Source organism: Staphylococcus ratti (genome assembly GCF_020883535.1).
GTDB lineage: Bacteria > Bacillota > Bacilli > Staphylococcales > Staphylococcaceae > Staphylococcus > Staphylococcus ratti.
Genome location: NZ_CP086654.1, coordinates 1,095,761 through 1,153,431, shown reverse-complemented (window position 1 = coordinate 1,153,431; position 57,671 = coordinate 1,095,761). Strand labels below are relative to the sequence as shown.

Annotated in this window: 61 protein-coding genes and 1 other RNA gene (2 of these 62 running past the window's edge); 4 read left to right on the top strand and 58 right to left on the bottom strand. The window is 35.7% G+C overall.

The window, feature by feature from the left end; genetic code table 11:
* A protein-coding gene (locus LN051_RS05595; RefSeq protein WP_229293627.1) for a glycine--tRNA ligase crosses the window boundary here: on the top strand, positions 1 to 1,068 show its 3' portion. Its footprint begins 324 nt before the window's first position; only the last 1,068 of its 1,392 coding nucleotides appear in the window; its start codon lies off the left edge, out of view; its stop codon occupies positions 1,066 to 1,068.
* 124 nt (positions 1,069 to 1,192) lie between these two features.
* Here the strand turns inward: LN051_RS05595 and recO are convergent, their stop codons facing one another.
* The 19 genes from recO to lepA form a co-directional block, all read right to left on the bottom strand.
* Entirely contained in the window at positions 1,193 to 1,972 is a 780-nt protein-coding gene (gene recO / locus LN051_RS05590) for a DNA repair protein RecO (RefSeq protein ID WP_229293567.1), read from the bottom strand.
* Positions 1,973 to 1,994: 22 nt separating this feature from the next.
* Positions 1,995 to 2,891 (bottom strand): GTPase Era, encoded by an 897-nt coding sequence (gene era / locus LN051_RS05585; RefSeq protein ID WP_229293566.1) that lies wholly within the window; start codon positions 2,889 to 2,891, stop codon positions 1,995 to 1,997.
* A gap of 1 nt (position 2,892) precedes the next feature.
* The gene (gene cdd / locus LN051_RS05580; RefSeq protein WP_229293565.1) at positions 2,893 to 3,297 is read right to left on the bottom strand and encodes a cytidine deaminase; all 405 of its coding nucleotides are present in this window, start codon (positions 3,295 to 3,297) and stop codon (positions 2,893 to 2,895) included.
* Between the two features lie 14 nt (positions 3,298 to 3,311).
* Entirely contained in the window at positions 3,312 to 3,650 is a 339-nt protein-coding gene (locus LN051_RS05575) for a diacylglycerol kinase family protein (RefSeq protein WP_229293564.1), read from the bottom strand.
* The gene (ybeY, locus tag LN051_RS05570; RefSeq protein WP_229293563.1) at positions 3,647 to 4,111 is read right to left on the bottom strand and encodes an rRNA maturation RNase YbeY; all 465 of its coding nucleotides are present in this window, start codon (positions 4,109 to 4,111) and stop codon (positions 3,647 to 3,649) included. The genes LN051_RS05575 and ybeY overlap by 4 nt, the downstream gene beginning before the upstream one ends.
* Positions 4,111 to 5,058, bottom strand: a complete 948-nt coding sequence (locus LN051_RS05565; RefSeq protein WP_229293562.1) for a PhoH family protein — start codon at positions 5,056 to 5,058, stop codon at positions 4,111 to 4,113. Before LN051_RS05565 ends, ybeY begins: the two co-directional genes overlap by 1 nt.
* A gap of 297 nt (positions 5,059 to 5,355) precedes the next feature.
* A complete protein-coding gene (locus LN051_RS05560; protein WP_229293561.1) occupies positions 5,356 to 5,958 on the bottom strand; it encodes a hypothetical protein in 603 nt (200 codons plus the stop codon).
* A gap of 12 nt (positions 5,959 to 5,970) precedes the next feature.
* A complete protein-coding gene (floA, locus tag LN051_RS05555) occupies positions 5,971 to 6,969 on the bottom strand; it encodes a flotillin-like protein FloA (protein ID WP_229293560.1) in 999 nt (332 codons plus the stop codon).
* 24 nt (positions 6,970 to 6,993) lie between these two features.
* Positions 6,994 to 7,701, bottom strand: a complete 708-nt coding sequence (locus LN051_RS05550; RefSeq protein ID WP_420853996.1) for an NfeD family protein — start codon at positions 7,699 to 7,701, stop codon at positions 6,994 to 6,996.
* A 179-nt stretch (positions 7,702 to 7,880) separates the two neighbouring features.
* On the bottom strand, positions 7,881 to 8,057 hold the full coding sequence (gene rpsU, locus LN051_RS05545; protein WP_002471046.1) for a 30S ribosomal protein S21: 177 nt from the start codon (positions 8,055 to 8,057) through the stop codon (positions 7,881 to 7,883).
* A 130-nt stretch (positions 8,058 to 8,187) separates the two neighbouring features.
* Positions 8,188 to 9,534: a tRNA (N(6)-L-threonylcarbamoyladenosine(37)-C(2))-methylthiotransferase MtaB gene (gene mtaB, locus LN051_RS05540; RefSeq protein ID WP_229293559.1), complete on the bottom strand. Its 1,347-nt coding sequence runs from the start codon at positions 9,532 to 9,534 to the stop codon at positions 8,188 to 8,190.
* Positions 9,535 to 9,552: 18 nt separating this feature from the next.
* The gene (locus LN051_RS05535; RefSeq protein ID WP_229293558.1) at positions 9,553 to 10,302 is read right to left on the bottom strand and encodes a 16S rRNA (uracil(1498)-N(3))-methyltransferase; all 750 of its coding nucleotides are present in this window, start codon (positions 10,300 to 10,302) and stop codon (positions 9,553 to 9,555) included.
* Positions 10,303 to 10,307: 5 nt separating this feature from the next.
* A complete protein-coding gene (prmA, locus tag LN051_RS05530) occupies positions 10,308 to 11,237 on the bottom strand; it encodes a 50S ribosomal protein L11 methyltransferase (protein ID WP_229293557.1) in 930 nt (309 codons plus the stop codon).
* Positions 11,238 to 11,240: 3 nt separating this feature from the next.
* Complete coding sequence (dnaJ, locus tag LN051_RS05525; protein ID WP_229293556.1) at positions 11,241 to 12,371, bottom strand: molecular chaperone DnaJ; 1,131 nt, start codon at positions 12,369 to 12,371, stop codon at positions 11,241 to 11,243.
* A gap of 117 nt (positions 12,372 to 12,488) precedes the next feature.
* Positions 12,489 to 14,318 carry a molecular chaperone DnaK gene (gene dnaK, locus LN051_RS05520; RefSeq protein ID WP_229293555.1) on the bottom strand — a complete coding sequence of 610 codons (1,830 nt, stop codon included), beginning with the start codon at positions 14,316 to 14,318 and terminating at the stop codon, positions 12,489 to 12,491.
* A gap of 64 nt (positions 14,319 to 14,382) precedes the next feature.
* A complete protein-coding gene (gene grpE / locus LN051_RS05515; protein WP_229293554.1) occupies positions 14,383 to 14,991 on the bottom strand; it encodes a nucleotide exchange factor GrpE in 609 nt (202 codons plus the stop codon).
* 48 nt (positions 14,992 to 15,039) lie between these two features.
* On the bottom strand, positions 15,040 to 16,023 hold the full coding sequence (gene hrcA / locus LN051_RS05510) for a heat-inducible transcriptional repressor HrcA (RefSeq protein WP_229293553.1): 984 nt from the start codon (positions 16,021 to 16,023) through the stop codon (positions 15,040 to 15,042).
* Positions 16,024 to 16,122: 99 nt separating this feature from the next.
* On the bottom strand, positions 16,123 to 17,244 hold the full coding sequence (gene hemW, locus LN051_RS05505) for a radical SAM family heme chaperone HemW (RefSeq protein WP_229293552.1): 1,122 nt from the start codon (positions 17,242 to 17,244) through the stop codon (positions 16,123 to 16,125).
* Positions 17,245 to 17,310: 66 nt separating this feature from the next.
* On the bottom strand, positions 17,311 to 19,134 hold the full coding sequence (lepA, locus tag LN051_RS05500) for a translation elongation factor 4 (protein WP_229293551.1): 1,824 nt from the start codon (positions 19,132 to 19,134) through the stop codon (positions 17,311 to 17,313).
* Positions 19,135 to 19,374: 240 nt separating this feature from the next.
* Here lepA and rpsT point away from each other — a divergent pair, with 240 nt between their 5' ends.
* The gene (gene rpsT, locus LN051_RS05495; RefSeq protein WP_229293550.1) at positions 19,375 to 19,623 is read left to right on the top strand and encodes a 30S ribosomal protein S20; all 249 of its coding nucleotides are present in this window, start codon (positions 19,375 to 19,377) and stop codon (positions 19,621 to 19,623) included.
* A gap of 156 nt (positions 19,624 to 19,779) precedes the next feature.
* Here rpsT and holA read toward each other — a convergent pair whose 3' ends face one another.
* From holA to LN051_RS05330, 33 genes are all read right to left on the bottom strand, one after another.
* Positions 19,780 to 20,757 carry a DNA polymerase III subunit delta gene (gene holA, locus LN051_RS05490; RefSeq protein ID WP_229293625.1) on the bottom strand — a complete coding sequence of 326 codons (978 nt, stop codon included), beginning with the start codon at positions 20,755 to 20,757 and terminating at the stop codon, positions 19,780 to 19,782.
* Between the two features lie 85 nt (positions 20,758 to 20,842).
* A complete protein-coding gene (locus tag LN051_RS05485) occupies positions 20,843 to 22,954 on the bottom strand; it encodes a DNA internalization-related competence protein ComEC/Rec2 (RefSeq protein ID WP_229293549.1) in 2,112 nt (703 codons plus the stop codon).
* 117 nt (positions 22,955 to 23,071) lie between these two features.
* Positions 23,072 to 23,539, bottom strand: a complete 468-nt coding sequence (locus LN051_RS05480) for a ComE operon protein 2 (protein WP_229293548.1) — start codon at positions 23,537 to 23,539, stop codon at positions 23,072 to 23,074.
* Between the two features lie 85 nt (positions 23,540 to 23,624).
* Positions 23,625 to 24,266 (bottom strand): helix-hairpin-helix domain-containing protein, encoded by a 642-nt coding sequence (locus LN051_RS05475; protein ID WP_229293547.1) that lies wholly within the window; start codon positions 24,264 to 24,266, stop codon positions 23,625 to 23,627.
* Positions 24,267 to 24,316: 50 nt separating this feature from the next.
* Entirely contained in the window at positions 24,317 to 25,039 is a 723-nt protein-coding gene (locus tag LN051_RS05470) for a class I SAM-dependent DNA methyltransferase (protein WP_229293546.1), read from the bottom strand.
* On the bottom strand, positions 25,039 to 25,395 hold the full coding sequence (gene rsfS / locus LN051_RS05465; RefSeq protein ID WP_229293545.1) for a ribosome silencing factor: 357 nt from the start codon (positions 25,393 to 25,395) through the stop codon (positions 25,039 to 25,041). Before rsfS ends, LN051_RS05470 begins: the two co-directional genes overlap by 1 nt.
* A gap of 12 nt (positions 25,396 to 25,407) precedes the next feature.
* The gene (gene yqeK / locus LN051_RS05460) at positions 25,408 to 25,980 is read right to left on the bottom strand and encodes a bis(5'-nucleosyl)-tetraphosphatase (symmetrical) YqeK (RefSeq protein WP_229293544.1); all 573 of its coding nucleotides are present in this window, start codon (positions 25,978 to 25,980) and stop codon (positions 25,408 to 25,410) included.
* Positions 25,973 to 26,539 carry a nicotinate (nicotinamide) nucleotide adenylyltransferase gene (nadD, locus tag LN051_RS05455; RefSeq protein ID WP_229293543.1) on the bottom strand — a complete coding sequence of 189 codons (567 nt, stop codon included), beginning with the start codon at positions 26,537 to 26,539 and terminating at the stop codon, positions 25,973 to 25,975. The genes yqeK and nadD overlap by 8 nt, the downstream gene beginning before the upstream one ends.
* A gap of 2 nt (positions 26,540 to 26,541) precedes the next feature.
* Positions 26,542 to 26,835 (bottom strand): ribosome assembly RNA-binding protein YhbY, encoded by a 294-nt coding sequence (gene yhbY, locus LN051_RS05450; protein WP_229293542.1) that lies wholly within the window; start codon positions 26,833 to 26,835, stop codon positions 26,542 to 26,544.
* Positions 26,836 to 26,847: 12 nt separating this feature from the next.
* A complete protein-coding gene (gene aroE, locus LN051_RS05445) occupies positions 26,848 to 27,651 on the bottom strand; it encodes a shikimate dehydrogenase (protein WP_229293624.1) in 804 nt (267 codons plus the stop codon).
* 12 nt (positions 27,652 to 27,663) lie between these two features.
* Positions 27,664 to 28,764 carry a ribosome biogenesis GTPase YqeH gene (gene yqeH / locus LN051_RS05440; protein WP_229293541.1) on the bottom strand — a complete coding sequence of 367 codons (1,101 nt, stop codon included), beginning with the start codon at positions 28,762 to 28,764 and terminating at the stop codon, positions 27,664 to 27,666.
* 3 nt (positions 28,765 to 28,767) lie between these two features.
* Positions 28,768 to 29,292 (bottom strand): YqeG family HAD IIIA-type phosphatase, encoded by a 525-nt coding sequence (locus tag LN051_RS05435; protein ID WP_229293540.1) that lies wholly within the window; start codon positions 29,290 to 29,292, stop codon positions 28,768 to 28,770.
* Positions 29,293 to 29,358: 66 nt separating this feature from the next.
* Positions 29,359 to 30,051, bottom strand: a complete 693-nt coding sequence (locus LN051_RS05430) for a 5'-methylthioadenosine/adenosylhomocysteine nucleosidase (RefSeq protein WP_229293539.1) — start codon at positions 30,049 to 30,051, stop codon at positions 29,359 to 29,361.
* A gap of 270 nt (positions 30,052 to 30,321) precedes the next feature.
* Entirely contained in the window at positions 30,322 to 31,008 is a 687-nt protein-coding gene (locus LN051_RS05425; protein ID WP_229293538.1) for a 2,3-diphosphoglycerate-dependent phosphoglycerate mutase, read from the bottom strand.
* Between the two features lie 405 nt (positions 31,009 to 31,413).
* A complete protein-coding gene (locus LN051_RS05420; RefSeq protein ID WP_229293537.1) occupies positions 31,414 to 32,652 on the bottom strand; it encodes an NRAMP family divalent metal transporter in 1,239 nt (412 codons plus the stop codon).
* Between the two features lie 3 nt (positions 32,653 to 32,655).
* Positions 32,656 to 33,417 (bottom strand): 5-oxoprolinase subunit PxpA, encoded by a 762-nt coding sequence (gene pxpA / locus LN051_RS05415; protein WP_229293536.1) that lies wholly within the window; start codon positions 33,415 to 33,417, stop codon positions 32,656 to 32,658.
* Positions 33,410 to 34,774 (bottom strand): acetyl-CoA carboxylase biotin carboxylase subunit, encoded by a 1,365-nt coding sequence (locus LN051_RS05410; protein WP_229293535.1) that lies wholly within the window; start codon positions 34,772 to 34,774, stop codon positions 33,410 to 33,412. The genes pxpA and LN051_RS05410 overlap by 8 nt, the downstream gene beginning before the upstream one ends.
* Positions 34,775 to 34,787: 13 nt before the next feature.
* Positions 34,788 to 35,234 (bottom strand): acetyl-CoA carboxylase biotin carboxyl carrier protein, encoded by a 447-nt coding sequence (locus LN051_RS05405; protein WP_229293534.1) that lies wholly within the window; start codon positions 35,232 to 35,234, stop codon positions 34,788 to 34,790.
* A complete protein-coding gene (locus LN051_RS05400; protein ID WP_229293533.1) occupies positions 35,225 to 36,250 on the bottom strand; it encodes a 5-oxoprolinase subunit C family protein in 1,026 nt (341 codons plus the stop codon). The genes LN051_RS05405 and LN051_RS05400 overlap by 10 nt, the downstream gene beginning before the upstream one ends.
* On the bottom strand, positions 36,240 to 36,971 hold the full coding sequence (gene pxpB / locus LN051_RS05395; protein ID WP_229293532.1) for a 5-oxoprolinase subunit PxpB: 732 nt from the start codon (positions 36,969 to 36,971) through the stop codon (positions 36,240 to 36,242). Before pxpB ends, LN051_RS05400 begins: the two co-directional genes overlap by 11 nt.
* Positions 36,972 to 37,281: 310 nt before the next feature.
* The gene (greA, locus tag LN051_RS05390; protein WP_229293531.1) at positions 37,282 to 37,758 is read right to left on the bottom strand and encodes a transcription elongation factor GreA; all 477 of its coding nucleotides are present in this window, start codon (positions 37,756 to 37,758) and stop codon (positions 37,282 to 37,284) included.
* A gap of 26 nt (positions 37,759 to 37,784) precedes the next feature.
* Positions 37,785 to 38,411, bottom strand: a complete 627-nt coding sequence (gene udk / locus LN051_RS05385) for a uridine kinase (RefSeq protein WP_229293530.1) — start codon at positions 38,409 to 38,411, stop codon at positions 37,785 to 37,787.
* A 2-nt stretch (positions 38,412 to 38,413) separates the two neighbouring features.
* Positions 38,414 to 39,679: a peptidase U32 family protein gene (locus LN051_RS05380; protein ID WP_229293529.1), complete on the bottom strand. Its 1,266-nt coding sequence runs from the start codon at positions 39,677 to 39,679 to the stop codon at positions 38,414 to 38,416.
* Between the two features lie 45 nt (positions 39,680 to 39,724).
* The gene (locus tag LN051_RS05375) at positions 39,725 to 40,654 is read right to left on the bottom strand and encodes a peptidase U32 family protein (RefSeq protein ID WP_229293528.1); all 930 of its coding nucleotides are present in this window, start codon (positions 40,652 to 40,654) and stop codon (positions 39,725 to 39,727) included.
* A complete protein-coding gene (locus tag LN051_RS05370) occupies positions 40,647 to 41,291 on the bottom strand; it encodes an O-methyltransferase (RefSeq protein ID WP_229293527.1) in 645 nt (214 codons plus the stop codon). The genes LN051_RS05375 and LN051_RS05370 overlap by 8 nt, the downstream gene beginning before the upstream one ends.
* A 316-nt stretch (positions 41,292 to 41,607) precedes the next feature.
* Positions 41,608 to 41,928 (bottom strand): DUF1292 domain-containing protein, encoded by a 321-nt coding sequence (locus LN051_RS05365; protein ID WP_229293526.1) that lies wholly within the window; start codon positions 41,926 to 41,928, stop codon positions 41,608 to 41,610.
* Between the two features lie 14 nt (positions 41,929 to 41,942).
* Positions 41,943 to 42,371 (bottom strand): Holliday junction resolvase RuvX, encoded by a 429-nt coding sequence (gene ruvX / locus LN051_RS05360; RefSeq protein WP_229293525.1) that lies wholly within the window; start codon positions 42,369 to 42,371, stop codon positions 41,943 to 41,945.
* Positions 42,364 to 42,636, bottom strand: coding sequence for an IreB family regulatory phosphoprotein (locus tag LN051_RS05355; protein ID WP_229293524.1), 273 nt, complete (start codon positions 42,634 to 42,636; stop codon positions 42,364 to 42,366). The genes ruvX and LN051_RS05355 overlap by 8 nt, the downstream gene beginning before the upstream one ends.
* A 62-nt stretch (positions 42,637 to 42,698) precedes the next feature.
* Positions 42,699 to 45,329 (bottom strand): alanine--tRNA ligase, encoded by a 2,631-nt coding sequence (gene alaS / locus LN051_RS05350; protein WP_229293523.1) that lies wholly within the window; start codon positions 45,327 to 45,329, stop codon positions 42,699 to 42,701.
* Between the two features lie 234 nt (positions 45,330 to 45,563).
* The gene (recD2, locus tag LN051_RS05345) at positions 45,564 to 47,939 is read right to left on the bottom strand and encodes an SF1B family DNA helicase RecD2 (RefSeq protein ID WP_229293522.1); all 2,376 of its coding nucleotides are present in this window, start codon (positions 47,937 to 47,939) and stop codon (positions 45,564 to 45,566) included.
* A gap of 2 nt (positions 47,940 to 47,941) precedes the next feature.
* Positions 47,942 to 48,616, bottom strand: a complete 675-nt coding sequence (locus LN051_RS05340; protein WP_229293521.1) for a tetratricopeptide repeat protein — start codon at positions 48,614 to 48,616, stop codon at positions 47,942 to 47,944.
* A 40-nt stretch (positions 48,617 to 48,656) separates the two neighbouring features.
* Complete coding sequence (mnmA, locus tag LN051_RS05335) at positions 48,657 to 49,769, bottom strand: tRNA 2-thiouridine(34) synthase MnmA (protein ID WP_229293520.1); 1,113 nt, start codon at positions 49,767 to 49,769, stop codon at positions 48,657 to 48,659.
* On the bottom strand, positions 49,766 to 50,911 hold the full coding sequence (locus LN051_RS05330; protein ID WP_229293623.1) for a cysteine desulfurase family protein: 1,146 nt from the start codon (positions 50,909 to 50,911) through the stop codon (positions 49,766 to 49,768). The genes mnmA and LN051_RS05330 overlap by 4 nt, the downstream gene beginning before the upstream one ends.
* Before the next feature lie 224 nt (positions 50,912 to 51,135).
* Here LN051_RS05330 and LN051_RS05325 point away from each other — a divergent pair, with 224 nt between their 5' ends.
* Entirely contained in the window at positions 51,136 to 52,152 is a 1,017-nt protein-coding gene (locus tag LN051_RS05325; RefSeq protein WP_229293519.1) for an LLM class flavin-dependent oxidoreductase, read from the top strand.
* 58 nt (positions 52,153 to 52,210) lie between these two features.
* Here the strand turns inward: LN051_RS05325 and LN051_RS05320 are convergent, their stop codons facing one another.
* From LN051_RS05320 to cymR, 3 genes are all read right to left on the bottom strand, one after another.
* Positions 52,211 to 52,375: a hypothetical protein gene (locus LN051_RS05320; RefSeq protein ID WP_229293518.1), complete on the bottom strand. Its 165-nt coding sequence runs from the start codon at positions 52,373 to 52,375 to the stop codon at positions 52,211 to 52,213.
* 110 nt (positions 52,376 to 52,485) lie between these two features.
* Positions 52,486 to 53,316, bottom strand: coding sequence for an aldo/keto reductase (locus LN051_RS05315; RefSeq protein WP_229293517.1), 831 nt, complete (start codon positions 53,314 to 53,316; stop codon positions 52,486 to 52,488).
* Between the two features lie 76 nt (positions 53,317 to 53,392).
* Entirely contained in the window at positions 53,393 to 53,812 is a 420-nt protein-coding gene (cymR, locus tag LN051_RS05310; RefSeq protein WP_229293516.1) for a cysteine metabolism transcriptional regulator CymR, read from the bottom strand.
* A gap of 141 nt (positions 53,813 to 53,953) precedes the next feature.
* Here cymR and LN051_RS05305 point away from each other — a divergent pair, with 141 nt between their 5' ends.
* Positions 53,954 to 55,213, top strand: a complete 1,260-nt coding sequence (locus tag LN051_RS05305) for a replication-associated recombination protein A (protein WP_229293515.1) — start codon at positions 53,954 to 53,956, stop codon at positions 55,211 to 55,213.
* An 82-nt stretch (positions 55,214 to 55,295) separates the two neighbouring features.
* On the opposite strand, the gene LN051_RS05300 is transcribed toward LN051_RS05305, so the two are convergent.
* From LN051_RS05300 to aspS, 3 genes are all read right to left on the bottom strand, one after another.
* Positions 55,296 to 56,063, bottom strand: a complete 768-nt coding sequence (locus LN051_RS05300) for a tRNA threonylcarbamoyladenosine dehydratase (RefSeq protein WP_229293514.1) — start codon at positions 56,061 to 56,063, stop codon at positions 55,296 to 55,298.
* Positions 56,064 to 56,126: 63 nt separating this feature from the next.
* A non-coding RNA gene (gene ssrS / locus LN051_RS05295) (6S RNA) lies at positions 56,127 to 56,319 on the bottom strand.
* 52 nt (positions 56,320 to 56,371) lie between these two features.
* Positions 56,372 to 57,671: the 3' portion of an aspartate--tRNA ligase gene (gene aspS, locus LN051_RS05290; protein ID WP_229293513.1), read on the bottom strand. The gene runs 467 nt beyond the window's last position; 1,300 of the gene's 1,767 nt are visible here — the last part of the coding sequence; its start codon lies beyond the right edge, outside the window — the gene reads right to left on this strand; it ends in the stop codon at positions 56,372 to 56,374.

The following is a 57,671-nucleotide window of genomic DNA, read 5'->3' as shown; positions in this document are numbered from 1 at the left end:
AACGTAAAAGGTGATGAAAACTTTATCGCCGATGGTTTAAGCTTCGATGAAATGAAACGCATTATTGACGAAGAAGGTATTACTTGTCCGGTGAGTGGTACAGCAAATTGGACAGATATCCGTCAGTTCAACTTAATGTTTAAAACTTTCCAAGGGGTCACTGAAGATTCAACAAATGAAATTTTCTTACGTCCTGAAACTGCACAAGGTATCTTTGTGAACTATAAAAACGTGCAACGTTCGATGCGTAAAAAATTACCATTTGGTATTGGTCAAGTTGGTAAATCATTCCGTAATGAAATTACACCAGGCAACTTTATTTTCCGTACACGTGAATTTGAACAAATGGAATTAGAATTTTTCTGTAAGCCAGGTACTGAAATTGAGTGGCAATCTTATTGGAAAGATTATGCAGCGAAATGGTTAACAGATTTAGGACTTCATAAAGAAAACACACGTTTACGTGATCATGACGAAGATGAGTTATCACACTACTCTAACGCTACAACAGATATTGAATACAAATTCCCGTTTGGTTGGGGTGAGCTTTGGGGTATCGCTAGCCGTACAGACTTTGATTTAAAACAACATAGCGAACACTCAGGTGATGACTTTAAATACCATGATCCAGAAACAAATGAAAAATACATTCCATATTGTATCGAACCTTCATTAGGAGCAGACCGTGTCACTTTGGCTTTCTTATGTGATGCTTATGAAGAAGAAGGTGTTGAAGGTAGTAAAGAAGCCCGTACCGTTTTACATTTCCATCCTGCTTTAGCGCCATATAAAGCAGCGATTTTACCATTAAGTAAAAAGCTATCAAAAGAAGCGCTAAAAGTTTATGAACAATTAAGCGAGGATTTTGTTGTTGATTTTGACGAGTCACAATCTATCGGTAAACGTTACCGTCGTCAAGATGAAATTGGTACACCGTACTGTATCACTTTTGACTTTGATTCATTAGAAGATAATCAAGTAACAGTTCGTGACCGTGACACGATGGAACAAGTACGTATGTCAATCAATGAACTCCACGACTTCTTAGCTGAAAAAGTTAAATTTTAATATTTGGTTAGTATTTATATATTAAAATGTCAAAATCCCCAGTTTACGCTAATGTAAACTGGGGATTTTGTTTTTTGTATTAACTTACTAGACACAAACAATGCATTCTCATCTTGTGATGACGTTATTCATTTTTATCGTTAGATGCTAAATCAATCTCTGTTCTTTTGAGTTGATTAATGAGTCTTTGGCTCTTAAAGAACATACCTACATACTCTTTGTAGAGCATAAGGATGAACATAGACATTTCATCAATAATGTCTTGATGGATACGCAATGTATTAATTTGTGTTAAGGTCAAGTGTTGAAGCAAATTTGTAATATATAGTGTTTTGTTAGAAAGTGGCACCGCGTGTTCATCATGATGTTGCATCTGCTTTGAGATGACGCCATTATATTTAAAGCTATAAGCTGAAAATGTTTTGGCGTCGCTTGAATGAGAAATGACACAGCGCTCGAGTTCGAGTGTAATACCATAACGTGGGAGGCACTTTAACATGACGATATTGGCAATCAATTGTGGTGACACCCCTTCATTGATTCGATCAAGTGCAAAGTTCAGTAGTTGATACATCCCTTTTTCCACTTCTTCATTCTCTATCGATCGCTCAATGACTTCTAAACATAAACTCGCATAACTATTGGTAAAAATATCCATTCTTATGTCGTAATTTAAATTGATGACATCGACAGAATTTAGTGTTCCCATGCCGCGGAATTTATTATAAATAAACAGTGCTTTTACAAAAGGTTGCGTTGTAGCTTGATAGCCAGATTTAATTTTTTTAGCACGTCTGACCATTATAGGGATTTTGGCGCCATACTCATTTAAAACTGTTATAATACGATCTGATTCTCCATAATCTACAGCCTTGATGATAATGCCATTTTGTTTAAGGAGCATGTACACCCCGCCCTTACATTAATTATTCATCTTCAACGTAGCCCATTTGTTTAATGAACTTAGATTTGTTTCTCCAGTCTTTTTGAACTTTTACCCAGAGTTCTAAATATACTTTAGAACCGAGCAAATGCTCAATATCCATTCGAGCACGTTGCCCGATAAGTTTTAATTTTTTACCACCTTTTCCTATAACGATGCCCTTTTGAGAATCTCGTTCTACGTAGATAGTAGCCTCGATATGCACACGATCTTCAGATTCTTGAATCATTCGTTCGACATTCACGCCAATGGAATGTGGTATTTCTTCGCTTGTCGTCTCTAAAATTTTTTCACGTATAAGCTCACTTACTACAAATTGTTCCGGATGATCAGAAATTTGGCCGTCCGGATAATATTGAGGACCTTCAGGTAAGTATGATTTTAAAACAGAAAGGAAATGTTCGATATTTAAACCTTCAAGCGCTGATATCGGAATAATTTCAGTGAAAGACATGTATTTTTGATACGCTTCAATTTTAGGCATTAAAGCATCCGGATGAATTAAATCGATTTTATTTAATACTAAAAAAACCGGTGTTTTTACTGTTTTTAACATTTCCATAATGTATTCATCACCGCGCCCAATCTCTTCATTCACGTTTACCATAAACATTACAGCATCAATCTCTGACAATGTATTTTTGGCAACTTTCATCATATAATCGCCTAATTTATGTTTAGGTTTATGAATGCCTGGTGTATCTAAAAATACAATTTGAGCATCATCTGTTGTCATGACACCTTGAATTTTGTTTCGTGTTGTTTGCGCTTTATCAGACATAATCGCGATTTTATGACCGATTACACGGTTGACAAATGTAGATTTTCCAACATTGGGTCGCCCAATAATAGTTACAAAGCCTGACTTATATTCACTCATATTATGTTAAATCCTTTCCTGAAAATCCATGAGGTAATAATTGTGCTACAGTCAAAACTTTCATTTCTCCTGTTTGATTTGTCATATAAACTGGCATTTCATCGTCGCATAATTCTTTTAGCACTTGGCGACAAGTTCCGCATGGCGAAGAGACTTCTGGACTATCTACAGTTACCGTAATGGATTCGAAATCTCCAGGTCGATAACCTTGTGCAATCGCAGAAACTAGAGCGGATCTTTCAGCGCAGATTGCTGCAGGATATGCAGCGTTTTCTACGTTTCCGCCATAGAACGCTTGTCCATCTTTTGTTACTAAATAAGCCCCTACCTTGAAATTACTATAGGGTGCATAGGCATTTTGTTGTGCCTTTCTTACCTCATTAAAATGTTTCTCTGTATAACTCATTCAATATCACGCCCTTAAAATATTTTAGGAATAAAAATCAAGCTTCCTACGATTACTGCAAAAATAGATGCTAGCAAAACACTAAATGCAGCAACATCCTTCGCATATTTTGCCCAAATATGATACTCTTTCGTCGTTAAATCTACTGCGTATTCGATTGCTGTATTGAGTGCTTCAGTAATTAAAACACCAAAGATAGCAATCAATAAAAACAACCATTCAATCATTGAAATGTTAAAATACCAACCTAATAAAACGACAAGCACTGCACAACATATATGGTATAAGAAATTAGCATCTTTACGGAGTAATGTTAATCCTCCATTAAATGCTGGCTTAAAACGTTTAATCATATATCCCTCGTCAAACCAAATGCATTTAATATCTCTTCTTGTCGTTTAAACATTTCTTTTTCTTCAGCCTCTGTCATATGGTCGTACCCTAATAAATGTAGAAAACCATGTAAAGCCAAAAAGCCCAATTCTCGTTCAAAAGAATGGTTGTATTGTTTCGCTTGTTCCAAAGCGACATCTGTACAAATAATAATGTCGCCTAAAACGCGTGGCATGTCCATACCTTCAAATACGGTTTCATCTTCTTCAAAAGCAAATGAAATAACATCTGTGACTTTATCTTTGTCGCGATAATCACGGTTTATTGCCTGTATTTCTGCTTTATCTACGAATGAAACAGATAATTCGGCATCATCCTCAATTTGTTCACTTTCTTTCGCAAATGTTAATAATGATTCAATTTGTTGGTACCATTCATTTTGAACTTCTCCAGTATGATCCGTAAAATCAATTGTAAACATCAAGCTTCCTCCTCATAACGTGAAATAATACGCCCTACTAATGGATGACGTACAACATCAGCTTGATCTAAATATTGAATACTTAAGCCTTTGATCGCCTTCAAACGGGATTCGGCTTCTATCAAACCACTTTTAATTCCTCTCGGTAAGTCGATTTGGGTTTTATCGCCAGTGACTACCATTTTTGAGCCGAAACCTAGACGTGTCAAAAACATTTTCATTTGTGCGTGAGTAGTGTTTTGTGCTTCATCTAAAATAACGAAAGCATCTTCTAACGTACGACCTCGCATATAAGCAAGGGGTGCAATTTCTATAACACCACGCTCAATTAATCGCTCAGTGGCTTCAGCACCTAACACGGTATTCAAGCCATCGTATAACGGACGTAGGTAAGGATCGACTTTCTCCTTTAAATCACCAGGCAAGAATCCTAAAGATTCGCCTGCTTCTACGGCTGGACGTGTTAATACAATACGTTTTACCTGACCTGCGCGCAAGGCTTTAGCGGCAACGACAACAGCTAAGAAAGTTTTCCCCGTACCAGCTGGTCCTATACCAAAAACTAAATCATTGTTTTTGATTGCATGAATATACATTCTTTGGCCCATCGTTTTAGCGCGAATGATTTTACCATGCGCGTCTCTAGCAATCTCCTCTTCATAAAGATCAATGAGTTGCTCAATTGTGTCATTTTTAGCCATTTTTATAGCAGCTTGGACATCTTTAACAGATATTGTTGCGCCTTGCTCTATCACTTTTAGGAGATTTTTTAATACTGACTCAGCTTTTGTTACCTCATTAAGTTGTTGACCTTGTACAGCCACTTCTTGACCCCTTGCATGGATGACGACATCAAACGCATCTTCTATAAGATAAATATATTCATCATTGTTACCAAACAAAGCTTGTGCTTGATGAATGTCATCGATTTGAATCATTTCAGGCATAAACTAACTCCTTTACTGAATAATGTATGATTAATGTACCAAACATGTTTGAATGTTTCCATAATTAACCTAACATGTTCAACTCTATTATATCATGTCACAAACTGTTAAAGTCACTTATTTGTACTAGAATAAATTGATTTTCTTATGCGGATTTATTCTAAGAGTTATGAATTTGAAAGAAATAAATAAAATTTATAAGACAGAAAGAGGAGCGAACATCATAATGTGTTCGCTCCTTGGAAACATGATACTTAATAGCATTCTGTCTCATCTTTTGAAACTAAAGAAAGTGAGTTAACTTAATTGTTTACGTTTATCAATAACTTCTGACCAAATAATCCCATTAACAACTTCATTATCAGAGAAAGTTAAATCCCCTTTATCAGTTTGTGCTTGCTTTGAATTAGTCAACAACTGTTTGAGTTTGATACGCTTTGTTCTTGGTGAAAGATATTTGTCATCAATGATATCCCTAGCGCGACGCTCTATGCGCTCTATGTGCTTTTGGCGTTCACGATTTAATGAGTCATTTAATGAATCAATATCCCCTTTAAGCATAGTTAACAATTCTTTTTCAATATTTTGCTGCTCTTTTTGAGAATGATTTACACGCTCAGATTGGGATGCTGTAGGTTTAGATTCCTTTTTAGCCGTTTTTTGTGGCTTTGGTTTGGGTTGTTCTTCTTTAGGTGACGCAGTATCTTCGTTAGATTCTGTATCAAATTCTTTTTCCAAATCTTTTAAGGTTTTTTCAACTTTTTCCATAAAAGATTTGGGTTGATCTGATTTTGGAGGTTGTTGAGGCGATTGTTTACGCTTTTCATGACTTTTATCATTAATTGCCGAAATAATCGAGATGACAATAGTAATGACAAAAATTATCATTCCGATGCTCATAGCCTCACCTCATTACTGTTCACTTTTATCTTCTTGTGATTTTTGTGAACTTTTATTAATTGCTTCTCTCATACCTGTATCAGCTTCAATGTTTTTTAAGTTGTAATAATCTTTGACGCCGATATTACCTGAGCGAAGCGCTTCAGCCATCGCAAGTGGTACTTCAGCTTCAGCTTCAACAACTTTGGCATGCATTTCTTGAACACGTGCTTTCATTTCTTGCTCTTGTGCTACAGCCATTGCACGACGCTCTTCAGCTTTAGCTTGCGCAATGTTTTTATCTGCAATAGCTTGTTCTGTTTGTAAATCTGCACCAATGTTTTTACTAATGTCTACATCAGCAATATCAATCGATAAGATTTCAAATGCCGTACCTGAGTCTAGACCTTTACTTAGTACAGTTTTAGAAATGTTATCAGGGTTTTCAAGAACTTCTGTGTGATGTTGACTTGACCCGATAGTAGATACAATACCTTCACCTACACGTGCAATGATAGTATCTTCACCTGCTCCCCCAACTAAACGAGAGATGTTCGCGCGTACTGTAATTCGCGCTTTCGCTTTTACTTCAATACCATTCATAGCTACACCTGCAATAAACGGTGTTTCAATCACTTTAGGATTAACTGACATTTGTACAGCTTCTAAAACGTCACGTCCAGCAAGGTCAATCGCTGCACCACGTTCGAAAGGCAAGTTAATGTCTGCACGTTGCGCTGCGATGTTAGCATCTACAACACGGTCAACGTTACCGCCAGCTAAGTAATGTGATTCAAGTTGATTTGTAGTTAATTTCAAACCTGCTTTATGCGCTTTAATTAATGGACCAATTACTTTTCTAGGTGAAACACGACGTAGACGCATACCTACTAATGTTCCAATTCCAACATGTACGCCTGCCGCTAATGCAGAAATCCATAAACCGACAGGAACAAAAGAAAATAGTATCATTAATGCAACAATAATAAGAACTGCAATAATGACAAAAGAAATAAAACCACTCGTAAGCATATAAACACTCCTTTAAATTAAAAATTATTTTGATTCTCGTACAACAACACGTGTACCTTCGACTTCGATAATTTCCACCTCAGTATTTTTACTAATAAATGAACTTTCTGATACAGCATCGATACGTTCATTATCATGAAGTATAAGGCCTGAGGGGCGTAAATCAGTCAAAGTTAAAGCCACTGCTCCAACAAGGTATGAGCGGTCATTGTGAGAAGAGTATCCCGATTCTTTATTCGTTGAGTCCGTTAGCACAACATTTTCGAATAAGGACATTTTTTTCTTGAAGAATTTCACTAAAATCACCCATTCAATAATTGAAAGTATTAATGCAATACAAACGTTTAGCAACATAAAAGGTAAATTATCGCCCATCATAATTAAGCTGAAAATAATCAAGGCCATACCTACAATACCTAGCACTGCACCTACTACGAATAATTCTATAATAACAAGAATTACGCCAATACTGAATATAAGGATGGTCATAGAGGAAATTGTACCTTCGACTAAAAAGCCTAAAAAAATTAAAAGTAAGGCTAAAATTGCCAAGATACCCGACCAATTAAAGGATTTTGAATAGAGTTGATAAACAAAACCTAAGAATAGTACACACATTAGAACTAAAGCAATCCAAGAGGACGTAATCCAACCTGCAATTTGGGTCAAGATATTGTGGTTTCCTAGAGCTCCGAGCAACTCTAGCATATGTATTGATAATTGCATAAACATACACCTCACTCTCACTATGTAGTATACATGAAAATACGTAAGACTTGTAGGGATAAAGCTAATTTAAAATGTATATAATCAAGAACAAACAAAAAACCCCGATCACATTCGTATAGAATGCATTGGGGTTTTAATTTATCATTAATTTGAACGTTGAGGGAGTTCAACACAATGATATATTATCTGAATTTACGTTTACGAGCAGCTTCAGATTTCTTTTTGCGTTTTACGCTTGGTTTTTCATAGAATTCGCGTTTACGAACTTCTTGGATTGTACCGCTTTTAGAAACTGAGCGTTTAAAACGACGTAAAGCATCTTCTAATGATTCGTTTTTACGGACTACTGTTTTAGACATCTGTATTTCCCTCCCTCCAAATATCAAGAAAACTTTTATTCATTGGTACATGTCACAATATTTGTGCCATGTAAACATTAGTATAAATTAAATCTCAATTTCGGTCAATGTTTAATTATACAATTTCTGTTTAAATTAGTATTTCTTCTGCAGATTTATTTGTCGCATGATCAACTACTCTAAGTAATTGGCCATGGTTGACTGGGTAACCTGCTTGAGTCACCTTAACTTTACAGATTTGACCTATTAGTGCATCGTCACCTTCAAATTCAACTTTCATGTAATTGTCAGCATAGCCGACTAACATACCATCTTTAGAGCCTTTCTCTTCAGGAATGACTTCTAATACATCATTTTCAAATCGAGATGCATAAGTTTTTGCGAGTTGGTCACTTAATTCAATAAGGCGGTGAACACGTTCATTTTTGATATTTTCATCAATTTGATCGTCCATTCTAGCAGCTGGCGTACCGATACGTTGAGAATACGGAAAAACATGTAATTCTGAAAAATGATGTTTCACGATAAAGTCATAAGTTTCTTGGAATTCTTCTTCAGTTTCACCTGGAAAACCAACGATGACATCGCTTGTTACAGCTAAGCCTGGTAAAGCTTCATGCAACTTTGTAATTCTTTCTGAAAAATGCGCCATTGAATATTTACGTCGCATACGTTTAAGAACCGTATCAGAACCCGATTGTAAAGGTACATGTAGATGACGTACAACTTTTTTAGAATGCTGTAGAACGTCAATCACTTCATCTGTTAATTGACTTGCTTCTATAGACGAAATACGAATACGCTCTAAACCATCAATTGTTTCTAAATCTCTTAAAAGTTGTGCTAAGTTATAATTTTTTAAATCTTGACCATAACCGCCTGTGTGAATGCCTGTAAGTACAATTTCTTTATATCCTGATTGAACAAGTGTTGTTGCTTGATCAACTACTTTTTCAGGGTCACGAGAACGCATTAAACCACGGGCCCATGGAATAATGCAAAATGTGCAAAAGTTATTACAACCTTCTTGAATTTTCAATGAAGCACGCGTTCTATCTGTAAAATATGGCACATCAAGCTCTTCATATGTGCGATTTTTCATAATATTGCTTACGCCATTGATAGGTTGACGCTCTTGTTTATACGTATCAATATATGTTAATAATTTGTGTCTGTCCTGTGTTCCAACGACAATGTCAACACCTGGGATTTCCATAATTTCTGCAGAGGATGTTTGCGCATAACACCCTGTAACACAAACGACAGCATCTGGATTGTTACGAATCGCACGACGAATCACTTGGCGACTTTTTTTGTCACCAGTATTCGTTACAGTACATGTATTAATCACAAATACGTCGGCATTTTGTTCAAAGTCAACACGTTTATAAGACGCTTCTTTAAATAGTTGCCAAATTGCTTCAGTTTCATAATGATTCACTTTACAGCCTAAAGTATGAAATGCAACGGTTGACATTAACTCACCTCATTCTATCTAATTTAAATCTAATTCATAACTTATTGCACTTAAAGCATAGAGTGGTGCGGTTTCCGCACGTAAAATACGAGGTCCCAGACCAGCGCATATTACTTTATCTTGTAGTGCAGCAATTTCGTTTTGTGAAAAACCACCTTCAGGGCCAAAAATTAACAATATTTTTGAGCCATGATCTAAAGATTGAATCGTCGTTTTGAACTGTGATTTTTCCCCTTGCTTTGCTGTTTCTTCATAAGCGATAAGTACATAATCATATTGATTCATCATATCATACATAGAATTAAAATTCGATATAAATTCAACGTGAGGTACAATTTGGCGATAACTTTGCTCTGAGGCTTCTTTAACAATTTTTTGCCAACGAGCTAATTTTTTATCCGCTTTCTGGGCATTTAGCTTAACGACTGAACGCTCCATTTGAGTTGCAATAAAACGAGTAGCGCCAAGTTCGGTAGCTTTTTGAAGTAACCACTCATATTTATCACTTTTAATCAATCCACTACAAATTGTTACATCAATAGGTAATTCAGAATTGATATTGAGTTCCTTTACTGTTTCAATTTCAATGGTATCATCTTGAAATGCCAAAATTTTCGCTTCAAAAGTTCTTTGATCTTTGAAATTAATAATAATTGAATCACCTACGCGCATTCTCATGACGAGGCGCATATGATGAATATCATCTGAATTTGTTATAAAAAAACGCTGATTTAACTCAGCGTCAGCATTTAAAAAATAGCGTTGCATCGATTTCACACCTTTTGTCCCGTAATACAGACCCAACCATTATCATGTTGTGTCTCAATGATTTTAAAACCAGCATGTATCATTTGCTCTGTTATTTCTTCACATTTTTCGTCAATGATGCCAGAAGCAATAAAATAACCTTGGTCATTTAATGTAGTGTAGGCATCCTCAACCATTAAAGTGATAACGTGAGCCAATATGTTGGCAATGACTACGTCATATTTGTCATGCTCATCATTGAGCAAATTACCTGTAGTTGTTTCAATTTGTGATGCGCAATGATTTTTGTCGAAATTATCTTTAGCTACTTGAACAGCTAAATCATCAAGATCGATGGCCTTAATACGTTTTGCTCCAAGTAAATGTGCCGCTATACTTAAAATACCAGAACCTGTACCTACATCAATGACATCGTGTGTCGGTTTTACAACTTTTTCGATCGCTTTTAAGCACATACTTGTCGTAGGATGATCTCCTGTACCAAATGCCATACCAGGATCTAACTCGATGTAAAGATGTTTGTCATCTTGAGCTACCGTTTCCCAACTAGGCACGATATAAAAGCGCTCAGAGGCTTTGAATGGGTGAAAATAATTTTTCCATTCATTTTCCCAATCAGATTCTGCTATATTTTGATAAGTAACGTTGAGTATATTTAAATCGACATTTTCTAATTGAGTGATTTCCTCTTTTAGAGCATCAAAAAGTGATGATGAAAATTGAGTTTCATTATAATATGCTTTTATAATCATATGCTGTTCTGGATAGTCGCTAGGATCTAATGCAAATATTTCACCAAAGCGATCTTCTCTTTCTCGATACACTTCACGAGCGTCTTCAATGGCCACTCCATTTGAACCAGCATCTTGAAGTACAGCTGTAACACTTACCTCAGCCTCGCTATTAACAACTACAGATAATTCTATCCATCTCATGATTTAATCTCCTTTGAAGAAACGGCGTGCTTTATCTTTGAAGTTAGAAGGCTGTTCAGAAATTGATTCGCCACCTTCTTCAGCAAATGCTTTTAATAATTCACGTTGTTTTTCGGTTAAGTTAGTTGGTGTTTCCACTTTAATATTAACAAATAAATCACCATGTCCATAGCCATGTACATTTTTAACCCCTTTACCTTTTAAACGGAATTGTTTACCAGATTGTGTTCCTGCAGGAATATTTAACATTACATATCCATTTAAAGTAGGCACTTTAACTTCGTCACCTAGTGCTGCTTGGGCAAAAGTGATAGATTGTTTAAATAAAATGTCATCACCTTCACGAGTGAATTTATCTGACGGTTTGACACGGAAAACGACAAATAAATCACCAGCTGGTCCTCCGTTTTCACCAGGAGCGCCTTGTCCAGCTAAACGAATTTGTTGATCGTTATCGACACCTTCAGGCACTGTAACTTCAAGTTTAACATTTTTAGTTTCTGTGCCACGGCCGTGACAAGTAGGGCAAGCTTCTTCAAATTCTTCTCCAGCCCCGTTACATTGTGGACAAACTTTTTCTGTACGTACACGCCCGAGAATCGTGTTTTGCTCTACAGAAACATGGCCAGCCCCGTTACAATATGAGCATGTTTTTTTGTTAGTGCCAGGTTTCGCCCCATCACCATGGCATGTATGACATGTTACGTCTTTACGAATAGATATTTCCTTTTTAACGCCAAACACAGCCTCTTCGAAAGTAACGGTCATCGTATATTGCAAATCGTCCCCTTTTCTTGGTGCATTAGGGTCACGTTGACGTTGTCCGCCAAAGAATGAACTGAAAATATCTTCAAAACCAGCGCCACCAAATCCTGAAAAATCTTGTCCGCCGAAGCCTTGACCAAATCCATCTTGCGTCCCAGCATGACCAAACTGATCATATCGTTGACGTTTTTGCTCATCACTAAGCACTTCATAAGCTTCACTTATTTCCTTGAATTTAGCATCTGCGCCTTCTTCTTTATTGATGTCAGGATGATATTTTTTTGATAATTTTCGATACGCTTTTTTTATTTCATCTTTAGTAGCATCTTTGTTTACGCCTAGGACTTCGTAATAGTCTCTTTTTGCCAATGCTATCGCTCCCTTTTTTACGTCTTATGAATGAAAAGAGGCTGGGACGTTGCTGTCCTAGCCCCTCTACTTCATATATTGATAGACTATTGCTGCGTGTTTATTTTAACACAAATTTTATTTATTATCGTCGTCTTTTACTTCTTTGAATTCCGCATCTTCCACTGTATCATCTTGCTTAGAAGTTTGCGCTTGTTCGCCTTGTTGCGCTTCTTGTTGTGCTTGCTCGTAAACTTTCATTGATACTTGTTGAATCACTTGTTCGAGCGCTTCTTTTTTAGCTTTAACTTCTTCAATGTCATTGCCTTCGAGCGCAGATTTTAATTCATCTTTTTTAGCTTCTGCTTCTTTTTTGTCTTCTTCGCTGACTTTGTCTCCTAAGTCAGTTAATGTTTTATCAACTTGGAATACGAGTTGATCTGCTTCATTACGTAAGTCTACTTCTTCACGACGTTTTTTATCTGCTTCTGCATTGTCTTCTGCATCTTTAACCATGCGATTAATTTCTTCATCTGATAATGCTGAAGAAGATTCGATTGTAATTTTTTGTTCTTTATTTGTACCTTTATCTTTAGCAGTAACGTTTACGATACCGTTTTTATCGATATCAAATGTTACTTCGATTTCTGGTTTACCACGTGGTGCTGGTGGAATATCAGCTAATTGGAAACGACCAAGCGTTTTGTTATCTGCTGCCATTGGACGTTCACCTTGTAGCACATGAATGTCCACAGATGGTTGGTTATCTACAGCAGTTGAGTACTGGCGTGTTTTAGAAGTTGGAATTGTTGTGTTACGTTCAATTAACGTATTCATACGTCCACCCATAATTTCAATACCTAATGATAATGGTGTAACGTCTAGTAATACAACATCTTTAACGTCTCCTGTAATAACTCCACCTTGAATAGCAGCACCCATTGCTACTACTTCGTCAGGGTTAACACCTTTGTTTGGTTCTTTGCCAATTTCTTTTTTAATTGCTTCTTGTACAGCTGGAATACGTGTAGAACCACCTACTAAAATCACTTCGTCAATGTCTGATTTAGTTAAATCAGCGTCGCTTAATGCTTGGCGTGTTGGTTCCATTGTTTTAGCGATAAGGTGATCAGCAAGTTCTTCAAATTTAGCGCGAGATAAAGTTGTTTCTAAATGTAATGGACCTGCCTCACCAGCTGAAATAAATGGTAATGAAATTTGAGTTGAAGATACACCTGATAAGTCTTTTTTAGCTTTTTCTGCAGCGTCTTTAAGACGTTGTAACGCCATTTTATCTTTTGAAAGATCTACGCCATTCTCAGACTTAAATTCTTGAACTAAATGATCGATGATAACTTGGTCAAAGTCATCGCCACCTAAACGGTTGTCACCAGCAGTAGCTAATACTTCGAATACACCGTCACCTAATTCTAAAATTGAAACGTCAAATGTACCGCCACCAAGGTCAAATACAAGTACTTTTTCATCTTTATCTGTTTTATCTAAACCATATGCTAATGCAGCAGCAGTTGGTTCATTGATAATACGCTCAACTTCTAATCCAGCAATTTTACCAGCGTCTTTAGTTGCTTGACGCTCACTGTCATTGAAGTAAGCAGGAACTGTAATAACAGCTTTTTCTACTTTTTCACCTAAATAACTTTCAGCTGTATTTTTTAAGTTTTGTAAAATCATTGCTGAGATTTCTTGTGGTGTATATGCTTTACCGTCAATATTTTCTTTGTAATCTGTACCCATATGACGTTTAATTGATTGGATCGTATTAGGGTTAGTGATTGCTTGACGTTTTGCAACTTCACCAACTTGCGTTTCACCATTTTTAAAAGCTACAACAGATGGTGTTGTGCGCGCACCTTCTGGATTTTGAATAACCTTAGGCTCGTCGCCTTCTAATACGGATACACAAGAGTTAGTAGTTCCTAAATCAATACCAATTACTTTACTCATAATCTAATTCCTCCTAATTTTCAAACATAGTTATTTTTACATAGTTTGGTAAGTTTCGTCAAAATTATTGATTTACTTTTACCATTGAGGGTCTTAATACGCGTTCTTTAAGTTTATACCCTTTTTGTAGCTCTTCAGTGATTTGTCCAGATTCAAATTCTGGATTATTATCTTGAACAACAGCTTGGTGGAAGTTAGGATCAAACGCTTCTCCCTCAGTTTTGATGGCTTCTAAACCATTATCTTCTAACGCTTTAACAAGGCTACTATAAACCATTTCTACACCTTTTTTAAGCGATTTGAATGATTCATCATCACCTTCTATTTGTAAAGCACGCTCAAAATTGTCTAAAGCAGGTAAAACGTCATTTAAAACGCCTTGTGCTTGATATTTTCTTTGCGTGTCATTTTCTTTTTGAATACGTCTTTTATAATTTTCAAATTCAGCGTAAAGACGTAAATACTTTTCTTGTTCTGCTTCAACTTGAGTCTTTAATGTCGAAATCTCTTCGTCTTTAGGATCCACTTGGTCCGTTTCTTTAGTATCGTTCACAGACGTATCTGTTGTTTCTGGACCAGTGTCTGATTGTGCTTCTTGTGTAGTATCTGTTGACTCAACATTTGTCTTTTCTTCATTTGTTTCTTGTGCAGAAAAATCCTTTTCTTCAGACATTTTGAAACCTCCATACTCTATTTCAATAAAAAGTAAAAAATCGAATACTTATGAAATTCGACTAAGCAATTGAATCACATTTTGGTAATGCATTGCTGTAGGACCGATAACGGCGACGTAACCGCTAAGCCCATGATCAATTTGATACCTTCGCGTTAAAATAGCAATGTCTTGAATGTCGCGTTCGATCTCGTGACCGATTTTAATATTGATATTAGAATCTACCATTTCATCCAGAATATCTGTAATTTGGTTCGATTCTATATATTTTAAAATAGGCTGAATCGCAGCAACATTTGTTTCATTTAATACTTCTATAAGTTGATGTTTCCCTCCTAAATAAATACGGGATGATTCACTCGTAATTTGATAATGTATTAAATCAATAATCTGATTTAAAATAGCAAGTTCAAATTTGGTAAAGCCGTAGATAATTTCAGAGTTCTCTTTTATAGAAAGGTTTAAAACAGATTCGCATTGCTCTGATAAAAAGTTTGACATTTTAACAACGTTGGTTTGAGATATCGCATGCGGTGAGGACAAATGTAAATGTTTTACATGCCCCGTTTCATATACCAACACGATAATAAGATGATGATCATGTACTTTCATTAATTTGATATCTAAAATTGCCACCTTGGAATGATCAGGACCCACTACAAGCGTCGTATAATGCGATTGATTTGAAAAAAGTTTAGCAAAATTCTTGAGTGTAGAAGAAATATCAAAATGATGTTGCGCATACATTTCATTAATATTAATGTTATTTTGCTTATTTTCTTTAATCGGTTGATCTAACAATCGATTGGCGTACAATCTAAAGCCCGCTTCAGATGGAATACGTCCTGATGACGTATGTGTCTTTTCAATAAGTGCTTGCGATTCGAGTAATTTCATATCATTTCGAATCGTAGCTGGGCTTACATTAACGTTGTGACGCTGAATAATTGTTTTCGATCCAATAGGTTGGCCAAGTTCAACATAATCCTCAACAATTGCATTTAAAATACTAAATTGTCTTTGTGTAATCATGTTTTCACCTCATTAGCACTCTTTTGTCCTAAGTGCTAATTATAATTTATCAAATTGGTCAAAGTAAGTCAATGTTAAAGGTCTGAAATTAGAAATTTTTTAAAGTTTGATAAAAGCTTCGAACACTTCATTCCCAACAATACGCCCTTCATCGCTTAGTGCAATGTATTCAGGCGTATTTATAATCCACCCTTTTTTCATCAATTGGTGAATTTCATTTTGATATAATGTATCAAGATGACGATGATACTTTTGATAAAATGTTTTTTTATTAACGCCTTGATTCATTCTTAAGCCAAGAAACATTTCTTCTTCCATCTTTTCATCTAATGAAGGATACGTCTTTTCTAAGACAGGTTTTTGGTTATTTGTTATATGTTTAATATAATGATTTACAGGCTTAACGTTAGTATAGCGACAACCGTTCAGATACCCACTAGCTCCAGCTCCAAAACCATAATAACTTTCATTTCGCCAATATACTTTATTATGTTCAGACTCATGGCCTTCTTTAGCGAAATTAGAAATTTCATATTGATGCATCGATGAGGATTTCATTTTATCCATTAATAAATGATACATGTCTGCACCTAATGTATCACTAGGTAAAACGAGTTTGCCTTTGCGATACAAATTATAAAATTGCGTCTGTGGTTCCAAGATGAGCCCATAACTAGAGATATGGTCAATATCGAGTGAAAGTGCTTCGTCTAGACTACTATCAAATTGTTCGATCGTTTGTGTTGGTAAATGATACATGAGGTCAAGGCTAATCGATGGGATATCATACTTTTTTGCATATGCCACTGCTCGATAAATGTCCTTGGATTCGTGTGTTCTACCTAATATTTTCAGTAATGATTCATCAAATGTTTGAACACCCATGGACAAACGATTGACACCATAGGCTTTCAATAGTTTTATTTTTTCTTCTGTAAGTTCATCAGGGTTTGCTTCAAAAGTATATTCTCCTAGAATATTAAATTGTCGTTGAATGGCTTTAAGTAGCTTCTCTAATTGATTCATATTCAATGCTGTCGGCGTCCCGCCACCTACAAACATCGTATTTAATGTTTGTGGGCTGTCAAAGTACATTTCTTTAATTAAACAATCTAAGTACTCGTCTACTGGTTGGTTTTGTATAAAATACTTATTAAAATCACAATACGTACAAATTTTAACGCAAAAAGGAATGTGAATATACGCGCTTTTAATAGACATTTCACCTCTCCTAACATACGGAAACTCCCAATCACAAAGTGACACCTGCAATTGGGAGTGAGCTTCTTACTCTTCGTCCATTTTTAACACTGCTAAAAAGGCATCTTGTGGAATTTCAACATTTCCTACAGCCTTCATTTTTGCTTTACCTGCTTTTTGTTTTTCCAATAATTTACGTTTTCGACTGATATCTCCGCCGTAACATTTTGAAAGTACATTTTTCCCCATTGATTTGATATTTGTTCGTGCGACAATTTTATGACCTACAGCAGCTTGAACTGGTACTTCAAATTGCTGACGCGGAATCAATGTTTTTAGTTTTTCAACAAGGGCTTTACCACGTTCGTACGCGAAATCTTTATGAACGATAAAGCTTAAAGCATCTACTTTATCACCATTTAAAAGAATATCCATTTTCACAAGATTACTTTCTTTATTTTCGATGAATTCGTAATCAAAAGAGGCATAACCTTTCGTGTTAGACTTTAATTGGTCAAAGAAATCAAAGACAACTTCTGATAACGGAAGTTCGTAAACGATACTTACTCGAATATCATCAAGATAATCCATATTTATAAACTGTCCACGCTTACGTTGACACAATTCCATAACTGCACCAACATAATCGTTTGGCACCATCATCGTCGCACGTACATAAGGTTCATAAACTTTTTCGATTTTATCACGTTCTGGCATTTGAGCGGGATTATCCACTTGAATTTTATCGCCATTTTTCAATACTACTGAATAAATTACTGATGGCGCAGTTGCAATCAATTCAATACCAAATTCACGTTCAATACGTTCTTGGATGATTTCCATATGCAACATTCCTAAGAAACCAGTACGATAACCAAAACCAAGTGCTTTTGACGATTCAGGCTCAAATTCTAAAGAAGCATCATTCAGTTGAAGTTTTTCGAGTGCTTCACGCAAGTCATTATAATCTTTGTTGTCAATTGGGAACAAACCACAATATACCATTGGATTCATTTTTTTATACCCTTTTAATGGTGCATCAGCTGGACGATCAAAATGTGTTATTGTGTCACCAACTCGAGAGTCATCAACGTTTTTAATACTAGCGATAATATAACCTACATCACCAACAGTAAGTTCTTCTACAGGAAGTTGCTTCGGCGTATTGATGCCTACTTCTGTAACTTCAAATGATTTACCGGTTGCCATCATCTTAATTTTGTCACCAGGTTTAACTACACCATCGACTACACGAATTGATGAGATAACACCGCGGTAAGGGTCATATTCTGAATCAAAAATTAATGCTTTTAATGGCGCTTCCGGGTCACCTTCTGGTGGAGGAACCATTTCAACAATTTTTTCTAATATTTCATCAATTCCAATATTGGATTTAGCACTTGCTAAAACCGCATCGTCTTTATCAAGTCCAATAACATCTTCAACTTCTTGCTTCACACGTTCAGGCTCTGCTGCAGGTAAATCGATTTTATTTATAACAGGGATTAACTCTAAATCGTTATCTAAAGCGAGGTAAACGTTGGCTAATGTTTGTGCTTCGATACCTTGCGCAGCATCGACTACAAGTATTGCACCTTCACAAGCAGCTAAAGAACGTGAGACTTCATATGTAAAATCGACGTGTCCTGGTGTATCGATGAGATGAAATGTATACGTTTCGCCATCATTTGCTTCATACTTCAAACGTACTGCATTTAGTTTTATTGTAATGCCACGTTCACGCTCTAAGTCCATTGAATCTAATAATTGAGACTGCATTTCACGTGCTTCAACAGATTTTGTATTTTCTAGTATACGGTCTGCTAAAGTAGATTTTCCGTGGTCAATATGAGCAATAATTGAAAAGTTCCTTATATTTTTACGTCGATCTAAACGTTCTTTATTATTCATCGTATCCTTCTCACTTTCTCGTTCTTCCTTATTATGAATGACATCTTTGATATGATAACGTTTTTAGCCTATAATTGCAACATTTGCAATGCTTAGTGAGCTTTAGCGTGGAATTGCAAAATTACGCTAAAAATGCATGATTCGTTGTAAATAATGATTGCACAATGATATGAGTTTTGATAGAATAAATTTTGTTGTAATCAAAACCTTTTGATCATAAGTTTTTAGGAGGTGCTCTATATGCCAAATATCAAATCTGCTATTAAACGTGTGAAAACAACGCACACAGCTGAAAGCAAAAACATTTCTCAAAAGAATGATATGCGTACTGCGGTTAAAAACGCTAAAACTGCTATCGAAACAAATGCTGATAATAAACAAGAATTAATTAACAGCGCTATCAAAAAGATTGATAAAGCTGCGCAAAGTAATTTAATCCACTCTAATAAAGCGGACAGAATGAAATCTAAATTAATGTCAGCAAAATAAAAAATACTGGAGTTATCTCCCGTATGAAACTGTCTACAAAGTACAACACTTTGTAGACAGTTTTTTTGTACCGCTAAAATATCAATCAATATCTAAAAACACGTTGCCTATTTCGTAAATAACGCCGTTGTAAAATAAACGGCGCACAGTATGGATTTATAATTTCAAAATAAACAGCTCTAAAATTAACACTTTGTCCATGTATGAGGATTTTAATTGATAATCTGCTTCAGCACATGCATTAATTTTATCTAGTAATGTTTCTAAAGAATATTTCCGAGCTTGTCGCAGCGCAAGTTTAACACGATAAGGGTGAACCCCTACCGTCTTGGAAATTTGTTGCTCAGAATAGCCTTTTTGACTTAATATCAAACTTTGATAAAACAGCCTATAATGACTTGTTATTAATGCTAATAGTTTGATGGGCTCTTCTTTTAACTGGATTAAGTCTTTCATTAACACTATTGCTTGCGCTTTTTGTGATTTTTGTATGTACTCTGTTAACAAAAACACATTTTGCTCTAGGCTTCGATTGACTATTGCTTTAACGTCCTCCAAATTAATCGTAGGTCTATCTCCTATGTAGAGCAATAGCTTGTTTAATTCTTGCATAATAATTTGATAGTGGATTCCAGTTAATGTTAAAAATTGATCTAATGCATCCTGTTTAATATCTTTATAGTTATCATTTAAATATGCATGTATCCATTGTTTCATTTCTTGCTCAGATAGTTGTTCAACTTTTTTTAATGTCGCTTGTTTTTTCAGTACTTTAACAACCTTTTTACGTTCATCTAACTTTGTAGCATTAACTTGAAATATGATAAGTGTATCATCAGCATACTTTTCTAAAAATTCAATAATGATGTCAATATTTTGTTGTTGTTCTTTCGCTACTTTTTCCCCTGTAAAAATATATGCATTTTGAACCAATACGACTTTTTTATCCGAAAATAAAGGTAAAGTCATTGCCTCTTCGATAATTTGATGGAAATTCGCTTCATATAAATTAAATTTAACGAAATTAAAATCGTCTTTAGGTTCTTTATTTAAGTATTTATCAATGAGTTGATTGGTTTCCTTTTCTACAAGTTCAGGAACGTCACCATACACTGCATAAATATGATTAGACATCATAAACTCCCTCTCTTCAAACAAGTAGAATTATTATAACATGATGTCGAATGATTATACATTTTATTATATGAGAATTTAAAGGTTAATTCGCATTCGTAAGTTGAAATCGTTTATCAGGGTTTATATTAAACTGAATTGTTAAATTTTGATTATCTGCAGTATTATACGTTTTGACGTCATGCTGCTTTAATCTCGTTAAAACTTCTGGATGTGGCAACCGATATAAGTTATTTTTACCACTTGAAATTAGTGCATATTCCGGTTTGATTTTCGAAATAAAGTTTTCAGAAGTACTTGTTAAACTCCCATGATGCCCCACTTTCAATACATTAATTTTAGGGAGTGGATAAGCTTTGAGTAATTTTTCTTCATTTTCAATGGTTGCATCTCCCATTAATAAAATATGTGTCTGATGAATGAATGCCAATGTGATTACAGAATGATGATTCGGGTTGTCACTATCAGGAATCGTTGCGTTCAAAAATTGAAAATAAAAGTCGCCTAATGAAAGTTGTCCTAAATCAAAAGCAGAGTGAATACGCGCATTTTCATCGTTCGCAACGCTTATAACCTCTTGCAATTTATCACGATCAAAATGGTTAGAGTTAATAATAATATTTCTAATTGTTGTGAGTCGTGCTAAGCGTTCAAGTTCCCCCATATGATCAGCATGTGCATGTGTAATTAAGACATAATCAATATGTGTGACCCCTTTTTGTTTTAATGTCGGATAAAGCTTTCGTTCTGTAACTGTAGACTGACTTTTATTTTTAAGATGTTCTATTTGTCCTCCAGTATCGATGAGAAGTGTTTGATGATTGCTAGTTTTAAATAAGATCGCGTCCCCTTGTCCAACATCGATTAAAGTCATCTCGTTCTTACCAGTTGGTTGATAAAATAGAGAAAACAAAACAACTGTAACTGTGAAGCATAAAAGCTGTTTATATCGCCTTTGTACTAATAAATAAAGGCTTATAAAACAACCTACACTTAATAAACAATAGCCTATCTCGCCATAATTTGGTATGACCCAATGAAAGTTGGCTAATGGTTTACTTAAATGTAGCAAATGATTTTGGAAAAAGAAAAGGCCTTTAATAATAAAAGTAATCGATTTCAGTAAAAAAGGAGCAAACAAAGCAAGTGGAATGGTAATAAAAGCAAGCGGAATAATGATTAAGCTATATAGAGGGACAAAGTATAAATTAGTCAAGATACCTTGCCATTGCACTTCATTAAAGTGATGATAACTAATTGGAACAGTACCGTAAAATGATATGATGCTTGTTAACACGACAATATTTATAAGAGGTTTTTGAACATAAAGCTTTTGCATAAGTAGCAATATAAAACATATTGTAAAAGAAAATTGAAACCCTAAATGATAATGAAGTTCCGGCGAGTGTAAAGTTAATATAATATACACAAATGCTAAAATTGAGATACCTTTGACCATAATTAATTTTGAGAATATAAGTGCAATACATGTCATAAGAACTGCCCGTTGTGCGCTTGGCGCCTCCCCTGCAAAAATTAAATAACAAGGCAAGAGTAATAATACAATCAATTTCGCAAAAACAACTGGCATTGGCAATCGTTTTAAAATCTGATAAAGTATGCCTACTAAAACACCAACGTGTGTACCACTTACCGCAAATAAATGAGAAATCCCTAGTTGTCTAATAAGCGTTAATTCATCTTTATTGATGTATTGTATATTACCCGTAGCTAGAGCAATAAGTTTATCCTTTCCTAAAATATTACTGGATAGCATATTTTCAGTATATTTATTTCTCATAAGACGAACATTATCGAGCCAATTTGGATGGTGCGGTATACAATCTTGAAAATGGATGGATTTAACATTGAAATATGCGTATTGTCCTGGAAAATTAGAGGGCTTATACTTTCCTTTAAATGTACATGTATGCAGATGGAAGAATTCAGAAGATGGTATAGGTGCAGCTAGAGGTTGAAATACTTTTAATTGTAACTTTTCTTTGTCAATAGTCTCAACAAGTGCGGTTACACCTTGTTTGTCAGATATAGGTAAGGTAATAAATTTAATACTTTTGACTATCATGGTGTCATTTGTTGCAGTGTTGACATTGAGCTTGTCTTTGTTAGATGTTAATGCATGAAATTCAATAAAAAAGCCTATTGAGAAAGTAAGCACACAACTCATAATCATCATTAAAGAAAAGCGTTTAATAAGTATACTGCATGTTAAAATACAAAAAATAAAACATGCAGTATATAAATGGTGTACTAAAAGTTGGCCAATAATAAAGTAGCAAAGTATATACTGCATTTAAGTTTTTGAGTCCAAAATGTATTTTGCAATGTCTTCAGGATGAAAAGGAACGCGCTCAAATTTAACGCCAGATTGTTTTAGCAGTTGAATAGCGTAAGGATGGTTACGATAATTTTCTGCATAATATATTGTCTTAATCCCAGCTTGTATCATCGATTTTGTGCAATTGAGACAAGGAAAATGCGTGACATATATTGTTGCCCCCTCTGTAGAGACGCCTTGCTTTGCACATTGTAGTAGCGCGTTCATTTCAGCATGAATTGTTCGAATACAATGGCCTCCCTCAATGAGACACCCTTCGTCAATACAATGTACTTCACCAGCCACCGAACCGTTATATCCACCGGCTATAATTCGATGATCTTTTATAATTGTCGCTCCGACAGATAAGCGTGAGCACGTAGAGCGTAATGCGAGCAAATGTGATTGGGCCATAAAATATTCATCCCATTGAATGCGTTCCATAAGTTCACCTCATTTTGAATCTATTCCATATCATTATAACGTAAAATAAAACTTTCAGGTGATAGCTGTTTAAAATTCATAATGATTAGACAACAAAATAGTCTTTTAACCTTTCGAAAGTTTTTTCACCAATCCCTTTGACCTCTTTTAAATCCTCCACCGACTTAAACGCGCCCTTTTCATCACGATACATTATAATAGCTTGTGCTTTAGAAGGTCCGATACCTGGAACTTCCACTAAATCAGATTCTTTAGCTAAATTTAAATTGATCGGTTGCTGTTCGGATGAGGTGTGCTGATCATTCGAAGCTGACACCATTCCTTCTGTTGCAATTTCACCTTTTTTAGGAATGTAAAACATTTTTTGATCTATTAATTTTTCTGCTAAGTTAATTTGTGATAAATCTGCATTTTCTAGTATACCTGCTTTAGCTAATAAGTCTTTTACACGTTGGTTTGACTTCATCTCGTATGTTTGAGGGCGTTTCACTGCACCTTTTACATCAACGATAATGTCTGTAATTGGTGGTGTGTCACCTTCAGAAGTATTTTTCGTTTGTTGAAAAGATTGTAGTTGATTAACTTCTTTAGGAGGTGCTACATCCGCAGTTTCTTTTGAATAATTATAGCCTAACGTAATTAGCGCAATAAACATTAAAAACATCACTACTGCAAGGAAAACTGTTGTTTTTGGTTGTTTTAATATATCTTGAATACGCTCATACACATGTAAAAACCCCTTTCACACTATTACACGTGTAAAAGAGGGTGATTACTTTATTTAGTGGCTACAAAAAATAGTCGGTCACTATCTTTGTTTTGATTTTGTGTATCAAAATCGTAAAAGGTTTGAATATTTTTGAAACCGATAATTTCTAACATTGTTTCATATTGAGCCTTTTCTAGGGTACGTTGAAATTGTGATTCATCTAATCTATCATACGTCCCTGAGGTATTTTTACTGAAAAAAGTCAAATCATGCCAAACACTAAAAGGAAGCTCTCCCGGTGTCGTTTGCCAAATTAGCGTAAGGTCTTCGCGATCATCCATATATAATTGATTACAAAATTGTGTTTGGATTTTATGAATGGTGTGCACATCAAACATGAAAACGCCTTTATTATTAAGGTGATGATATACATGATTGAAAGTTGCCATAATATCTTCTTCAGATGTAATGTAATTCAACGAGTCACAAAATATTGTGATGACATCAAAGGTCGTTTCTGCATTGAAGTCGGTCATATCTCCTTGAATCCAAGTCACATTTTGCGCTTTATGTTTGGCAAGTTGTATCATTTCTCCACTCAAATCCATTCCCCATACGTCAGGCGTAATAGAAGTAAGTTGACATGTTAAAGTGCCAGTCCCACACCCGATATCTAAAATGCGATGAACGGCTAAGTCAGACGTAAAATGCTGAACTATATATAACCAGTTATGATAAGGTTGGTCATCAGTGAGAACGTCGTAAAATGCACTTAAATTCTGGTATGACATTAGGCTTTTACAACCTCTTCATAGTTATACATTTCAGCGTCATGATACAATTTTTCAAGGTTATAATGTAAACGTTCGTCTCTTAAGAAAACATGTACAACAATATCTGCTAAATCAACAAGTATCCATTTAGCTTCTTGATAACCTTCCATGCGCTTAACTGTAACGTCATGCGCTTCAGCAACATCTTTTACCGCTTTAGCTATCGCTTGAACTTGTCTTTCATTATTCCCATGACAAACAACAAAATAATCTGCAATGTCCGAGATTTCTTGCATGTTTAAAGCAATAATGTTCTCTGCTTTTTTATCTCCTGCCGCTTCTACAGAAAGCGTTAATAATTCATATGCGTTCATTTAATCATCCTTTTATTTTGAATCGTTAAAGTTATAATAATTTAAACAATCAATCGTTGTTTGATAAACATTGACGTCTTTTTTAACTAAATACAAGACTGTACGTTTAGAAATTTCATAAATGGTTTTATCAAGCCCTATACCACCATATACCATATCGCGTATCTCTTCCACACCTTTTGTCGTACGCCTAGGTTCGATATAATCTGCGATAAAGACGATTTTTTCATTTTTAGTCATTTGCTGACGTCCTGTCGTATGATGAGCAATAGCTAATAAAACGTCTTCATCATTTAAATGATATTGGTGTTTCATAATCGCCGCACATACGGGCCCGTGTAAGATTTCTGAACCGTAACTCAATAGTTTAGAGTCAAGCTCATATTGCGTTACATTTTGATACATCGATGCGAGATCATCATATTTACAGAAATCATGGAGTATACCTGCTAATTCTGCTTTCTCTGCATCTCCCTCATATTGCTCTGCCAACTTCACAGCAGTTTCTGCTACACGGAGTGAATGTTCAAAACGTTTTTTAGGTAATTTTTGTTCAATCAATTCAATTGCGAAAGATTTATCCATATAAATCCTCCCTTTTTATATAATGTTCAACATTTAATGGCACCCACATATGAATGGTTTTGCCTGATTTTCGACGCTGCCGAATTTCAGTTGAACTGATTGCCATTTCTGGTATTTGTACTTGAATTATTGATGCATCTTTTATCGTATGTTGAGGTTGCCTATTGACAACAATAAAAGTGACAAACGTTTTGAGTTCATCAATTTTATACCATTTCGACAACTGTTCATATTGATCTGTGCCAATGACAAAATACAATATATCATCAAGGTGTTCTTTTTTTATGATTTTTAAAGTGTCATACGTATAGCTTTGGCCTTTACGTTCAACTTCATCATAGCGAATGGTACCAAAGCTTAAATTTTCAATCACGCATTTAATCATTTCTATACGATGTTTCACATCAATCTGGTTTTCGTGATGTTTTAATGGTGATTTATAACTTGGTAAAAAATAAAAAATATCTGGTTGAATTGCCTCATTTACCATTGTCGCAACCATTTCATGCGCGCTATGAATGGGGTTGAATTGGCCTCCATAAATGACGATCTTTTTCATAGTTAAGGCAACTCGATCGTTTTATTATTGATGGATTCTTTATATAGTACGATCATAGAACCAATCTGTTGTACAAGATGACTTTCTGTTGATTCACTTAATTGTTGTGCCAATTCTGATTTATCTTCAAAGTTGTTTTGTAAAATGTGGACTTTAATCAGTTCACGTTTTTCTAAAACATCTTTAATTTGTTCAACCATATTTTCATTAATACCTGATTTTCCTATTTGAAAAATTGGATCAATATGATGGGCTTCACTTCGTAAATATCTCTTTTGTTTCCCAGTTAAAGTCATAATAGCCTCCTATTAAACATTTAATTTATTTAAAACCGATGTTCTCATCGCATTGATATTTGCATCCATAGCGGTCCAAATATTAAAACTCTCTGCCCCTTGATACACAAACATATCTAAGCCATTATACGTATCATAACCGTGATGTCGTGCATTAGCCAAGAAAGGCGTTTCTAAAGGCGTATAGATAATATCGCAAACCAGTGCGCGCTTTTTCAAACGCTCAAATGTGAGTATGCTATCATTTGAATCATACATACCAAGCGGTGTTGTATTGATAATAATATCAAATTGATCAGCGATATTTGTCACCTCAGAAAGTGGCACTGCATTAATGTTAAAAGTCCACGTTTCAAAGCGGGACATCGTTCTATTTGCAACAAAAATAGGTTGTGTTGTTTTTTGCTTTAATTGATACGTGATACCTTTACTCGCGCCACCAGCACCAAGTATCAAAATTTTAGCGTCTTTTAAAGAACCATAATAAGATTCAAGCCCTTTTACAAAACCAATACCATCTGTATTATAGCCTATCCATTTACCGTTTTTAATTTTCACCGTATTCACTGCGCCCATTTCTTTCGCTTCATCTGAAATATCGTCAAGATATGGAATGATGCGCGCTTTATGCGGAATAGTAACATTAAAACCATCTAATTCACGTTCACTTATAATCTCTCTAATATGTTGAAAATGTGATTCTGGTATATTAATTGCTTCATATTGATAATCTAGATTTAATTTTTTAAAATTGGCGTGATGCATTAGCGGTGAAAGTGAATGTTTGATTGGATGACCTATCACTGCAAATTTCATCATGTGCACTCCTTACATAATCGACGGTCGTAACGTCACATCGACTGATTTTGGAACAATAACACGAAATGCGGCACCTTCATCAATTGTGATGAATCCTAATCCAGAAATCATAACATCTTGCTTACCCGAAGTCGTTGAAAGGGTCACTGTTTTTAAATTTTCTAAGTCATATAATTTTGGATTGGATGGCGGCGTTAGTAGCGTGCCGAGTTTTTCTTGCCACAAACGCTCAGCATTTTCTGTTTTAGTTCGATGAATATGAAGTTCATTAGAAAAATAACAAATGAGCGGACGTTTTCCACCCGATTGATAATCTATACGTGCAAGCCCTCCGAAAAACAATGTTTGACCTTCATTGAGTTGATAGACACGTTGTTTAATTTCTTTTTTAGGCATAATCGTATTTAGCTCTTTCGGCGTAACAAGATGTGTCATTTGATGTGCTTGGATAATGCCTGGCGTGTCATACATATCGCTTTTTTCATCAATAGGAATATCAATCATATCCAAAGTTGTTCCAGGTATACGTGAAGTAGTTACCACATCTTTCTCCCCTACACTTTGTTCAATCAATTTATTGATAAGCGTAGACTTTCCGACGTTCGTTGTGCCGACAATATAGACGTCTTGCCCTTGACGATGCTTTTCAATGGATGCCATTAAGTCTTCGATGCCATAATTTTTAGCCGCAGAAATCAACACGACATCATCTGCGTGTAGACCATAGTTTTTGGCGGACTGTCTAAGCCACTCTGTTACGCGACGTTTATTAATTTGTTTCGGCAACAAATCAATTTTGTTAGCTGCTAAAATAATTTTCTTGTTACCAACAATGCGCTTGATGGCATGGATGAAAGAACCTTCAAGATCAAAAACGTCTACCAAGTTAACGACAATCCCTTTTTTGTCAGACAGTTTATTAAGCAATGTTAAAAAATCATCGCTTTCCATACCGACGTCTTGAACTTCGTTATAATGTTTTAATCTAAAACAACGACGACAAATTACATCGTCTTTAAAAAGACTTGATTCAGGAACGTAGCCTGGTTTATCTTTATCTTCGGATTGTAAAGTTGCGCCACAACCAATACATTTTAAATCATCTGTCAAATGTTATTCCTCCCAATTAATATAACCTTTTCTTTTGAAGTAATTTAATAAACGACGTTCAATCATGCGATTCAGCTTTGTTGCAAAGCCATCTGAATTTTTAACTGGTACGACCATAATCGTGTACAAACCGTTATGATTTCCTCCAAACACATCAGTTAACATTTGGTCACCAATAATCACTACTTCCTCTTTGTTTAAATCCATTTGTTGTATAGCTTTATTCAAAGATTTACCTAAAGGTTTACGCGCTTTAAAAATATAATCTACATTAAGTGAGCTCGAAAAGGATTTTACGCGCTGTTCATTATTATTCGAAACAATTGTAACTTTAATGTTACGCTCACTCAACCCTTTAAACCAAGCCTCGACGCCAGGAGTAGGGTTAGCCTCATCCCATCCAACTAATGTATTGTCGAGATCAGTAATCACACCTTTAATATTTTTTTCTTTCAATGCATCAAAGTCAATTTCATGAATCGATTTAACATATTGATTTGGTAAAAATAAACGCCTAATAATCCCCATGTTCATCCTCCACATTTTTAAGTTCATTCGTATAATTATAGCATAAATGTATAATGCTGAATATTTTTATTGATTTAATTTTGCAACTAGCGCAGTAACCATTTGACTTGAAGATTGAGAAGCGACTTTTAAAAATGCCTCAAAAGTCATTCCTGCATCCGCATCCGCAAGGTCTGAAATGGCACGCGTAACGATGAATGGTACACTAAATTGATAACATGTTTGCGCAATCGCTGCTGCTTCCATTTCGGCAGCCATTGCATTTGGAAAATGTTGCAGTATTATAGAACGTTGTTCATTAGTTCCAATAAAACTGTCACCAGAAACGATAAGCCCCTCTCTAACAGGTTGCTCAAGTGTGTTTAATACGTCATTAACGTGATGAATCAAGTTTTGATCTGCTTTATAGGTTTCAGGCATTCCAGGGATTTGTCCTATTGAATAGCCAAACGCGCGTGCATCAGCATCGTGATAAGCCACCTCTGTGCTCACAATGACATCTCCTAAAGCCATTCCTGACTGTAAGCCCCCCGCTGAACCTGTATTAATAATACAATCCGGTTGAAATTGTTGTATGAGTATCGTTGTAGAAATCGCAACATTCACTTTTCCGATGCCACTTTGAGTTAAAACCACGTCTGTATGATTTAATTTTCCTTTATAAAAAACAACATGTGCTGTTTGTAAAGTCTCTACATCACTCATTTGTGATTTTAAAATCGCGACTTCTTCTTCCATTGCACCTATAATTCCAATCATAATTGTCCTCCTTGATGTCTCTTTATATTCGTTGTCAATTTTATCATACCCATAAGTGAGATGAGAATAAAAAATGTACCCGAGTATCTTGAATCATGCCATGCATCCATGTATTGTAGCTTCTATATTTTAAAAAACTAGCCTCAATAATAGACGACTAACTTTTTGAACATAAAAAACTCCATTCAAAGTTTCATGTATACTTTAAATGGAGTTTGCATTGATCTTGACGTGGGCTATTGGCCCAATCGTTATAAATCTAAAGAATGTTTATAAATAGTATTTATCAATTACTTTTAAATCATCTGATAATTCATAAATGAGCGGTGCACCCGTTTTAATTTCATAATTGATGATATCTTCCTCTGAAATGTTTTCTAAATATTTAATCAGTGCACGTAAAGAGTTGCCGTGTGCCGAAACAAGTACTGTTTTGCCAGCTAATAATTCTTGAGAAATTTGATCATTCCAAAACGGAATAACCCTTACTAAAGTATCTTTCAAGCTTTCAGATTCTGGCATAATACGTCTGTCTAATAATTCGTATTTACGATCTTTTAAGTAGCTTTCACGTTGTGTTTCATCTTGTTGAGGCGGTGCGGTATCGTAAGAACGTCTCCAAATATGTACTTGATCTTCACCAAATTGTTCGCGAGCTTTGTCCTTATTTAATCCTTGTAAACCACCATAATGACGTTCATTCAAACGCCACGATTTGATAACTGGTATGTATAATTGGTCAGACTCATCCAATAAATGAAACGTTGTCTTAATTGCACGTTTCAGTAACGATGTGAATGCAATATCAATATTAATTTCTTGCTCTTTTAATTTTTTACCTGAAGTAGTCGCTTCATTCCGACCTTGTTCGGATAATTCAACATCAGCCCATCCTGTAAATATATTTTCGGCGTTCCAAACACTTTGTCCATGTCTACATAAAATAAGTTTTGGCATATTTTAGCCTCCTACTTTCTTTATTTTTATAAATTTAGCTAACAAGTTCTGATAAAAATAACTGTTTATTATAAAAACTTAGGCTCTATGCTTACTAGTAAACATTTTCTTAGAAGTTAGCATCTAAAAACAATCCCATTTTCTCTTCAAAATCAAGCACTCCATAACATTGAGCACCTTTTTATTCTGTTCACCAATAAGATACTATAAAACTCTAAATTTTAATTTTTAAGAACAAGTTAATCATATATTAAAAAGCGACTCTTTTACAAGTCGCTTGTTTTATTTTTCTAACTTATTTAGTATTTATATAATTTTTTATCAGCGTCTGATATTAAATCATCAGTTTATTTGTGCACATCTTACTTGCTTCATAGTATATTCGAATCAAAAATGCGAATACGTTTAAAAACCTAGTAATTCCATCAATCCTTGAAGTGAGACGATGCCAGTGAAAATTGTAACGATGACAGCCACAATACCGAATATAAGCATCCATGTCGGATGTTTGTAATCACCTACAATACTACGTTTTTTAGAAGCAATAAGTATTGTCGTGAGTATGATTGGTAAAATTAAGCCATTAAATGCACCTGCAACAATTAGCAATGTAACTGGTTTTCCTAGAAATAAGAAAATAATTGTCGAGATAACAATAAACGAAATAACAACATAATTATCGTGTTTATATATTTTATGATGTAATGTTTTTAAAAATGTCGTACTTGTATATGCAGAGCCGATTACCGATGACATTGCTGCTGCAAATAAAACAATACCAAAAATATTTTTCCCTATAGGCCCTAAAGCATGTTCAAAGACTGACGCTGGTGGGTTATCTGGATTTAACGTTACACCTGTCACGACAACCCCTAGTACAGCTAAGAAAAGTAAAGCACGCATAACACCTGTCGTTAAAATACCTGCAACTGCAGAACGGTTAACAAAAGGTAAATAATCCTTTCCTTTAATATCTGCATCTAAAAGGCGGTGTGCCCCAGCGAAAGTAATGTATCCCCCTACTGTACCTCCAACAAGTGTAATAATTGGCAATACAAGTGCCACTGGATTTTCAGGAACAATCATACGTCCGGCTGCTTCTAAGTACGGTGGATTGGTTTTTATCATCACAAAAGCTACAATTCCAATCATAACAACTCCTAAAATCATTGTCACAACATCCATGATTTTTTGACCACTTTTTGAAACGAACACTAAAATTGCAATAACAGCTGTAATCGCAGCTCCTATTCGAACATCAATACCAAAAATAGCATTCAATCCGAGCCCGGCGCCCGCAATATTACCAATGTTAAATGCAAGTCCTCCAAGTCCAATTAAAATGGAAATGAATGTTCCTAAACCTTTAACCACTTCATTGGCTACCTCTTGGCCACGTAACCCTGTAACGACTAGAATACGCCAAATATTAATTTGTGCGCCAATATCAATAATAATGGATAACAATATCGCAAAAGCGAAGCTTGCCAAAAATTGTTGAGTAAACACAGCAGTTTGTGTTAAAAATGCAGGTCCTATCGCCGACGTGGCCATTAGGAAGACCGAGCCTAAAAGTAAACGTCGATGCGTTTTAGTAAACTTAAAATCTCCTGGATTTTCAATATGGTTTGAATCTTTTTTCATTAGTTATCCCCCTAGTTTAACAATGTCTACGTTAGCGCTTGATAATTGTTGACGAATTTGTTTAACAAATTCTAGTGCGTGTTCCCCATCTCCATGAACACAAATTGTATCTGCACTAATTTCAATCTCCTGACCATTGATTGCAGTAACTTTTCCTTTTGTAACCATATCAATGACTTGTTGGATTGCTTCATCTGTATCTTTAATTACTGCATTATTTTTTTTACGACTCACTAACTGCCCATCCGCTTCATATCGTCGATCCGCAAAGACTTCTGATGCTGTACTTAAGCCAAGTTGTTTCGCTTCATCAATTAGAAAAGACTGTGACAATCCAACGAAGATGATATTTGGATCTATGTCATAAACAGCTTGAGCAATAACTTTAGCAAAGTCTTTATCCTTTGCCCCCATTTGATAAAGCGCTCCATGTGGTTTAACGTGATTTAACTTAACATCATTGATATCACAAAAAGATTTAAGTGCCCCCATTTGATAAACAATCATATTATAAACATCATCATAGGACATGTCTAAGTTTCTTCGACCAAAACCTTGTAAGTCTGGAAACCCGGGGTGTGCGCCAATCCCCACATCATGCGCTTTAGCACGTTGAACGGTTTTAGCCATGACGTTAGGATCACCCGCATGATAACCGCATGCAATATTAGCTGAAGTAATTAAAGGGATGACTTGTTCATCATTGCCAATTTTATAGTTACCAAAGCTTTCGCCAAGGTCACAGTTCAAATCTACTTTAGTCATGTTTTACCTCCTCGAAAATGTCGTGTCGTTCTAAAAATTTAATGTCTACATCTTTAGCATCCCCCTCATAATAAGGCGGATATGAAAGTACAGCATATAAAAAGTCTGCAGTCGTTTTAAAACCATCGATAACCAACTCATCTAACGTTACTTTCAACTTTTCAATCGCATGTGGCCGATTATCTCCTTTAACAATCACTTTAGCCACTAATGAGTCGTAATAAGATGACACGGTATAGCCGCTATATAAAAGTGAATCCACCCGTACGTTAAAACCTTGTGGAAGGTGTAATCTTTGTACAGTTCCCGGTGTCGGTCGGAAGCTCTTTTCAGGGTCTTCAGCATTAATACGCGCTTCGATAACGTGACCTCCAAATGCGATTTCGTCTTGTTGTAATTTGAGCGCTCCTTCTTTCATAATCAATAATTGTTGACGAACTAAATCAATATTTGTACGCATTTCAGTGACTGTATGTTCAACTTGAATACGCGCATTCATTTCGATGAAGTAATAGGCATCTTCAGTAACTAAAAATTCTATTGTGCCTGCGCTTCTATATTCTGCAGCGCGTGCAACTTTTACCGCATCAGAGCACATCTGTGCACGCTTTTCTGATGTTAAAGCACTGCAAGGTGACTCCTCGATTAATTTTTGATTTTTTCGTTGTACAGAACAATCACGTTCTCCTAAATGAATAAAGTTCGCTTTCCCATCACCTAAAACTTGTACTTCAACATGCTTTGCAATGGGAATGAAGGCTTCTACGTAAACTCTATCATCATTAAAGTACTTATTACCTTCGCTTTTAGCTTCTTTAAAAAGACGTTCGATTTGGCTTTCTTCTTTGACAATGCGGATTCCTTTTCCGCCCCCGCCACTTGCTGCTTTAAGGACAATAGGATAACCTAACTCTGCTGCAAGGGATTTCACTTCTTCAACAGATTCAACAGAAGATTGGGATCCAGGTATAACTGGAACGCCTGCTTGATCGACAGTTTGACGCGCAGTAATTTTGTCTCCCATTAACTCCATTGTTCGTTTAGTAGGACCGATAAAATATAAACCTTCATTTTCAACTTTTTCAGCAAACACAGGGCTTTCAGATAAAAAGCCATAACCGGGATGAATCGCATTGACTTGAGTAATCTCTGCTGCTGCTAAAATATTTCTTATATTAAGATAGCTATCTAACGGATTCGCATCACCAATGCATACAGCATGATCTGCTAATTTAACGTGTAAGCTCTCTTCATCTCCAACAGCGTATACTGCCACAGATTCCATATTCATTTCGCGTAATGCACGGATAATTCGTACTGCAATTTCTCCGCGGTTTGCCACTAGCACACGATACATTAAAACGCCCCCTTTATTTCAATTTAACGATAATTTGATTGTGCTCTATATTTTCACCATGATCTACTAAAATTTCAGTGATTTCTCCACTTTCATCCGCAGTCACTTCATTCATCACTTTCATCGCTTCTACGTAGCCAACAATATCCCCTTTATTAATCTTATCTCCAACTTTAATAACAGGTTTCGTGAGCTCTTTTTCATCTTGTAAGTAAAACGTTCCAATCATTTGTGAACGAATCACTTTCTCGTCCTGTTCTTCAGCATCTTTTTGAGGCATTGAAGCTGTATCGTTTGATGTATTTTTAACAGATGGTGACGCCGTTGGTGTAAAATCGTCGTTTTGCGATGACACTGCCAAGTCTAGCTCCAACTCTATATCATCGTCACTATATCTAAAATGTTTTGCTCCATATGATTTTAATAAAGTTAGTGTTTGTTCTATTTGTTTTAAATCCATGGCTTACTATCTCCTTTTAATACACTTTTTATTTTTGATTGCGTAGGTCTAATGTTTTTTAAGTATCGCTTCGGTTGGCGTTTTAATTTTATAATGGCGTCTTCTAACTTTCTTCTTTTACGATCAAGAATTTCGTTAGCTTCATTAAATGTAACCCATTCAAATTTAATGATTTCGCCAGGACGCTTTTGAATAATATCTACGATGTCAGAATCTATCACAGTAGCTATTTTTGTGTATCCGCCAACCGTTTGTCGATCATTTAGCAAAATAATCGGATTGCCATCTTTTGGAACTTGGACGCTACCTAATGCCACTGGTTCTGAAATAATATCCGCGGATTCAATCGGTTGAATTGAACCGCCTTTAAGTCTGTAGCCCATTCGGTCAGCGTTGTCAGATACAATAAACTCTATATCTTCTATTTCTTTAATCGTTCTCTTAGAAAATGCTTCTAATTGTGGGCCGTCCATAATGCCCACTGGTAAATTGCCTTTTGGACTAAAACTTTGAAAATCTGTAGAACGTCCTATTAAACTATAATTCAAATTTTCAGAAGTCGTTGTCAAAATATCTTTTGCTTTTAAAACACGACCTTTATATCCGCCAACAAGTGTACGTGTGTGCGTTGCAGTGCTTCCTTCAACTTTAGGAATTTTTAAAGGGTTGGCGAACCCAATATAAGCACGCACACCATGTTGAGCAGCCCCTAATTCTAAAATGTCCCCTGGCTCCACCTTAATCACCGTTTGGTGTGGAACTGGGGTATCATTCAATTTCATATTAAAAGGGGCTCCGGTAACTGCGAATAAATTTTGTTCTAAAAATTGAATTGTTGGACCAACCATTGTAATTTCAATCGCTGGTTGATTATTCGTATCCAATAAAGCATTCAAAATTTCGAAACTTGGTCGATCCATCACGCCCGCAGGTGAAAAACCTTCTGCTTGATGGCCAAAGCGTCCTAAATCTTGAATCGTTGTAAAAAGACCTGGCTTTAAAATTTTAATGCTCATAGTCTATCATCACCCACTCTTTATAATCAATAAGCCCTTTTTTTGTATATTTTTTAATGTGCAAAAATTGTTCTTCGTTTATTGCATAAAATTTAATTTTATCTCCTGGTTCGTATAAAATCTTGGGATCACGCTGTAAATCGAACACTTTGATAGGTGTCTGACCGATAATTTGCCATCCTCCAGGAGAATCTGAAGGATACAAGCCCGTTTGATTATTGGCAATTCCAACTGAACCTGCAGGTATTTTGAGTCGTGGCTCAGATTTTCTTGGCGTGTGTAGTTGTTCGTTTAAGCCTCCTAAAAACGGAAACCCGGGCATAAAGCCAATCATATAAACGAGGTAATAACCTTCAATATGAAGTTGAACGACTTCTTCAGGTGTAAGTTTATTATGCTCTGCCACAATTTGTAAATCTGGCCCCCATTTGCCACCATATAACACAGGCAAATTAATAATTTTTCTAGGTTGGGTTTGTGCTAGATTATCAAATTGAAATTGATTTAATTTAAGCTCCTCTAGCAATGATTCATATTTAATCGCAACGCCATCAAAATATACTAAAATCGCCCGATAAGAAGGCAATATTTCTTTTATAAATGGATGATTTAGTGATTCAATATAATCTTTCATGGCATTTACATGATTAAAAGTATCTTCATTTATTTTAGCGTTAAAATAAATCATAAAAGATTGCTCACTAATTTGTCTAAATTCCACCTTGGCATCCCCCTTTCTGAAAACCCTTTCAAAATCCCATTGTATCATGATTGTAGCCGACTTACAATTTCGATAGGAATGATATAAAATGCAACAATGGTAGATAAATTGATTTGAAAGTTCTTAATCTTCGTTTGAATATATAAAAGCGTATGTAGTGAAACATATCAATTAAAAATAGAGCCTTACGTCATTTATACAACTCGTTAGCTCTTATCCATGAGATGTGTTTATTATCTCATTTACGATACAAAAATGAGGTTAAATTATTCCCATTTTTAGAAAAATTTAACCTCAAGTTCATAAATATTTATTTAATGTCTACAATTTTAACGTTGATTTCGGCACCATTTGGCAGTGGAACGCGTACTTCTTCATTTAATTTCTTACCGATTAACGATTTTGCCATCGGTGATTCATTTGAAATTTTACCGTTAAATGCATCAGCTTCTGCAGATCCAACGATTTGGTAACTTTCTTCATCGTTGCCAGGTAATTCTACGAAAGTAACCGTTTTACCTATTTGTACAACATGATTGTCGCCTGTATCTTCAATAATTAAAGCATGACGAAGCATTGTCTCAATACGTTGAATGTCTTGTTCGATAAATCCTTGTTCATCTTTTGCTGCATCGTACTCTGAGTTCTCAGATAAGTCACCAAAGCTACGTGCAACTTTAATTTTTTCTACGACTTCTGGACGCTTAACGGTTTTCAGTTCTTCTAATTCTTGTTCTAATTTTTCAAAACCTTCTTGGGTCATAGGATATTGTTTTTGATTTTCCATTTTGCATCTTCCTTTAACTTATAAGATTAATTTTGTTTTTGAACTAATGCTTGAATTTTCGTTGTCATGATATCGATTGCAACTTTGTTGCTTCCACCTTCCGGAATGATGATATCCGCAAATTTCTTCGTTGGTTCGATGAATTGATTATGCATTGGACGAACCACATTTAAATATTGTTCGACTACAGATTCCATCGTGCGATCACGCTCTTGCGTATCACGTATTAAACGACGTAAAATACGTAAATCTGCATCGGTGTCGACATATATTTTAACATCCATCATATCACGAAGTGTTTCATTTTCAAGCGCAAATATACCTTCTACGATAATAACATCTTTAGGTTCAAATGCAATTTTTTTATCGCTTCTAGTATGAACGGTATAATCATAAGTTGGTACTTCAACAGCTTTTCCTGCTTTTAAATCTTTCAAATTTTGAATTAATAAATCATTATCAAATGCAAAAGGATGATCATAATTCGTTTTTAATCTTTCTTCAAAAGTCAGGTGTGATTGATCTTTATAATAAAAATCTTGCTCTATTAAAGCAACGCTATGGCCATCTAAATTTTTCATAATTTCGTTTGTTACTGATGTTTTCCCAGAACCCGAACCACCAGCAATACCAATAATTGTCGTAGAGGTCATGCTTAAACTTCCTTTCGCATCATGTTGTTTGGATAAATAGGTTGATTAACTTTAATTTGAATAATTTGTAAAGGATGTCGTGCGGCATCAAGTTCATTACCTTCTTCATCATAAATGACATCAATCACTTGTTTAAATGTTTCAATTTCAGGACCAAAAAATTCGACTTCTTGACCAGGTTTAAAATGATTACGCTGTTGAATCGTAGCTAGTTTTGTTGTTTCATCGTAAGCAAGTACTAATCCGATAAAATCAAACGGAGATTTTTTGGCAGATTCATTTCCAAACATTTGCTCCTCGTAACCTGGTGTACCTTTGAAAAAGGCTGGCGCAGTGTCACGGTTTGCACATTTATCTAATTCAATCAACCATTCAGTTTTAATTTTGAAGTTTTCAGGATCTTCAGCGTACGCATCAATCACTTTACGATACACTGAAACAACTGTTGCAATATAATGAATCGATTTCATACGTCCTTCAATTTTTAGTGAATCAATACCTAAATCCATCATATTGGGAATAGATTCAATTAACTTTAAGTCTCTTGGGCTCATTGCAAATGGAACAGATTGTCCATCTTCAAAGTAAATATCTAGTTCGCCCTCTTTATCTACAGTTAATAAATCATAATCCCAACGACAACTTTGACAACATCCACCTCTATTGGAGTCTCGAGCTGTCATATGATTGCTTAATGTACAACGACCAGAGTAAGCGATACACATCGCACCATGTATAAATGCTTCAATTTCGATATCTACTTTGTCTTTAATTTCTTGCATTTCCATCGCACCTGTTTCACGCGCAAGCACTACACGATCAAGACCTTCTTCTTTCCAATACTCAACTGCTTTGTAATTACTTAAAGATTGTTGCGTAGATAAATGAATTTCCAGTTTAGGTGCCACACGTTTACACGTCTCAATAATAAGTGGATCTGCAACAATAATTCCAGTTGCGCCAGTAGATTCAAGCTGCTTTAAATACGTATCTAAGCCTTCTATATTTTCATCATGCGCAATGATATTTGTCGTAATATAAACTTTAGCACCGTATTGATTAGCAAAGTCGACACCTTGTTTAATTTCTTCTATTGTGAAATTATCTGCATTCGAACGTAAGCCATATTCCTGACCTCCAATGAAAACAGCATCTGCACCGTAATGAATCGCAATCTTTAATTTTTCTAAATTTCCAGCTGGTGCAAGTAATTCAGGCTTTTTCATCTTAGTCGGCATTTTAGGCTTCATCGCCTCCATCACCTTCATCATCATCTCTCCTATATTCAAATAATTTAAACTAAAACTAATATATTAATACACCGTATGTTTGTAGAAAAATCCTTCGTCAAATGGACGATGTTCAGGCTGAATTTCTTCGATGGCATCTACAAGCATAAATTTTTCATCCTCGTATGCTTCTGGTGACGTCTCAAAAAAGTCAATTGCTTTACGATACTGCTCAGTAACAACATTAATATAGTCTTCGCTATGAAGTAAGCCATCAATTTTAAATGCATCAATACCAGCTTCAAATAATGGCTCAAGTTCTTCAATCAAACAAATATCATTCGGTGACATTATATGTGTCCCATTGTAATCTTCAAAAACAGGATATTTATTATCTCGTTCTTCATCGTACAATAAAAGTTGTTTGTCCGAATTATGTTCAGGGCGCTCAATTTTCATTTGGCGTTCTTGGAAAGTGTAGTAATTCCCTAAAAGCATGCGTTTAGATTGGAACATACAAGTCATGCCATGAACTTGAACTTCAATTTCGACATCACTATTTTCTTTTATACTCAAAATTTCTTCTAAACTTAGTTCACGTGCTAGTACAGCACGGGTTGCGCCTCTTTTTCCCCAATAATTACACTGAAAATGATTTGTCACTAATGTTTCAGCATTCCAATGTAGAGGAATTGGATTTTCTTGTTGTTTGACAAACATGACTACGGCCGGATCACCAAATATGATACGATCTACACGTAATTCATGTAAAAATTGGATATAGTCTTCAAGTGCAGGAATATGATAATTATGAAAGATGCCATTGACAGCGACATACACTTTCTTGCCAGCAGCTTGTATTTTATGTGTTGCTTGAATTAAAGCTTCTCTATTAAACTCACCTGCTAATCTTAAACCAAATTTTTCTTCACCAATAACAAAAGCATCCGCGCCTTTATCAATTAAAGTATCTATATGGCTTAATGACTTAGGTGTCACTAATAACTCAGTCATTTGAATACTCCTTTATAGAAATGGCTAAGCCATCGTCCATATTTACAAAATTCGTTGTGAACGCTTTTTGTTCGACTAGCCATTGATTAAATTTCTTAACTTTTTTTACCATTTGTTTTACATTTCGACTTCTCACAATATCAATGTCTGCGACAAATCCATGGTAGAGTACGTTATCTGTAATAATCATTCCACCATCTGTTAATAAATCTTGATACAGTTCAAAGAATTTTTGAGATTGTGCTTTTGCTGCATCGATAAAAATCATATCATATTGTCGATCATTTACCGCTTCATATGCTTGTAGCGCATCTCCCTCAATTAAACGAATTTGTTCATCAAAACCATAGTTTGTAAAATTTCGTTTGGCCTCTGTAATCATCTCTGTATTGCGTTCAATTGTCGTCACATGAATAGATGGACAAACAGAAGCAAAATGCATACTACTATAGCCAATTGCACAACCAATTTCTAAAATGTTCATCGGTTTTTTAATTCGTATCAATTGTAGGATTAAATCTAATGAGAGTTGATCGATAATCGGTACTTGATGTTCTTCAGCAAATGAACGTAATGAATTCAGTTCTGATTGATGTGACTGAATGTCTAAAAAATATTGAAGATTTTTATCGTGCATTTAAGTTCATCCTTTTCTTTTATATGCATACATCAAAAAATAAACCAGTCAAATTGACTGATTTGATTCATGTTACTATACTTTGGGTCAATTATAGGTTCATCAAGGATTAAATGTCTCTTAATGTCCATACCTATCCCAAAACACTTCTTCACATTATACCACAACTTCGTTTATTTTTTAACAACGAATTCTGTAAATATGACCTTTTAGCATCCTTCGAGCTAAGGTTCAGTGTGTTATAACTAAATATGCATAAAGGGGCAAAGACAACGCTGTGTCCAAGCCCCTTACACGTATTAAATATATTTAATGATTATTCTTCTACTTCATCCAAATTTGTATTTACAACTTCTTCAATCATTTCCCACTCTTCATCTGTTTCAACTGGCAAAAACTTACCGCCATCTCCAGATTCATCAGGAACGTTAATCATTGGAACAAGTTCAATAAGGTCGTCATCATCTGATTGCGCACCTTCTTCGGCAAGAATAACATAATCTTTGTCAAAGCCTGGGTGATAAAACTCTAACATTTTTCTGTAAAGCACTTCATTGCCTTCTTCATCAAATAAAGTTAAAAGTTCTTCGTCATTTTTAATTTCAATTTCTTGGTTATTATGGTTTTGGTTTGTCATAATATGCTCTCTCCTTAGTTTAATGAGTCTAAATACCCTTGCAAAATAAATACAGCAGCCATTTTATCAATTACTTTTTTACGTTTAGACCTTGAAACATCTGCTTCTAATAGAGAACGTTCAGCAGCCATTGTACTGAGTCGCTCATCCCACATAATAATTTCAAGGTTTGGCAATGCTTGTTGAAGCGCTTCTTTATATTTTAAAGAAGCTTCTCCACGAAATCCTATAGAATTATTCATGTTTTTAGGTAACCCTATCACAACAGTACCTACATTCTCTTTTAGAATAATTTGAGTTAAGGTATCTATTCCGAGCTGATTTTCTTGTTCGTTAATATGGAGTGTGTCTAGTCCTTGTGCTGTCCATCCCATCAAATCACTAATGGCAACACCAACTGTTTTACTGCCGACATCGAGGCCAATGATTTTATGTTTAAGCATCTGAATCTTTTGAGTGATGTTTCAAATAAAAAGAGACAAGTTCTTCCATAATATCATCACGATCGATATGTCTAATTTGGTTACGCGCTTCATTATGACGCGGAATATACGCCGGATCACCTGAAAGTAAATAACCTACAAACTGGTTTACTGCATTGTAGCCACGTTCTTCTAAAGTATGGTACACATTGTTAAGTATATACTCAACGTTTTCTTTAGGGATGTCTTCATAGTTGAATTTCATAGTTTTATCAAAGTTTTCCATTCTCTAACACTCCTTAAACCATAATGTCCTTACACCCTTATTTTACACGAACAAGCATTTTTTTATAATGATTTAATATAGTCTTTAATGAATTGTAATGCTTCTGTTATCTTTTCTGGTTCAGTGCCGCCACCTTGAGCCATATCTGGTCGGCCACCGCCTTTACCTCCAACGATTGGTGCCATTTGCTTAATGATGTCACCAGCTTTAAGTTGACTTGTAAGTGTTTTAGGCACAGTAGCGATTAATGATACTTTTCCGTCAACATCACTTGCTAAAATAATCACAGTATTTTGTAAACGCGATTTGAAATCATCCATCGTGTCGCGAATTGCTTTCACATTATCTACTTGTACTTCTGTAATGAGCACCGGAATATCATTAATTACTTCTACTTTATCCTCTATATTGCCCATTTTCAAATGATTAATTTCTTTATTTTTTTGTTCAAGCGCACGTTGAAGTGTTTTTTCTTCTTCTTGTAATTGAACGACTTTATCTATAACCTGTTCGTCTGTTTTCGCTTTAACTTCATGTTTAATTTGATTAAATCGGTTAAGATAATCTTCTAAATAGAGGTACGCTTGTTGTCCAGTAACGGCTTCAATACGACGGACACCTGCACCCGTTCCTGATTCGCTTGTGATTTTAAATAAACCAATTTCTGATGTATTATTTACATGAGTACCGCCACAAAGTTCTTTCGAGAAATCTCCCATATCAACAACGCGTACAACATCGCCATATTTTTCACCAAAGAGTGCCATTGCACCATCAGATTTTGCTTCCTCAATTGCCATTTCTTTAATAACAATATCTTCACTATTCCATATTTGTTCATTAACACGTTGCTCAACGCGCTTGATTTCTTCATCTGTCATCGGAGCAATGTGCGAAAAATCGAAGCGTAAGCGCTCACTATCTACTAAAGAGCCAGCTTGGTTTACGTGTGTGCCAAGCACTTCTTTTAAAGCTGCATGTAATAAATGCGTCGCACTATGGTTTTTCATTATCGCTTTACGTTCCGAAGTATTGACATGTGCAGTTACGTGGGCACCTTCTTTTACTTGTCCAAACTTGATGTATCCTGTATGAAGATGTTGACCATTTGGCGCTTTTGTGACTTCTGTGACGTCAATTTCAAAGCTGTCATTTTGAATAGTACCTTTATCAGCAATTTGACCTCCGCTTACCGCATAAAATGGTGTTTTATCCATTACAAAATAAATGGTATTTTCAGCGTTTGCTTCAGTTGTACGCGCGCCATCAAGAATAATGTCAGTAATGATACTTTCTGATTGCAACGTTTCATAACCTACAAATGTACTGTGCGTTTGTATTGATTTTAACACGTCGCTTTGAACTTGCATCGACTGATTGTTTTGTCTTGCCTTACGTGCGCGATCACGTTGCGCATCCATATGTTCATTAAAGCGCGCCATATCTATCGTAAGTCCAGCATCGCGTGTAATTTCTTCAGTCAATTCAATAGGAAAACCATACGTATCATACAATTTAAATGCGTCTGCACCATCAATAGTTTGATTTGTTGCTTTCGCTTGATCCATAAATTGATTTAAAATCGCAAGCCCTTCTTCTAAAGTTTCATGGAAACGTTCTTCCTCAGTTTTTATAACACGCCCAATAAAATCGGCTTTTTCTTTAACATTCGGATAGTACGGTTCCATAATCGTCGCAACTGTATCTACTAAACGATATAAGAACGGTTCATTAATATCCAATGTTTGGCTAAAGCGTACCGCACGACGTAACAAGCGACGTAAAACATAACCTCGTCCCTCATTAGCTGGTAAGGCACCATCAGAAATTGCGAAAGCGATCGTTCTAATATGGTCTGCAATCACTTTAAATGCAGTATCATCTTCACGATTATTTAAATATTGTTTACCAGAAATCTTTTCAACTTCAGCCATGATTGGCATAAATAGATCTGTTTCATAATTCGTACGCACATTTTGAGAAATTGAGGCCATACGCTCAAGTCCCATGCCGGTATCAATATTTTTACTTGGTAATGGTGTATATGAATGATCTTTATTATGATTAAATTCACTGAATACAAGATTCCACACTTCTAAGTAACGTTCGTTTTCTCCACCTGGATACATTTCTTCGGCAGGATCCTCTTTACCATATGCCTCGCCACGGTCATAAAAAATTTCAGTATTGGGACCTGATGGGCCTTCCCCAATATCCCAAAAGTTCCCTTCAATTCTAATAATACGCGACTCGCTTAAACCAATTTCGTCATGCCATAAACGATAAGCTTCTGTATCCTCAGGATGAATTGTTACGTATAAACGATCTGCTTCCATTGCCATCCAACGTTCGCTAGTTAAAAATTCCCAAGCAAAAGCTACAGCTTCACGCTTAAAATAATCGCCAATAGAAAAGTTCCCTAACATTTCAAAGAAAGTATGATGACGTGCTGTAAAACCTACATTCTCAATATCATTTGTACGTATAGATTTTTGTGCATTAACAATCCTTGGTTTTTTTGGAATTTCACGACCATCAAAATATTTTTTTAATGTAGCAACACCGGAATTAATCCATAGCAAAGAATCATCGTCAATAGGAACAAGCGGTGCAGAAGGTTCCACCATATGTCCTTTTTCAACGAAAAAATCGATAAACATTTGTCGTATTTCACTAGCTTTTAAAGTTTTCATCTCAAATCAACTCCTAAACAAAATAAAGACACTCGCCTCAAAAAAGGGACGAATGTCTCGCGGTACCACCCTAGTTATGACACATCAGTATCATCACTTTAAAAGTATTAACGTTTTGAATATATAGTAGCGTTCAACGTGTTCATTCGTACGTCTCAGCCCCCGTACGTCTCTGTGAAATGAATTTACGTTTACTCGGTTATATATTGAATCATGTCTATTATATTAAGCCAGTCAGGCATTGTCAATTTCTAAAAAATCATACGGGCTAACGTGATTCATATTGATCATTGGATCGATTTGGAACATTGTTGCTTCGGTTAGTACTTCCGGCGCAGCTTCGTCTTCTTGATGATTTTGGAAATACTGTTCTAAAAAGCTTTGTTGACGCGTGAATCTCACTTGCCCTTCCGTTTTTAAACCAATGTTAAAAGCTTCGGCATCTCCGAGAAATACCAATGATTGCTTCGCCCGTGTCAATCCAGTATAAAGGATAGGTTTTTGAAGCATTCGAAAATACTGTTTCACAATCGGCATAATAACAATTGGAAATTCAGACCCTTGTGCTTTATGAATCGACGTACAGTAAGCATGCGTAAGTTCCGTTAAATCTGATTTTAAATATGTGATTTCATTTCCTTCATAGTCAACAACGACGACATCTTTATTAAGCGCATTTTCTTTAGCCCAAAAAATGCCTACAATCACACCAATATCGCCATTAAAAATATTGTCATTCGGACGATTGACAAGTTGTAGGACTTTGTCTCCTTTTCGAAACATCACATCGCCAAATTGAATTTCTCTTTGTTCCTCTTCGGCTAAAGGATTTAAGATATTTTGAAGTATTTTATTAAGCCGCTGAATTCCTGCATTACCACGATACATTGGCGCAAGCACTTGGATATCAGACATATCATATCCTTTTTGAACGGCATTTGTGACAACCTTCTGAACAACTTCTGGAATTTGATCAACATGGCATGGGATAAAAGAACGGTCATGAAAACGTTCTGTAATGTCTACAGTTTGGCCAGATTTCATGCGGTGGGCTAGCGCGATAATACTAGAGCCGTCTTGTTGACGATAAACTTCTGTCAAATTAATACGCGGAAGCACTTTAGATGCAATCAAATCTTTAAAAACTTGACCAGGACCTACCGATGGCAATTGATCTTCATCGCCAACTAATACGACTTGTGCATCATTTGGTACAGCAGCCATAAATTGATGAAACAACCAAGTATCTACCATCGACATCTCATCGATAATAATAAGTTTGGCTGTAATTTCATTTTCCAAAATATCCTCAGGTTGCGTCTCTTGGTTCCAACCGATAAGCCGATGAATGGTCATCGCTTCTAAGCCGGTGGCATCATGAAGCCGTTTAGATGCACGTCCCGTTGGTGCTGCGAGTACAATGGGATAATCTTCATCAGTATAATCATTATAATCTAATGAAATCCCATGCAATGTCGCATAAAGATGCACAATGCCTTTAATTACCGTAGTTTTACCCGTTCCTGGTCCTCCGGTCAATATCATCATTTTGTGTTTCATGGCAGATTCAAGTGCTTCTTTTTGAGCGGTTGCATAGGCAACGCCATTTTTTTCTTCAATTTCACCAATATGCAATTGTACTTCTGATTGATCAAACGTGTCTAATGTAATTTGATTATGCATGACTTTATACACATTTTGTGTGCTTTTCAGTTCCGAATAATATAAACTCGGAATGGCAACTTGGCCCTCGTCTTCGATTAAGCGCTTTTCTTCAATAAGTTGCGTTAAGACGTCTTCGATTAACGCCGTTTCAATATCAGATTCAATTTGTTTTGTTAAAAGCGTGTACGCTTCGGTAAGTAAAGCCTCTTTCGGTAAATACGTATGACCTTGTTTGATGCAAGTTTCTTCTACAACATATTGAATCCCTGCTTTTAATCGGTTTGGGTGATTTTCCGATATACCTATTAAATTTGCTAATTGGTCCGCTTTATGAAAACCGACACCTCTAATATCATAAACTAATTGATATGGATTTTGTTCAATAATATTTAAAGTTTCTCCCTTATAAAACTTGTAAATATCCATCGCCAATTTTGCCCCAAATCCAAGTTCATTTAAGCGAATCATAATTTGTTCGCTTTCTTGATTTTGAATGACTTGTTCAGCAATTTGTTGTTGCTTAGTTTTAGAAAGTTTGGGCACTTTTTCTAGCACAGATGTGTCTTTTAATATCACTTGTATTGCTTTTTCGCCCAAAGTGTCTACGATTGATTCAGCTGTTTTCTTACCGACGCCTTTAAATAAGTCGCTCGACAAATATTGAATTACTGCATCTCTCGTTTGTGGAAGTTCTTTTTGAAACGTTTCAGCTTTTAATTGCTTTCCATACTTTGGATGTTCAGCAATTTGACCTTTAAATGTATACGTCTCACTTTCTACTATATTAGGGAAATACCCAACTACTGTTGCAATAGTATCAAAGTCTTCATTGGTGTCTTCAACTTCAACTTTAAGTACAGTGTAATAATTATCACTGTTTTGAAACAAGATGACTTCAATATTGCCTTTGATATAGGACTGTTCAAAAAGTGTTGGGTTCTCCACTATTATTCCTCCTCTTGAGACTGAATCATTTTGAATGTTTTGAGCGCATGATGACTTAACATATGAGTATTATCCATCTTAGTGGCTTGCTCAAATCCTTTTATAGCCGCTTCTAAATCTTCATCCACCATATACTGTGCAAGCGTTACATTGTACTGTGCATCTGCGTGCTTAGACTCTTGCTCAAGGATTTTGCTTAACACTGGAATAGCTTCTTGGAACATTTCTAACTCGCATAAAAGTAATCCATATTGGAATTGAACTTCTAAGTCTTCAAAAGAGGCATCAAGCTCTGACGCTCTCATTAAATATGGTAATGCTTGTTTTTTAGCATCTAATTGATAAAAAGATAGTCCAATCATGTAATTGGTATCTTTATTTTCCAAACCTTTTTGCATCGCTTGTTGATAAAGTTTGATTGCTTCTTGAAAACGTGATTCATTAAAATACACATTTGCAAGATTATAATAAACAGCACCGTTATCTGGCTTTAAAGTTAACGCACGTTGAAAAAACTTTTCTGCTTTTTCAATTTCTCCAGCTTCTGATAACAAAATACCTGAATTAATATAATTTTCAACTTGATCAGGATGCGCTTCGATGTTATTAAAACAAGCTTCTAGCGCTTTTTCAAATTGCCCTTGTTGTATTAATTGATGAATTTGTGTTTGCTCCATCTGTAACTCCTTATCTCTTTCATTAAATGTTTAAAATATATTAAAGGATATAACTTAATTTACCTGATTCCTTATAAACATCATCTATCGTAGCGCCACCTAAACATACATCACCATCGTAAAAGACTACAGCTTGACCTGGCGTAATTGCTCTTACAGGTTCGTCAAAAGTAACACGAATCGATTGCGCATCTTCGCGTGTGACAGTAACACCTGTATCTTTTTGTCGATATCTGAATTTAGCAGTACATTTTAAAGGACTAGATAAATCTATAGGATTTACGAAAGACACATCAGAAGCTATTAAATAATCACTGTAAAGGGCTTCATGATAAAAACCTTGTTCTACATAAAGGATATTATCTTCCAAATTTTTGCCGACGACAAACCACGGATCACCATCTCCACCAATGCCTAAACCGTGACGTTGACCAATCGTATAATACATCAATCCTGCATGCTGCCCTTTTTTCTCACCATCAAGCGTACGCATTTCTCCGGCTTGTGCTGGCAAATATTGTGATAAGAAGTCTTTAAAATTACGTTCTCCAATGAAACAAATACCCGTCGAATCTTTTTTCTTTGCTGTCGCTAAATTTTGTTCCTCTGCAATTTCGCGCACTTTAGATTTTTCGAGTTCACCTATTGGAAACATTACTTTTTGAAGTTGTTCATGTGTTAATTGATTTAAAAAATACGTTTGATCTTTATTGCTATCGACACCTCGTAACATTTCAACGTGATTGTCTTCATGACGTCTTACGCGTGCGTAATGACCTGTTGCAACATAGTCAGCACCTAATTTAAGCGCGTGTTCCAAAAATGCTTTAAACTTAATTTCTTTGTTACACATTACATCAGGGTTAGGTGTACGACCTTTTTTATATTCATCTAAAAAGTATGTGAATACTTTATCCCAATATTCTTTTTCAAAGTTGACAGCGTAATAAGGGATGCCAATTTGGTTACAGACTTCTATCACATCATTGTAGTCTTCTGTTGCGGTACAAACGCCATTTTCATCAGTATCATCCCAGTTTTTCATAAAAATTCCTATGACATCATACCCTTGTTCTTTTAATAAATGTGCTGTTACGGAACTGTCTACACCTCCTGACATTCCCACAACGACACGTGTGTTTGCATTACTCAAGATGATTCCTCCTTAAATCTCAAATATATTTTTTGTATTTCAGCTACAATTGTTTTAATATCTCGTTCTGTCATATTTTCGTTAATACTAATGCGAATCGAGTGTGTCACTCTATCATCTGCGCCATACATTGCAGACAAAACATGTGATGGGATAGTTGAACCAGCTGTACAAGCTGAGCCGGATGAAACATAGATTTGGGACATATCCAAAAGTGTAAGTAGCGTTTCGACATCTACAAATGGGAAATATAAATTAATAATATGGTTCGACGTATCAATCATAGAACCATTGTACTCAAAAGGAATTGCACGCTCTTGAAGACTTACAAGTAACAACTCTTTCAATTGCGCAATTTGAACTTGGTTTTCATCTCGTTCTGCATCTGCTAATTTCATTGCGGTAGCTAGACCAACGATTTGAGCGACATTTTCTGTTCCTGCACGACGTTTCGTCTCTTGTTCGCCACCTTGTTGTAAATACTGTATGGCTGTTCCATTTTTTACGTAGAGTGCACCAACACCTTTAGGCCCTCCAAATTTATGCGCAGTTAAACTTAATGCATCTACTTGTAAATCTTCAACATCTACAGGCAAATGACCTATCGCTTGAACAGCATCCATATGAAAATAAGCACGATGTGTTTTTAATATTTCTTGAATGTCATAAACATGTTGGACTGTCCCCACTTCATTATTTACAAACATGATAGATACAAGTGTTGTATCTGGGCGTAACTGTTGTTTTAATGCGTTTAAATCAACAAGTCCTTCTTCATTCACATCTAAATATGTGACTTCAAAGCCTTGTGTTTCGAGGTATTCAAACACATGCAAGACAGAATGGTGCTCGATTTTAGTGGTAATAAGATGCTTGCCTTGAGCCTCATTAGCAAAAGCAATACCTTTAATAGCGGTATTATTAGATTCAGTTGCACCACTTGTAAAGATGATTTCATTCGGTTGTGCATTCAAACATTGTGCTACCGTGCGTCTGGATTCATCAAGAAAGCGACGTGCATCTCGTCCTTGCGCATGTATAGAAGAAGGGTTCCCGTAGTGCGTCTCATATATTTTCATCATTGCTTCAATCACTTCAGGTTTTGTTGGTGTAGTCGCGGCATAATCAGCATAGATGCCCATCATTCGACATTCCTTTCTCGTTTTTAATGTTCCTATTTTAGCACTAGCACACTAAAATTTCTAGTGGGTAGTTTTAAGGAATCGGTTGTTATTTTAAGCTTGATTTAAGAATATCATGTTATTTAAAAAAGATGAATTTATACATAATCATTATTTTCTATAAGCACAAAAAATGTGTTCTGTCATGTCAGTTTGATATAGTAAAATTAAAGGAAGTGTATAATATGTCAAATCAAATTCGATATTCCGCACTAAATTTGGTTCCTATACGTGAAGGATCAAATGAAAAAGAAGCCATTAAACAAATGACTTCTTTGGCGCAACACCTAGAACAGTTAAATTATGAACGCTATTGGATTGCAGAACACCATAATGCCCCTAATTTAGTCAGTTCCGCCACTGCACTGTTAATTCAACATTGCTTGAGTGAAACAAAGCATATGCGCATTGGTTCCGGTGGCATAATGTTACCAAACCATGCACCTTTAATCGTGGCTGAACAATTTGGCACTTTACATTTACTCTATGGTGATCGTGTCGACTTAGGATTAGGAAGAGCGCCGGGAACAGATATGGCAACAGCAAGTGCGCTTCGTCGCGATAAACATGATGGCGTATATCAATTTCCAGAAGAAGTGCAACAACTCCAAAGCTATTTTGGTCCTGAATCTAATCAAAGTTATGTAAAAGCAATACCGGCGGTTAATAAAAACGTACCACTCTATATTTTAGGTTCTTCAACAGATTCAGCATATGTTGCTGCCCGAGAAGGCTTACCATATGTATTTGCCGGGCATTTTGCACCTCAGCAAATGAAAGAAGCATTAGCCATTTATAGAGAGTCATTCGAACCTTCAAATACTTTAAAAGAACCTTACATTATCGTTTGTCTCAATGCGATATTAGCAGAAACGAATGATGAAGCGGCTTATCTTGCTACAACGCAAGCCCAAGTTTTTGCGAGCATTTTAAATGGACAGATGGAAAAAATGCAACCACCCGTTGATGACTTACATGCGATATTATCTCCAAGAATGGTTGCAATGGCCACACAAAGAATTGAAGATAGTCTCGTTGGAGATAAAGCAACGGTGAAACAAAAGCTAAAACAATTTATCGCACATTACGGTCCTATCGATGAAGTGATGACTGTAAGTTATATTTTTGATGAACAGCTACAACATCGCTCCTTTAAATTATTTCAAGAAGTCATGACGGAAATAAATAATGATGGATTTTAATGATTATAGTATATAAAAAGAGCAATGAAACTTTAAAAGTTCATTGCTCTTTTTATTATTATTTATCGTCCCCAGAAAATTTGTCAAAAGCTTCTTTTGCTTTATCAAATAATCCGCCTTTTTCACCATCGTTATCTTTGTTGTCATCGTTTTTACTATCTTGATACTTGTCGTAAGCGTCTTTTGCTTTGTTTAAATACTCTTCGCCTTGTTTTTTATCCATAATGGATACCCTCCTTGTTCAAGATATTATGACATTACCCTTATCATATATTCGTAAACATAGGATGATCCAATCACTTTCTAAAGTATTGGTTTTCTGTATTTTAGACCTTAAAATTCTTCGTAACTTGCAGGGTCTTGACCTTTGCGTCGTCCTTCTTCTCTCGTCAATTGATTGATTTGATGTACATCTTCCTCAGATAAATGAAAATCAAATAGTGTGTAATTTTCAATTTGTCTATGTGGTTTTGTAGCTTTAGGAATTGGCATAATTCCTCTTTGAATATGCCATTTCAAAACAATTTGTGCCACGGACTTATTATATTTTACTGCTAGATGTTTTAAACATGTTTCGTTTAATACACCATTATCTCTACCTATTGGGCTCCATGCTTGTATTAAAATGTCATTTTCTTTATGGAATGAAATCATATTCTCTTGATTAAAATACGGGTGTAATTCAATTTGATTAATGACTGGCAAAACACCTGTTTCTTCTTTTAATGTGTCGATGTACTCTGGTAAAAAGTTACAAACGCCTATCGAACGAATGAGTCCTGCTTTTTGGGCAGCAATCATAGCTTTCCATGCTTCTACATAGAGGCCTTGTCTTGGGTTAGGCCAATGAATTAAGTAAATATCGATATAATCTACACCTAAGCGAAATAGGCTTTCTTGAATTGTTTGAAAGACATCATCATATGACTGATATCGGCCGGGTAATTTAGAAATAATCGTGATATCTTTTCGAGGGATGCCGCTCTGTTTAATTGCTTTCCCTACTGCACCTTCGTTTTCATAATTGTATGCCGTATCTAACACTCTATATCCTGCTTTAAGTGCCGTATGTATCGCGTGCACGCCGTTTATTCCATTTAGTTTGTATGTACCAAAACCAATTTGTTCGATAATATGACCATCATTAAGTGTAAATGTATGCATTCATCTTTCCTCCTAAAAAATACAACAATGCTTCAAATGATTCATTTGCGACATTGTTGTACGTTTGAGTTATAAGTTAAATGTAGAACATGTAGCCTTCAAGATTATCTTTTTCTTGATATTCAGCTAACGATTGTAACGTCGTTTGATCTAAAACATCCTTAACGGCATCTCGCATTCTCAACCATAATTGCTGTTGTGCTGGCGACTCTGATTCAATACGCTCAACAATCGTTAATGGGCCTTCGAGTAAACGAATAATGTCTCCGGCAGTAATTTCTTCAGCTGGCATTTTAAGTTCATAGCCCCCTTTAGCTCCACGCACGCTACGAATTAAACCCGCATTTCTTAAAGGGCCCACAAGTTGTTCTAAATATAAATCGCTCAAATTGTTTTCTTCTGCAATGGTCTTAAGCGAGACACATCCCGTACCGTGACGCTTGGCTAAAGCAATCATTAATGTTAGCCCGTATCTGCCCTTAGTTGATATTTTCATAATTTAACCTCACCTTATTGATATCCAATATACTTACATTTTATCATTATTTATATTAGTATAATACTATTGTTATAAGAGTACAAATGAGAGCTAAAACAAAGACTTAAATTTGTATTGTTTTGTACATGGAGGGAGATTATGAATACTGAACCACTCGCGTCTCGCATGAGACCAAAAACAATAGATGATGTCATAGGTCAATCACATTTGGTTGGAGAAAAAGGGATTATAAGACGTATGGTCAATGCACAACGCCTGTCTTCTATGATTTTTTATGGGCCACCTGGAATAGGAAAGACAAGCATTGCTCAAGCGATCGCAGGAAGCACCGCATTTAAATTTCGACAATTAAATGCGGTCACAAATACTAAAAAAGATATGCAGATGATTGTAGATGAAGCTAAAATGTCAGGCCAAGTGATTTTATTGCTTGATGAAATACATCGTTTAGATAAAGCAAAACAAGATTTTTTATTACCCCACCTTGAAAATGGAAAAATCGTTTTGATTGGGGCTACCACGTCAAATCCTTATCATGCGATCAATCCCGCGATTCGTTCTCGCGCACAAATTTTTGAACTCTATCCATTAAACACAAACGATATCAAGCAAGCACTCAACAATGCGCTCAACGATGCATCACAAGGATTGAAATCATATGAAGCTACCATTTCTGATGAAGCATTCGAATATTTCGCTACACAAAGCCAAGGCGATGTCCGCAGTGCATTAAATGCATTAGAACTTGCGGTACTAAGTGCATCTGAAACACCACCAAACATCTCACTACAGGATGCTGAAGATTGTTTACAACGTGGCGCTTTTTTAAGTGATAAAGATGGTGATATGCACTACGACGTCATGAGTGCATTTCAAAAGTCTATACGCGGCAGTGACGTCGATGCAGCACTACACTATTTAGCTCGTTTAATTCAAGCAGGTGATTTGCCTACGATTGCGAGAAGGCTTTTAGTCATCAGTTATGAAGATATTAGTTTGGCATCACCAGCTGCGGGACAACGCACTTTAGCAGCGATAGAAGCAGCTGAACGACTCGGTTTTCCTGAAGCGCGAATCCCTCTAAGTCAAGCTGTTATCGAATTATGCCTATCTCCAAAATCGAATACTGCTATCAAATCGATTGATGCTGCCTTATCTGATATAAGAAAAGGTCAAGTTGGACAAATACCGGATCATTTGAAAGATGGTCATTATAGCGGTGCAAAAGATTTGGGGCGTGCGATTGGCTACAAATACCCGCATAATTATGACAATGGTTATGTCAAACAACAATATTTACCTGACGTTTTAAAAAACAAGGTGTATTACCAACCTAAAACAACATCTAAAGCGGAACAACAGTTTAAGTCTATTTATGACAATTTAAAAAAACAATAAAACATAGAGGCCAGGACACACATCACGCGCTCTGGGAACAATAATAGCATTCCCAAAGCAAGATGTTATCCTAGCCTCTATCTTATTTATCTTTAATACGTGTTAAAGTAATATCACGTGTAATATCATTACAAACGTAACTTGCAAGAATTAGTCCTACCACACTTGGCACGAAAGCATTCGAAGATGGTGGCATTTGTGCTTTACGGTTTTGACCATTAGCATCGCCTACAACCGCTTTTACATCTTCTCTAATGACGATAGGGCTTTCATCAGAAAATACGACAGGTATCCCTTTATAAATGCCTTTACGTTTCAATTGATGACGTATAACACGTGCGATTGGGTCCGTATGTGTTTTAGAAATATCTGTAATTTGAAAACGTGTTGGATCAATTTTGTTCGCTGCGCCCATACTAGATATGATTTTAATATCGCGCGCTAAACATTGTTCCATAAGATGCACTTTATAAATGATAGTATCGCTCGCGTCAATAATATAGTCAATATCATAATCATTAAATAATTGTTCGTATGTTTCTTCTGTATAAAACATGTGCAAAGGCGTCACCTTACAATTAGGATTAATCAGTTTAACTCGCTCTTCCATCAAACTCACTTTACTTTGGCCTACAGTTGTTGTAAGCGCGTGTAACTGTCGATTGACATTCGTAATGTCTACATTATCTTTATCAATTAAAATAATATGTCCAATATTCGTACGTGCAAGAGCCTCCGCCGCGAATGAACCTACTCCTCCGACACCTAATACAGCCACTGTTGTATTTTCTAACAATTTTAAACCTTCTTGGCCGATTGCTAATTCATTTCTAGAAAATTGATGTTTCATAATTGACTCCTTTAATCTAATCCAACGCATAAAAATACGCAAGACATAAAGTCTTGCGTACCGATAGAATCCGTTATGCCGTAGTTTTAAAGTGCTTGATCATTTTGGCCTGCTATATACAGGTGGGTGTCCTGTTTCTTGTTTTGCACGTCCTCCTATAGAGGCGTGTGCGCTGCAAGAAAACCTATTGGACTCCCTGATCAAAGAGTGTTAGGTCAAAATACATAAAGCGAACTTACGTACACTACAGACGACTATCTTATGCATCAATCATATCACAAATCCTTTTTTTAGCAAGTGAAATGATTTTAATGCTTAATACGTAATGATAATTCATCCAATTGTTTGTCTGATACTTCACTTGGTGCATCTGTTAATAAATCAGTAGCTGATGCTGTTTTAGGGAAAGCGATAGTATCACGTAAATTAGACGCGCCTGTCAACAACATTACAAGTCTATCAAGACCAAGCGCAATTCCACCATGTGGCGGCGCACCGTATTTAAATGCATCTAACAAGAAGCCGAATTGTTCTTGTGCACTTTCTTCTGTAAATCCTAATGCTTTAAACATTTTAGATTGAATGTCACCATCGTGAATACGAATTGAACCTCCACCAAGTTCAAAACCGTTAAGTACAATGTCGTAAGCTTGAGCTTGTGCTGTTTCAGGTGCACTTTCTAATTTATCAATATCTTCAACTTTTGGTGCAGTAAATGGATGATGTGCTGCCACATAGCGATGCATTTCATCATCATATTCAAGTAATGGCCAATCTGTCACCCATAAGAAGTTAAATTGATTTGGATCTAATAAATCTAATTCTTTAGCCAATTTAACACGTAATGCACCTAAACTTTGTGCTACAACATCTTTTGTATCCGCCACGAATAATACGAGGTCACCAGATGTCGCGTTTGTTAATTTTTGAAGTTTTTCTACCTGGTCATTTTCAAAGAAACGTGCGATAGGTCCATTTAAACCATCTTCAACAACTTTAACCCATGCTAACCCTTTCGCACCATAAATATTTACAAATTCAGTTAAACCATCAATGTCTTTACGTGTATATTTATCCGCGCCATTTTCTACAACAATGGCTTTTACTTGGCCACCAGCTTCTACAGCACCTTTAAATACTTTAAAATCCATAACTTCCCCTAATTCTGAGACATCGATTAATTCCATACCAAAACGTGTATCAGGTTTGTCACTACCAAAACGTTCCATCGCTTCAGTGTATGTTATACGAGGGAAAGCTTCGTCTACCGTAATTCCTTTTACGTCTTTCATTACTGCTTTTAACATTTGTTCGCCGAGTTGCATCACATCTTCTTGTTCAACAAAACTCATTTCAAGGTCGACTTGTGTAAATTCCGGTTGGCGATCTGCACGTAAATCTTCATCTCTAAAGCATTTTACAATTTGGTAATATTTGTCGAAACCACTCATCATCAATAATTGTTTAAAAAGTTGCGGAGATTGTGGTAACGCATAAAATTCACCTTCATGTACACGAGAAGGGACAAGATAATCACGCGCACCTTCAGGCGTTGATTTTGTTAATACTGGTGTTTCAATATCATAAAAACCTGCTTCATCTAAATAA

Bases quoted from the DNA above. Each gene is read 5' to 3' on its own strand.
- dnaK (WP_229293555.1), bottom strand. From the start codon at position 14,318: ATGAGTAAAGTAATTGGTATTGATTTAGGAACTACTAACTCTTGTGTA.
- nadD (WP_229293543.1), bottom strand. From the start codon at position 26,539: ATGAAAAAGATCGTCATTTATGGAGGCCAATTCAACCCCATTCATAGC.
- LN051_RS05365 (WP_229293526.1), bottom strand. From the start codon at position 41,928: ATGACAAACCAAAACCATAATAACCAAGAAATTGAAATTAAAAATGAC.
- yqeK (WP_229293544.1), bottom strand. From the start codon at position 25,980: ATGGATAAATCTTTCGCAATTGAATTGATTGAACAAAAATTACCTAAA.
- LN051_RS05300 (WP_229293514.1), bottom strand. From the start codon at position 56,063: ATGAAACATCAATTTTCTAGAAATGAATTAGCAATCGGCCAAGAAGGT.
- yhbY (WP_229293542.1), bottom strand. From the start codon at position 26,835: ATGACTTTAACTGGGAAACAAAAGAGATATTTACGAAGTGAAGCCCAT.
- hemW (WP_229293552.1), bottom strand. From the start codon at position 17,244: ATGTCTATTAAAAGCGCGTATATTCACATTCCTTTTTGCGTTAAAATT.
- LN051_RS05480 (WP_229293548.1), bottom strand. From the start codon at position 23,539: ATGGAACGCATTCAATGGGATGAATATTTTATGGCCCAATCACATTTG.
- LN051_RS05550 (WP_420853996.1), bottom strand. From the start codon at position 7,701: ATGTTTATGCAATTATCAATACATATGCTAGAGTTGCTCGGAGCTCTA.
- aroE (WP_229293624.1), bottom strand. From the start codon at position 27,651: ATGAAATTTGCAGTGATAGGTCATCCAATCAAACATTCACTTTCACCG.
- rpsU (WP_002471046.1), bottom strand. From the start codon at position 8,057: ATGTCTAAAACAGTAGTCCGTAAAAACGAATCATTAGAAGATGCTTTA.
- lepA (WP_229293551.1), bottom strand. From the start codon at position 19,134: ATGAATAATAAAGAACGTTTAGATCGACGTAAAAATATAAGGAACTTT.
- LN051_RS05435 (WP_229293540.1), bottom strand. From the start codon at position 29,292: ATGGGGATTATTAGGCGTTTATTTTTACCAAATCAATATGTTAAATCG.
- recO (WP_229293567.1), bottom strand. From the start codon at position 1,972: ATGCTCCTTAAACAAAATGGCATTATCATCAAGGCTGTAGATTATGGA.
- LN051_RS05320 (WP_229293518.1), bottom strand. From the start codon at position 52,375: ATGGATAAAAAACAAGGCGAAGAGTATTTAAACAAAGCAAAAGACGCT.
- grpE (WP_229293554.1), bottom strand. From the start codon at position 14,991: ATGTCTGAAGAAAAGGATTTTTCTGCACAAGAAACAAATGAAGAAAAG.
- LN051_RS05565 (WP_229293562.1), bottom strand. From the start codon at position 5,058: ATGCCTGAAATGATTCAAATCGATGACATTCATCAAGCACAAGCTTTG.
- udk (WP_229293530.1), bottom strand. From the start codon at position 38,411: ATGACCTCTACGACAATTATTGGTATTGCTGGTGGTTCGGGTTCTGGG.
- LN051_RS05325 (WP_229293519.1), top strand. From the start codon at position 51,136: ATGTCAAATCAAATTCGATATTCCGCACTAAATTTGGTTCCTATACGT.
- LN051_RS05535 (WP_229293558.1), bottom strand. From the start codon at position 10,302: ATGCAACGCTATTTTTTAAATGCTGACGCTGAGTTAAATCAGCGTTTT.
- cdd (WP_229293565.1), bottom strand. From the start codon at position 3,297: ATGAGTTATACAGAGAAACATTTTAATGAGGTAAGAAAGGCACAACAA.
- era (WP_229293566.1), bottom strand. From the start codon at position 2,891: ATGAGTGAATATAAGTCAGGCTTTGTAACTATTATTGGGCGACCCAAT.
- LN051_RS05375 (WP_229293528.1), bottom strand. From the start codon at position 40,654: ATGACTGAGTTATTAGTGACACCTAAGTCATTAAGCCATATAGATACT.
- LN051_RS05560 (WP_229293561.1), bottom strand. From the start codon at position 5,958: ATGAGCATCGGAATGATAATTTTTGTCATTACTATTGTCATCTCGATT.
- rpsT (WP_229293550.1), top strand. From the start codon at position 19,375: ATGCCAAATATCAAATCTGCTATTAAACGTGTGAAAACAACGCACACA.
- LN051_RS05405 (WP_229293534.1), bottom strand. From the start codon at position 35,234: ATGGATTTAAAACAAATAGAACAAACACTAACTTTATTAAAATCATAT.
- LN051_RS05575 (WP_229293564.1), bottom strand. From the start codon at position 3,650: ATGATTAAACGTTTTAAGCCAGCATTTAATGGAGGATTAACATTACTC.
- LN051_RS05305 (WP_229293515.1), top strand. From the start codon at position 53,954: ATGAATACTGAACCACTCGCGTCTCGCATGAGACCAAAAACAATAGAT.
- LN051_RS05400 (WP_229293533.1), bottom strand. From the start codon at position 36,250: ATGAGCATTAAAATTTTAAAGCCAGGTCTTTTTACAACGATTCAAGAT.
- LN051_RS05430 (WP_229293539.1), bottom strand. From the start codon at position 30,051: ATGATTGGAATTATAGGTGCAATGGAAGAAGAAGTCGCGATTTTAAAA.
- LN051_RS05485 (WP_229293549.1), bottom strand. From the start codon at position 22,954: ATGATGATTATGAGTTGTGTGCTTACTTTCTCAATAGGCTTTTTTATT.
- pxpA (WP_229293536.1), bottom strand. From the start codon at position 33,417: ATGACTAAAGTAGATTTGAACTGTGACCTTGGCGAAAGCTTTGGTAAC.
- ruvX (WP_229293525.1), bottom strand. From the start codon at position 42,371: ATGCTTAAACATAAAATCATTGGCCTCGATGTCGGCAGTAAAACAGTT.
- LN051_RS05330 (WP_229293623.1), bottom strand. From the start codon at position 50,911: ATGGGCATCTATGCTGATTATGCCGCGACTACACCAACAAAACCTGAA.
- LN051_RS05340 (WP_229293521.1), bottom strand. From the start codon at position 48,616: ATGGAGCAAACACAAATTCATCAATTAATACAACAAGGGCAATTTGAA.
- ybeY (WP_229293563.1), bottom strand. From the start codon at position 4,111: ATGTTTACAATTGATTTTACGGATCATACTGGAGAAGTTCAAAATGAA.
- mtaB (WP_229293559.1), bottom strand. From the start codon at position 9,534: ATGTCAACCGTTGCATTTCATACTTTAGGCTGTAAAGTGAATCATTAT.
- LN051_RS05380 (WP_229293529.1), bottom strand. From the start codon at position 39,679: ATGAAGGTGATGGAGGCGATGAAGCCTAAAATGCCGACTAAGATGAAA.
- floA (WP_229293560.1), bottom strand. From the start codon at position 6,969: ATGCTTACGAGTGGTTTTATTTCTTTTGTCATTATTGCAGTTCTTATT.
- prmA (WP_229293557.1), bottom strand. From the start codon at position 11,237: ATGAGATGGATAGAATTATCTGTAGTTGTTAATAGCGAGGCTGAGGTA.
- LN051_RS05355 (WP_229293524.1), bottom strand. From the start codon at position 42,636: ATGGAAAACTTTGATAAAACTATGAAATTCAACTATGAAGACATCCCT.
- LN051_RS05315 (WP_229293517.1), bottom strand. From the start codon at position 53,316: ATGCATACATTTACACTTAATGATGGTCATATTATCGAACAAATTGGT.
- greA (WP_229293531.1), bottom strand. From the start codon at position 37,758: ATGGAAAATCAAAAACAATATCCTATGACCCAAGAAGGTTTTGAAAAA.
- hrcA (WP_229293553.1), bottom strand. From the start codon at position 16,023: ATGATTACACAAAGACAATTTAGTATTTTAAATGCAATTGTTGAGGAT.
- holA (WP_229293625.1), bottom strand. From the start codon at position 20,757: ATGTCTAATCATATTTATGCAGTGTATGGTGACGTTCCTGAACTTGTA.
- rsfS (WP_229293545.1), bottom strand. From the start codon at position 25,395: ATGAACGCATATGAATTATTAACGCTTTCTGTAGAAGCGGCAGGAGAT.
- LN051_RS05370 (WP_229293527.1), bottom strand. From the start codon at position 41,291: ATGCACGATAAAAATCTTCAATATTTTTTAGACATTCAGTCACATCAA.
- LN051_RS05420 (WP_229293537.1), bottom strand. From the start codon at position 32,652: ATGAAAAAAGATTCAAACCATATTGAAAATCCAGGAGATTTTAAGTTT.
- LN051_RS05425 (WP_229293538.1), bottom strand. From the start codon at position 31,008: ATGCCAAAACTTATTTTATGTAGACATGGACAAAGTGTTTGGAACGCC.
- LN051_RS05470 (WP_229293546.1), bottom strand. From the start codon at position 25,039: ATGTCATACCAGAATTTAAGTGCATTTTACGACGTTCTCACTGATGAC.
- alaS (WP_229293523.1), bottom strand. From the start codon at position 45,329: ATGAAAACTTTAAAAGCTAGTGAAATACGACAAATGTTTATCGATTTT.
- LN051_RS05410 (WP_229293535.1), bottom strand. From the start codon at position 34,774: ATGTATCGTGTGCTAGTGGCAAACCGCGGAGAAATTGCAGTACGAATT.
- cymR (WP_229293516.1), bottom strand. From the start codon at position 53,812: ATGAAAATATCAACTAAGGGCAGATACGGGCTAACATTAATGATTGCT.